Raw genomic sequence first — 57,671 nt, 5'->3', positions numbered from 1 at the left:
GTGGCAAGACTTTGTTGCGAACAATGGGTATGATGTGACTGAGGTCCGGGATAGAAATTATTTTAAAGCGATCTATTTTAGGGAAGATGGAGAAATATTATTCGAAATTGCAACAGATCCTCCGGGATTTGCTCATGACGAGTCAAAGGAAACGATGGGAAAACAATTGAAATTACCAACACAATATGAGCATTATAGAGAAAAACTTGAAAGTAACTTAATTCCTATTGAGGTTAGAGAATTAGATTAAATTCGTGAAGGAATGATATGTATGCTGTCAATTGACCCTACGTCCATTACGGAAAGAGAAAATTATAAGTTTTTAACCGGGAGCATTATACCGAGACCAATTGCTTTCGTTACCTCACTAACGGAAAATGGTGTTATCAATGGGGCTCCATTTAGCTATTTTAATATTGTATCTTCCAATCCGCCTATGATTTCTTTATCTGTACAGCGTGCAGGGGGAAAACAGAAAGATACAGCTAAAAACATCTTGTTGAATAAAGAGTTTGTTGTTCACATTGTTGATGATCAAAACGTAGAAAAGATTAATCAAACAGCTGCAAGTTTACCACATCATGAAAGCGAGATTGAACTGGCAAAGTTAACCCCTGTAGAAAGCGTGAAAATTTCTGTTCCAGGAGTGAAACAAGCAAAAATTCGCATGGAATGTATTTTAGAACATTCGTTAGAACTTGGGGGTAAGGATGGTTCACCAGGGTGTGACTTGATTATTGGTAGAGTGATTCAGTTTCATATAGAAAAAGATATTTATGAAAAAGGAAGAATTGATCCTCAAGGCTTAGCTGCTGTCAGCCGGTTAGCAGGCGCAAATTATGCGAAAATTGGAGATATCTTTGAGATAGAGCGACCAAAATAGGATTGATAGTCTTGAGACCCTACAGCGAACGGCGAGGAGACTCAAGACATGCCAACGGTAAAGGAGACACAGAGAAAGCAAGTGCTAGCGTTGCTTGAACTGAGGTCGCTCTTATGCCTGTGGTGAAAGCGTCCGCCTGTAGTGAAAAGCAACGGAGGTATAACTGTTTGTATATTATAAACATGAATCAACTTTAATAGGCGGAAAATGAATGCCTAAACATACTATACGAGGAGGAAAAAAATGAAACATATTTTTAAAAAAGGAAATGATCCTGATAAACCAACTTTGCTATTACTTCATGGTACAGGAGGAAATGAACAAGACTTATTGCCGATTGCAGGAGAAATCGATGAAGATGCTTCTATTTTAAGTGTTCGTGGGAATGTTTTGGAAAATGGAATGCCTCGCTTTTTTAGAAGAGTAGCAGAAGGAGTTTTCGATGAAGAAGACCTTGTATTCCGCACAAACGAATTAAATGAATTTCTCGATGAAGCTGCCGAAGAATATGACTTTGATAGAAGTAATATTGTTGCGATAGGCTACTCAAATGGTGCTAATATAGCTGCTAGTTTATTATTTCACTTTAAAAATTCTCTAAAAGGTGCTATTCTTCATCATCCAATGGTGCCAAGAAGGGGAATTGATCTTCCCGATTTATCCGGAAAATCCGTCTTTATTGCTAGTGGAACGAATGATCCAATTTGTCCACCAGAAGAATCGCGTGAACTGCTATCGTTATTAGAAAAAGCGAACGCAAACGTGCAAATCCATTGGGAAGATAAAGGTCATCAACTAACGTTTCAGGAAGTTAAAGAAGCTAGTGCATGGTACTCGACCTTATTTTAACAGTTGTTAATATAGGAGAGTTGCTACGAAGTAGGAAAGAAGAACATAAAGCCAAATGTATTATGGTAGGGTATATGATCCCTGTTTAATTCATCTCAACTATCTCTAATTAAAGAAATATGAAACCAAGTTATTTATATTTTTTAAAAAAGAGGTATGTGTACTATATTTGGAGGTGATTTTTAAGGGGAAGTAAAGAATATAGAGAAGGTGTTTAACTTATGGGACTATTAGATAAATTATTTGGAAAAAAATCAAAGGAGATGGAAAGTATGTCAAAAGTTAAATTAGCAGTAGTTTTTTATAGTATGGGTGGAACTAACTATCAATTAGCAAAATGGGCTGAAGACGGAGCCAAAGAAGCTGGCGCAGAGGTAAGAGTGTTAAAAGTGCAGGAATTAGCACCTGAATCTGTTATTGAAGGAAATGAAGCATGGAAAGCAACTGTTGATGCAACAAAAGAAGTTCCGGTAGTTACTTCAGATGATATTGAATGGGCAGATGCAATCATCTTTAGTGTTCCAACTAGATTTGGAGTAATGGCATCTCAAATGAAACAGTTTATTGATACACAAGGTGGCCTATGGGCAAGTGGTAAAACAGTCAATAAAGTTGTTAGTGGGATGACTTCTGCACAAAACCCTCATGGTGGGCAGGAAGCTACATTGTTATCATTATATACATCTATGATGCACTGGGGTGCTATTATTGCTACGCCTGGATACTCTGACCCTGTATTATTTGGTGCAGGTGGAAACCCTTATGGAACTAGTGTTACTGTCGATCAGGAAGGTAAGATGGTAGAAGATGTTGAAGATGCAGTTAAATATCAGGCGAAGCGTACGGTTACAGTTGCAGAATGGGTAAAAAAAGGTAATCAGTAAGCGGTGGATGGAATAGCTATTTCGCTATAAAGCGCCTGTTGTTCATTGATTATGAAAGACAACAGGAATAGTTGAAAGTTACTTACAAGTAGCATTGAAGCAGTTAATCCTTACAGCTATGGTTCCTGAATAATAAGAAAAGGGCTATGCCTCAGAATTTAAATAAGCCGATATGATCTGAAGTTTAATAAATCTTCAAAGGTCATATCGGCTATTATTATTGCTCGTGGCTAAGCATAAATTTGCAATAAAAAGTTGGTGAGCACCTATACGTTAACCACAACTAGAATTTATTTATGCATGTCCATTGGAATATAAATCATGTGCAAAACCCTTCGTATACACGGAAAGAGTCAAATACATGAGCTTGTGATTCCATTCTTAATTCTCTTCTATTGGTTTTAATTTCGCTTCAATTTCATCTCGACGCTCTTCTAAAAATGGAGGCAAGTCTAATTGTTCTCCAAGTGTTTCAACATCTCCATCAATCGTAAATCCAGGTCCATCTGTTGCAATTTCAAATAAAATACCATTGGATTCTCTGAAATATAAGCTTTTAAAATAGTAGCGGTCAATAATACCTGTGGAATAAAATTTCTTTTTTCGTACTTGTTCATCCCAATAAGCTAATTCTTTATCATCTCTAACCCGAATAGCTAAATGATGGATGCTACCGCGACCTGGCTTTTCAAGAGGGCCATCTAAAGATTTTGCTACAATTTCACCGAACACTTCTCCGTTTATCGATTGAAGAATCGCCTCATCTTCTGTTCGTGAAACTTCTATATATCCAAATATTTCTTTTAGTGTATGAGTCAGTTTATCTAAATGACGTACTGTTATTTCTACAGAACCCATGCCTTGAATTTGATGTGCTTTGGGAACGGATGAATGCTCCCATGTTTCCCAATGAGCTACCTTTTTACCATCCGAAACAAGAAGAACCATCCGCAAACCTTCTTTGTCTTCAAAGTGTAAGGCAGGACGGTTGGCATATGTTGTAATCTCCCCATGATTAACTTTAAAGTGTTCAAATCGGTTTTTCCAATAAGATAAGCTCTCTATGGATGGTACAAGTAAACCAATTTGTGTAATCGCATTTGTCCCTCGATATGTGTGCCCAATTAACGGCATTTCAAAGAATGATAATTCGGTTCCAGGACTACCTGTTCGATCTCCATAAAACAAGTGATACATGGATGGATCATCTTGGTTAACAGTCATTTTAACTCTACGTAATCCTAAAATAGTACGATAAAATAAATTATTTTCTTTAGCGTTTTTTGTCATCATCGAAATATGATGATGCCCTGAAATAGTATACATTTTTTAGCCTCCATTTATCAGTTGATTAATCAAGTAATAGAGAAAATTATTCTTTTATCGACAACTTTTTTTCACTATACTTTTGGATACGAGACATAAGTGACAATAAAGTTTTTTGTTCCTCTTTTGACAAACACTCTTCAAAGAAAGAAGATTGAAATCTAAGTTGGGCATCAAATGCATTTTCTAGTTTTTGCCGACCCTTATCGGTTAAAGATATCGTTTTTGTTTTCCATTCTTGTTCACGCACAATTAATTGATCCTTTTCCAGACGTGCAAGCATCCTTGAAATTCCACCTTGAGTTACGGTCACTTTTTCTGCAAGTTCACTCTGAGTCAATGGTTCATGTGCCGAAATTTGAACTAAAACGTCAAATTGAGCTGTAGTTAAATCATACTGTTTTAAAAAATCGTTTGAAAGCAAGTTACTCTGATGTGCAAATCGCGAAATACGGAGCCAAGTAAGCGATCCAATAGTATTCTTACGCATGGTTGATCAATCCCCCTAACATCAATTTACCACTCAAGTGATAGGAGAGCAAGTAGAAAGATTCATCTTTATTATTCTACTTACCAAATGCTTTTCATGAAAATAAAGAAAGGGGTTAGGATATCATACTAATGGCGATTTAAAAGTTTTCATCCAGTCAATTTATAATGGCAAGTTAAAATATTCCTAGATAGCAAAACATACTTAGAGTGAGCGTGTGATAACTAAATTATCTTTTACTTTTTTAATAATTTCGCATTGATTGCTACAATTATAGTACTTAAACTCATTAATACAGCACCGACTGCTGGGCTTAAAACGATACCGATTGGTGCTAAAATTCCCGCAGCTAAGGGAATAGCAAAAATATTATATCCTGTTGCCCACCATAAATTTTGAACCATTTTTCGATATGTCTTTTTCGATAAATCCATTAAATCGATAACATCTTTCGGGTCGCTTTTAACAAGTACAACATCTGCCGTTTCCATTGCTACATCGGTTCCTGCACCAATTGCAATTCCAAGATCTGCCGTTGCAAGTGCTGGTGCATCGTTTACCCCATCCCCTGTCATTGCAACCTTCCAACCTTTAGATTGGATTTCTTTTACCTGATTTGCTTTATCATCTGGTAACACTTCTGCATACACTTCATCTATATCCAATTGTTTCGCTACCCAATGGGCCACTTTTTTGTTGTCTCCTGTTAGCATGATGGAATGGACTCCCTTTTCCTTTAACTTGGAAATTGCTTCTTTTGCTGACTCACGAATGATATCTGCAAGTGCAATCATGCCAATTAGTTCATCATCTAATAATACAAATATAACTGTTTTACCTACTTCAGACATTTCATTGAATTTTTGTTTATCATAATTCATATTTTGACTATTAACAAAACCAGGACTTACAGCATTCACTTTTTTACCCTCTATGATCCCTTCGATCCCTTTCCCAGTTATTGAGTTAAATTCAGTTATAGACTTAAGGGCAATACCTTGGTCAACTGCTGACTTTACTATACCGGAAGCTATTGGGTGTTCTGAATTTTGTTCCAAGCTTGCACCCCAGACAAGAACTTCTTCTTCACTATAGCCTTCACTTGGTATAATGTCAGTTACACCAAATTTACCTTCTGTTAGAGTGCCTGTTTTATCAAAAACAACTGCATTTAGATTACGTGCATTTTCAAAATTAGCACGGTTACGTATTAATAATCCTTTATTCGCGGATAAAGCAGTAGAAACTGCTACAACAAGAGGAGCTGCTAAACCTAATGCATGTGGACAAGTAATAACCATTACGGTAACCATCCGTTCTAATGCAATATAAAATGGATAGCCTAGAGCTAGCCATATAAACAATGTTGCAAATCCCGCCAGTAAAGCGAGATAGAATAGCCATTTAGCTGCTCGATTCGTTAAATCTTGTGTTTTTGATTTGGATTCCTGTGCTTCTTTTACCAACGTAATAACTTGAGATAAATAGGAAGCTTCTCCTGTTTTTTCAACTTGGATAATTAGCGACCCTTCATTATTCACTGAACCGCCAATAACTTCATCGTTTTTTTCTTTTTCGACAGGTACCGATTCACCTGTTAACATCGATTCATCCACGGTTGATTTACCATCAAGGATTGTACCGTCTACTGGGATTTTCTCGCCTGGTTTAACAAGTACCCTATCCTTATTCTTAAGTTCAGATATTGGGACTTCATGAACTTCATCATTTTCATCCAATTTATGTGCTTCATTCGGCATTAGCTTAACCAGTTTCTCTAATGCATTAGAAGCTCCCATAACAGATCGCATTTCGACCCAATGCCCGAGCAACATAATGTCTACTAATGTTGCTAGTTCCCAAAATAAGTTATGGCCTTCCCATCCGAATACGACCAGGGTACTATATACATATGCAATAGTAATTGCCATTCCGATAAGCGTCATCATTCCAGGATTTTTGTCTTTTATTTCATTAATACCGCCGAAGATAAATGGCCAGCCTCCATAAAAGAATACAAATGTAGAAAGGACAAATAAAATATATTGATCATTCATAAATCGCCAATCTACACCCATAAAGTCTTGAATCATGGGAGATAAAATAAGGATTGGAAATGTAACAATTAAGGAGATATAAAATCGCTTTTTAAAATCTTCCACCATATCACCGTGGTTATGGTGGCCATGTCCTCCCTGGGTGTCATGATCTTGATGCTTATGTTTGTTCAAATCATCTTGTTCTTTATGAGTAGGATGTTCGTGGTGGTGAATATGATCTGGTTTATTGTTCATAATCTCTTCGCTCCAATCATCTTAGCAAAAAATATCCACTTACCATATTCTTTACTATTCCTCTTTATGTATTAGTATTAAACGTATAAACACGGATCATTTACAATATATTCCTGGAACATCGAGTAGAGCTACATGATGTATTCTGTATTAATTTGGTAATAATTTGCTTTACGAACTAAAGTAGGATAGAATATTTTTCATACATCACAAAACTAGGTAGGTGATTTCATGTTTGACCGTGAACTTCTGAAAGGCAGTACATCACTGATTATTTTGCAATTGTTAAATGACCAAGATATGTATGGATATCAAATTGTAAAAGAAATGGAAAGGCAAAGTGACAATACCTTGCAAATAAAGGAAGGAACCCTCTATCCGGCCCTTCATAAACTTGAAAATAAAGGGTGCATATCTTCCTACTGGGTGGAGCAAGAAAAAGGTCCAGCAAGAAAGTATTATTCACTAACCAATGAAGGCAAGGTTATCCTTAAAGACAAAACAAAAGAGTGGAATGTTTTTACGAAAATGATGAACCGCTTGTTGGAGAAACCATTATGAATAAATTGTATGATAATTTTATATTCGTTCTCAGGAATGAATTAGCGACACATCCAAAGAAGGATGAAATTATAGCCGAATATTGTGACCATGTTCATTTAAAGATAAATGATCTACTCATTGCCGGCTATAATGAGGAACAGGCATTTGAATTAGTTATACATGAACTAGGGGACCCAAAGAAAATAGCCTTGCAATTTAATCGAAACATTGAGAGCCGAAAAGGATCTCCTTTGCGTTCCGTTATTGTTGTTAATTATTTCTTCTTCCTACTAGGATTATTTATAACGATTGGGTATTTAGTCAAAATACCAGCACTCGATTTTATTTGGACCCAATTGGTGGAGAAAAAACATTTAGTTTTACTGGGTTATCTTGCTTTCTGGTTAGGTAACAGTTATTTGGCAGGTATTAAATATGGTTTAAACGAAGAAAAACAAGTTAACCAAGCTTTACTATTATCTTTAATCCCAAATATTATCTTAATGACTCTCGTTTTATTTCTGGATAAATTTCAAGAATGGTTTCATCCATTTATACATCCTGCTTTTATTGTTCCTTGTGTCGTATTAACATTTTTATTTTTCCCTGCAAGTAAATGGTGTTTTAAGGCTGGGATGTTACGAGGGTTTTAAGCTTTTTTTCACATATATACATAGGTTCACTAGGTACGATGCAACTGAAGAGGAGGAGAGGTAACTTTGGGTTTATTATTAGCAATCTTTTTATTACTATTTGTTCTTCCCATTGCCAGTGGAATTGTCTTATTGATTAACTCTAAGAGAGAGTTAGGGATTCTTATTTTAAGTATTCCGCTTTTAATCATTTTGTGTATCGTTGGCTGGTGGACATATGAGACGAATCATCATTTTGTAAAAAGCACATCTCTGGAGAATGAAAAACTGGATCAGATATCATTAAATCAACCTTTTACTAGTGAATTCATAGAAAAGTATGGGGATTATAAAAATATTGATAATGTTTTTTATGATAAAATACGGGAATTTCAACAACTTATGATTGGAACGAATGAAGAAAACGAAATAATTTTCATTAGTACAGACAATCCTCAAATCAAAACTACTAACAATGTTACTGTTGGTGACCCAATTGAAGAAGTGATTGGACAATACGGAAAAAATTATTATAAATACAGAGATATGGGGATGGACGACTCCATTATATATATTGATAGAAAATCAAAAATACATATTCAAATTTATTTTCGAGATGAACAAGTAACAGAAATTGTACTACAAGAAATGTGAATATATGAGAAATTTTGATTTCATGTGTGTATTTTAACCTAAGAATAGATTTCTATTTTTATGTTCGTAATCAATTGATAGTTAAAATAATTCCTACTAAGAATATTGACATTACTAGTATGTTTGCAATAGCTATCTTGGTGTTATGATCAATAAAGCTTTTTATACTCCTGATTAGAAAAATAATGCCTGCGGCTATGAACATTACAGGAAAAAAACTTTCATAAAAAAAGCTTATACAAACAAAAATTAATCCAATCATTAACAGAGAAATCTCAATTTTATTTATCAATTGGCACTCTCCTTTAAAGAAGTAACTTTTATCATTAATACAATATTATATCTTACTTTAGACTTTTTGTAAGACTTTGGGGAAAAGTAATAATGTAATAAATAAGATTTAAATGGTCCAAATAATTCCCATCTTAAAATAAGCGCTTTTCTCCATCAATATTTCTAGAAAATACAAAGAGCCATGATAGGTAGCTAGAGAACCATTAGGTTACTAAATAATAAAAAAGAGTGTTAAAACCCACTATAATCAATTATTAGCAAAGAAATTTTAGTTTGTTATTAAACAATTCAAGAAATCATTTTATACTTTTGGATATAAATAGAGAGGCATCTTGATTCATAAAAATGCGATTACCATGATAAAATGTCTTAATTTTAACTGATTTAAATCCAATTTGGGATAAAATTTTATTCAGTTCTTCCTGTGAAAAACCGTTATGAACTTTCGGATGATTAATATTATCGTTTTTATCAAAATCAATAATGATTAGCTTGCCTCCAGGATTTAAAAGGGTGAACAATTCTTGCAAAATTTTTTCAGTGTCTGGAATATGAAGAAGGACTAGGGACATTAAAATTATGTCTGCCTTAAGCTCAGGAGTATTTTCAGTAAAATCCGCCCAAAGTGCATTCGTGTTCGTAATTCCTTTATCAGAAATTTTAGCTTTCGCAACCTCAACCATTTGTTTGGATGAGTCTACCAGCAAAATAGTATCTACTAAGTCGCACAATTCTAGACTAATTAGCCCAGTACCGCCCCCGTAGTCTAGTAACGATTTTGATTTACTATTTTTTAATTCCTTTCTTACTTTCTCAACTATAATATTGGCCAACTCAATTCTTGCTTCTGTATCATATTTTTTTGCCATCTGTTCAAAGACGTTTTTTTCCATATTCCGCTCTCCTATTTTAAAGAAATAGCTACATAGTGGTCATTATAGCAAAAATCGGAACCTTAAGGTACAATTCTTTCTTAGCCCTTCCATTTGGAAAGTGCTTTTATAGAACAGTTGTTTTAAAAAATTAGAAACTATCAAGAAGAATATACAGAAGCGAATAAAATGTCTTTTAATATATTTATAAATTGAAATTTATTAGAAGTTAAAAATGCCATATTAATATAAAATTAATAGCACATTTTTGTTGTTATAAAATTCTGTTCCAAATGATAATATACTTCATCTATTATACCTAGCCCCCCCATACTGTTTTAAAGTGATCATCAATTGGAAAGCTAGTTTGTCGAATTTTTTCTCCTATTTCCGTATATGAGAATCGACTGTCCACCATGTGACTCAACAATTTCTTTTGTAATTGCCAAACCCAAACCACTCCACCACTTTGTCTTGAGCGTGATTTTTCAATACGATATAATCGGTCAAATATGTATGGCAAGTCTTGGTCAGGTATTCCTTCACCCTCATCGATAATTGTAATAATAATATTTTGAGGTTTGAACCGCATCAAGTAAAATGTTCGTTCCTTCTTCCGAATGATTTTTTACATTATCTAAAATATTTACGAGTACTTGTTGGAGCCGTTTGGACAATTAATTTTAAGCATAATCTTTTTTCATATAGTACTTGTTGTATTCGCTCACCTACAATATTGATAATATCGCATAATGCAATATACTTCCGTCTGATTAGAAAATTGTTTTGATCTATTTGGGCTAAATCCAATACATTAATAAATTCTTAATTAATACGGTTAGTCGTTCAGTCTCTTCATGAATATTATTTTTTGATGTTTCTTGACGATTAATGATATCTGCATATCCTTATTTATAAGCTAATGGAGTCCATAGCTCGTGTGATATACTTGATTGTGGTGAAACTATGCAGATACCGTAAAATTCAACTTAGTTCATAATAAAATCAAAAAACATTGTTTTGTATATAAGAAAAACTGATTTATTAGATTGTACCAATAGTGATAAAATATAAATTCCTATTTCTGATATCTTTATAGATATGGTTGTCTTAAGCAAGTGGTGTAGTTTATTTAGAAGAGTTGTGTTTCTTATGTTTTTTACCAAATGAGATCTTATGTTAAAAAATAAAAGAAATAAAAGAAAATGAATAGGGCTTGATATATAGCTGTATGTTAACTCTACTTAGGAGTGATAAGATGAGAGATATTTCGATATTAATTGCTGATGATGATGTAGAAATTGCCGATCTGATTGTTATCCATTTAGAAAAAGAAGGGTACCATGTTATTAAAGTATCGAATGGACAAGAGGCTGTCCGTGTTGTAGAGACTCAATCAATTGATTTAATGATTTTGGATATTATGATGCCGAAAATGGATGGATATGAAGTAACCTTACGCATTCGCGAACAGTATAATATGCCTATCGTATTTTTGAGCGCTAAAACATCTGATTTCGATAAAGTACAGGGACTTATAATTGGAGCAGATGATTATATGACTAAGCCGTTCACCCCAATAGAATTGGTTGCTCGTGTCAATGCTCAGCTCCGACGTTTTATAAAGCTAAATAAACCTAAAGTAGGTACAGATAATAAAAACCGTCTGGAATATGGTGGATTAGTAATTTCTCCTGATCAACATAAAGTTACTCTATATGGAGAAAGCATCGAACTAACACCGAAAGAGTTTGATATTTTGTATTTACTAGCGAGTCATCCAAAGAAAGTTTTTAGTGTGGAAAATATTTTTCAACAGGTGTGGGGTGAAGCATACTTTGAAGGTGGTAATACCGTTATGGTTCATATACGTACGCTTCGAAAAAAGCTTGAGGAAGATAAACGGAAAAATAAATGGATTAAGACAGTGTGGGGAGTAGGGTATACATTCAATGGTTAAAATGATGCACAGTTTTCGTTCAAAAATGGTGTTGTTATTTGGGTTAAGCATGTTTCTATCTGGTACTATTACTTATATAATCTTTAAAATACTTCAATATTATTATCATACTTGGGTTGATTATGACGATCCATTGACCAATTTTCGTTCATTTATGTACAAAGTTGGAGACATTAATTTTTTTTTACTAATATTTATTCCACTTTCAATCTTGTTTTTCTTTCTCCTGACGAAACGTTATTCTACCTATTTTAATGAGATTTCAAATGGAATTCACCACCTCGCTCTTGGTGATTTTAAACGTAAGGTACAAATTCAATCAAATGACGAGTTTAGTACTATTGCGCAAGGCATTAATTTGGCAAGCGAAAAATTGGAAGAAGCGATTCAACGGGGTGATTTTTCAGAAAGTAGTAAGGATCAATTGGTCGTAAATTTAGCTCATGATTTGCGGACTCCTCTTACATCTGTTTTAGGATATTTGGATTTGATACTTAAGGATGAGAGCTTAACTAAAGAACAAGTCAAACATTTTTTAACAATTGCTTTTACTAAATCTCAACGTTTAGAAAGACTAATTGATGAATTATTTGAGATAACTAGAATGAACTACGGCATGATGCCAGTTGACAAAAAAAGAATAAATTTAACTGACCTACTTAATCAATTAAAGGAAGAATTGTATCCTGTATTCGAAAAGAACCATTTGATAGCACGGATGAATAGTACGTCCCATTTACCTATTTTTGGTGATGGGGATTTGATAGCACGTGTGTTTGAAAACCTTATGACTAATGCAATTCGTTATGGATATGAAGGTCAGTTTGTCGATATTAACGGTTTTATTGATGCAGATGAAGTAGTAGTTCAAGTTGTGAATTATGGAGATATCATTCCTTCGGATGAACTCCCGCACCTCTTTGATATGTTCTATACCGAAGACAAAGCAAGAACGCATCAAGAGGATAGCACTGGTCTTGGCTTGTTTATTGCGAAGAATATTGTCGAGCAACATAAAGGATCGATTACTGCCGAAAGTAGCTTAATACAGACAATTTTTGAAGTTCGTTTACCAATGGAAACTGAACTAATAACGAAGATAGATTAACTCAAGTGCATAATTTAAGAAAAATTTAAAGTTTTCCCCACTCTTTTTTTAAACAGTTTTCCCTATTCTTTTAAGTATAGAAGAATAAGGAGGAATATGAATGAAGAAGTGGGGATTATTATTGATATTATTATTTTGCTTTAGTTTTTTTGCATTTAATAATAAAGCATTGTTTTTTGATAATGTAGTGATTCAAAAATATGATCAAAATCACAAAAAAAATTTAGAGACTTCTGGACGTTTCCAAAAAAAAGAGGTTGCAAAAGAACAGATTTACCAAGGAAATCTGCTCTTAATTAACAGTAAATATCCTATTCGTAAAGAAAGTGTGAGATCAGATATTGTAAATTTATATAAACATAATGATTTGATAGATGGATACGGTTTGCTTGATACGGAAATTTATCTGTCAAAAAGTATAGCACAAAAATTTTCAGAGATGATCGAGAATGCTAAAAAGGAAGGGATTAGTCATTTTTTAATTAGTAGTGGCTTTAGAGACTTTGATGAGCAAAGTGTGCTTTACGAAGAAATGGGAGCTGATTATGCATTGCCAGCAGGTTATAGCGAACATAATTCAGGTTTATCACTCGATGTGGGATCTAGCTTAATGACTATGGATCGAGCACCTGAAGGAAAGTGGCTAAAAGAAAATGCTTGGAAATACGGCTTTATTTTACGCTATCCAAAGGATAAAACAGATGTTACTGGAATTCAATATGAACCATGGCATATCCGTTATGTTGGTTTGCCTCACAGTGCAATTATGAGAGAAAAGAATTTTGCTTTAGAAGAATATGTAGATTACCTAAGAGACGAAAAAAACATTTCCGCTAGTGTAAATGAAGAAAATTATGAAATATTTTATTATACTGTTTCTAAAAATACTACCATTCAGGTGCCGACCAATCTTCGTTACGAGATATCAGGCAATAATATGAACGGTGTGATTGTGACAGTATTTCTTGATCAGCCAGCCGACACTCATGAAGGAGACGATGTGGAATGAAACTAACGCAATTAATGGTATTATAGTACAGGCACTATTTGCCTTTTACGTGTATGCTTTATTCAAAAGTATTCGGTTCAAGTTTGAACCGATAGTATTCAGAGCCTGTTTATCTACAATATAATCAATTAGGTTGGTAATATAGTAATATTCTTCCCATTTGGGGTTTTCATGCTATTACCTTAAGATTGAATTAGAAAACAGGCTAGAAACTAGATTATGTGAAATTATAAATTATTTATCATTTTGAAATTGGTTACCTTCTAATTCAGATAAAGGTATCAAGTCAAGCTATTCTTCTAATTATTGGAGAGAGAATCCAAAGATAACTAACGCAATCTAAGATAGAGTTCTACATCACGCAATTGTAGTAAATATACTAGGTGATTCCCACAAATAAAAAGACTATATTCAAACAGAGTTAAAGAACCGTGAGTAAATTAAGTTGAATTGTATATTCTTATCATGATATTTATACTTTTGCTCACTTGGGAAAAACACCCTTGCTCCACTACCACAATAATAAACAGACAACTGTCCAGTGTAATCCTGTTATTTTTATGTAAGTCAAACCAAAAATTAAGAGGAGTGATCATCATCCTTATTAATCTTATTACTATAAATATTTTCTGCCTCCGGAACTATTCCTTTGTCCTACAATCCGCCATATTGCGGAAATGGCTACTAAATAGTAATTGTCGATATGTGTAGGAACTCTTTTACTTGTTAATTCAGTAAGGCCTTTCCACAAAGAAAAATTTAAGATATATCATTCTCTGTGTTAATCTGAATAGACTGTAGTATATTATCTTCTCCTCCGTGCGTTCCCTCTGCCAAATTTAATCCAATCACACCAGCGATAATCATAAAAATGGATAGAACTTTTACAATTGAGACCGATTCCTTAAATAATAAAATACCAATGGTTGCAATAAAAGCTGTACCTAATCCTGACCATATTGCATAAGCCACACTTACATCAATCTTTTTTAGCGATAAGGTCAACAAAGTGAGGCTTAAGCCATAGAAAACAAAAATCATGATTGAGGGTAAAAGCTTAGAAAATCCTTGTGACAATTTCATGAAAGTTGTACCAACTACTTCAGCAAGTATAGCAATAATTAAATATATCCAACTCATTTTTTTCATCCCCATTATTTTTTTAAAACTACTCCTGTTCGTTATACTGTTCTCCGCCACTTTATAGAAAAATGTTTGAGGCTGGTCGGAACATGATCTAGCATAACAGGCGAAGCTATGATTCTGCGAATGGTACAAGGGTACCGGCGAATCAATACGTTGTTGTCTACAAGTTAAATATTCTAAGAACAAAAGGATTTAGAAAATGCCTATATTAGTTATTTTTATTGGGCATTCTGTTCCTAGATTTAACACAACTTAGACAATTTTTCTGCTAGCCTGTACACAACGTTGACAATGATCATATTGATGTTTTTCACATTCTTTTCCACAGGCTTTCGCAAATAGTTGCACACACTGCTGCTAATTCAGCAATAAATGGAGTATTCCTTGTAATGGCTTGTTCTAAAAAACACAGATATCTGCACATTCTCTATTCAATCAAATATATTCAGACATTATTTGCATCCTTCTATAATAAACATTGGTTACATGCTGTCATACATTTACGTGAAATTTGAAACAGTTCTCGATGTTGTTCATGTGCTATATTAAAATTCTCCTTATTAAACTGTTATTTCCATATATATTTTCCCAGCATTTTTTTATATAAACAAAAAATGAGAAACTAGATAGAAAATGCATAAAGTTTGAATAATGAACAATTCAACTAAAATAAATGTTGTAAATAGGGGATCAAGGTTGCTTCGCTGTTTTCCATTTTATTAATAGTTGGAGCAGTTTTTTAATAATCTATCGACGTAGAATAGAATGAGTAAATAATAGGATTAAGAGTGTTTTTTAAAGAATATATTTAACTCGTCCTTTACGAAATTTCTTATAATAAAGTAGTTTTGTATGCATTTTCTTATTAAGGATAACTAATCTAAGCGAATTCATACTGTATTGAATTATAATATGAAAGATTTATCGAAAGTGATGGTATTTACTCCACATGTTTATAATTACTGAGTAAAACATGTCATTAATTAGAGAATAGGACCTAATTGTTCAAATACAACAAAGAACAATCCAAAAATAATTACTGTGATCAAAAGACTACTATAAAAATTCATCTCATTATTTATTTCTTGATTAATAATTTTAATCAGAATGGATACTGTACCAAGGAATATAAAGAACATAGTTTTAACGATTGCATCATGATATTCTGGTGTGATCATTTCTCCAAGCATAGCTCCCATCATTCCGCCCATAAGCCCTGAGAGTAACCCATCCAATGTTGCGATAAGACTAATGGATAATCCCGTTAAAAATCCTACAAACATTCCTGCCAACATCCCAAACATAGTTGCAATAAAAAAGTTATCTGAAATCAATATGCCTAATATAACCCCTACAGTAATACCAACACCCATACCTAAAGTCATAGCAATCATCATCCCAGCCATATGGGTAATTTTCATTCTGTAGTATACTGTTTTGCTAATGATGAAAATTGATAGAATTATGATGCTGAGGAATATCAAATATATTAAAGTCTCCAAAATTTATCTTCCTTTCTGCCTGTCCATTATTTAACTATATGTATGAACAAACGAAGGATATGTTTAATCTGCTCCTTTGTAAGCGTGAATATTATTACAACAATATTACCTATTTATTACATTTGGATAAACTGCATAATTTCTGCAAAAATAATAGTTAATGTAAGTATGGAATTTATGATACTAATAGACTGCACATATTAAGGTAAATAACTCTTTTGAAATAGATGAAAACATGAGAAATTCTATTTTATAATTTATAATCGTCATCAATCCGATATTTTCTAACCACACATTTGGACATACCAATACATCTCAATTGTTACAGATTCGAAAACAGGAAAAGTACTTAATGCAATAGCCCCGTTTACTAAAATGTACCTAGCAAGTTTAAACAAAATGTAATAGCTATCTACGCGATAGTATAGAAGAAATGGGTAGTAAAAAGGCAAGTAATACGGAAGGAGTAGCGATTTAATTAGAAGTATGAGAAGGACTTACTTTAAAGAAGCTTATTGAAGAATTGTTAATAACTCCTAGTAATGACTAAGAAGTTGCAATTGCTGAACACCTGCTAGAAGTAACAACCAGTTCATACGGACATAAATAATTATTTAATAAACATGATAGAAGACATTATTAATCAAAATGATAAAGTTGTTGGTTCAATTTCTTTAGATAGAATTAAAGCCTTAGTTAGTAATACGAATCCCTAGACAATGTACACAAAGAAATAAATAAACAAATAAAAAGAATTTGCTATTTAAAATTTTAAAAGCATCTATATTTGTCTTTCTATTTAATTTTTTAGATTTTAAAATTTTATCGTCAAACAAAAAATATATTAATTAAGAAGGGGAAGGTTGATGATACCAATTAGAAAAACGGTTAGAATTTCCAATCGTATGTCATTTAGAATTCCTTTACCATGGAGAGAAGAATTAAATTTGACACAAGGAAGATTCGTAAAAATACGCATCCAAAATAATTCTATTTTAATAAATGTATTTAATCAATATACTACTGAAATTACAAGTACAATCGGAGAGGGAGGTCAGATTTACATCCCTACTGAAGTGCGTAATTATTTTATTTTACAAGAAATAGAACGATTTAAGGTATTTATTGATAAGACAAACAAATATATAATTTTAAAACCATTTGAATAAATGAATTTTCCAATTAAATCATAATTGTAGTGTTAAATCTCAAGATGGCTTAGATTTTTTCGGATAATGCTCCATAAAAGTACATTAAAAAAGGTATAAATTTTCTCTTTTTTGAGAGGAATTATACCTTTTTTGTGTTTAATTGGAACTTCTTTGGCTTTACGTTAATTGCATAGTGGTAATACACGTTCCATCTTTTTTAAATGTAGAAATTTCTGATTCTACCTGTTTTCCGTCGTGAGAAATCTTTACATTATATGTCTTATCTCGTGGAAGCCATAAGTCAATAAATCCATTTGATTCTGAATTCATCGTTTCATCAAGTATAACATTACCATCCATGTCTTCAATATAAAGATCAAAATCCTGATTAACCAATTCTCCTTGACATCCGGTTAAACTATGATTTTCGCAGGGGTGAGTTTCATTAATGAAAGGTGCGATAGAAACAAAAAATTCCTCTTCAGGCAAATCAAAGGTTACCTTCTTATCATCGCTGTCAGAAATAATAAGTTGGGTTGATGTGATTGAAGCTGATTGATCTGTTATTTCTCCAACACTGTAATCATGTACTAATTCCTTAATATTTTTCGCTTCATTATTTTTAGCACCTAATTTTTCATTGGCACTTTTGTCGTTACAAGCAGCTAATAAAACTAACAACAATATGACGATTAAAATGAATTTCTTCCCCATTAAACTCAACTCCATCTTTTGTTTATTATCATATAACATTATACTATTTCTCTTGCATTAAAATATGTTTTTCCTAAAAAGACATAATATATTCATTTTTAAAAGTAGATTACTGCATGAAATTCCTATTCGGGACTAATTATGTTAGGCGTATTCTTAAGATGTATCGGCTAACATTTGATAAAAGGAATTGATGATATTTAATATCTTCTAATGATATGGAATTAACATATGCCCTGTATCAGTTAAGAGTGTGAGGCTATAGGTAATGAATCCTTCTATAGCCTTGATAATTATAAAGATAGCTTTAATATTATCTAACTATATTTAAAATGGAGTTTTGCTGTTTACATTGATTCATGAAGATTAATACTAATATCGAGGAGTTAAAGTAGTTCCTAATACAAATAAAAGTAAATTATCTGGTAAAAACATCATTTATTAAAATTATTCTAAATAATCCAACTAGCAACTTTTTTACCGTTCATTCACACCCGCTTGTTTTATAGATGAATAACATTAATTAAGGATTAACTTCATGCCTTCATGACTAGAGATAAAGCCCAATTTATCATAAAAGCGGTGAGCATCTATACGATCTTTATCAGTAGTCAATTGTACTAGACCGCAGCCCTCGGATTTTGATAATGTAATTGCTTCTCGAAATAAAGCTTCACCAATCTTTTTCCCTCTGTAATTTTTATCAACACGCACCCCTTCAATTTGTGCCCGTTTCATTCCAAGCCTAGCTAACCCGGGTATAAATGTTAATTGCATACACCCTATTACATTTTCACCATCAATAGCTAACAAAATTTGATTACCATCTTGATTTTCAATTGCTGTGAAAGCATTATAATAAGCTTCTGGTAAAGGGTCTTCATATTTCTCCCGTTTGGAACCTAGTTCATCATCCGCTAATAAGCGCACAATCTCCTTTACATCACTTTTTCTTGCCATTCTAAACTCCATTTAAATTTACCTCCTTTATTAACACTCTCATATCTGATTATAAAGAAAAGGATTGATTTTGAATAATAGAGTTTAGTATTCAACACTGATTAAGGAAAGTTATTACTGCATAGATAATAGTTGGGATATTTGACTGCCTTGTGATGAATGATTAACAGACTTAGTTGACAAATAACAGACCAAATTACAAGCATTTGGTCTGTTATTAAGTTAACGACACAATATTAAAAAGGGAAGAGGTAATAAGAGGTCAATTATTTTTGTGTTTTAAGACGATGAAATGATTTTGTTTGAGCATATGATTCAAACCCAATAGACTTGTAAAACGCATGTGTTTTAGGGGAGGTACAAACAACAATGGCTGTGTTTGCCCCCTTATCATACAAAGCATTGAGAGCAAGCTTACAAACGGAACTGCCTAACCTCATCCCCCTATATCCCGGTGCCGTTCCTACAGGTTCAAGTAATCCGACTTTGTTAACTTCATCAAACCAAATTAAACAGAATGCTACTAACTCACCAGATGAGGACTCTATTATCCAATCAAGAGAAGAATCGTAAGGATAGGCATTCATAACATTCCAGTAGCTTTCTTCCGTGACTCTTGAATGTGGGAATGCAGCCCTCTGTACTGCCACTCTATTTGTTACATCTTCATCTCCCTTGAGATGGCGTGCTTTAAATCCATCTGGCAAATTAACAGGAAAAGGACAACTATCCAATGAAATTTTTGAAAGGACTTCAGGAGTTTCTTCTATAAAGAATCCTCTAAGGCTGAAATAAGATGAGACTCGGTTTCAAGAACGGTGACCTTTTGTTCATTGGTTTCAATTATTTTATCAAACCAATCAACGATATCATTAGATAATTCAGAATAATTAGGGTCTACTTGAAACATTAAACTACCAGGTAGTTTTATCCATCCCCAGGCTACTGGTTTATTTTCCACTTCCCAAATTGTAGTCATCCATTCATCCTCACGCCCAGCGTGTCGATAACGTTGCCAAGCCAAATCGCCAATATGGTAATTAGATTCCAGTGACCATATAGCTTGTGTAAGTTTCTGCATGCGTTTTAAATCACTTGAATCTTTATAAGTTCGAATTACAGATTTACTCATTTATCTAATCTCCTCGATTCTTTTCGGTATTTGAAATTAGCTTTTTGATAATCTTTTTATGGCTTCCTTTTAAAAATTATATTTAATCCTATTAAAACTTAACGCATATGATCCAAAAAGATTTCTTCCCGATTGTGATTTAAACGGCCTTAATGTCACTCCATCTTTCTTTGTGTCATACGTAAAGTTCATTCTCTCAACCTTAATAGTTATTTTAAAATATACTATAAATAAATAATTTGACAAGGAAGCTAAAGCATATTTTAAAAATAAACCTATATTGAAGAGAAGGGCATTAAAATTACAGTTAACTAAATAACGCTCACACGAACGTTAATATTATATGGAAACATTTCCCTGTCTGTCGTGAAATAACCTTGGAGGGGAAATTATGTTTAAGAAAAAATGTAATTTTTGCAAAAAGAAAACAACTAAAAAATCAAGAAGAAACAATTTAGATGATCAAGGTAAACAAGTAATTGTTTGTTTACAATGTGCCGAATATGCAGAAAGACGCGCTTATCGTAAGGCTTGATAATGTTTTTATGCTTTCAGTATTTATTCCTTGAATTCAGACTGGGATTCTTTATATGTCTCACATAGTTAGACTTGCAGGTGGGTTGACTGTTATGGTCGATCCACAAGGAAAGCTTTTGATTGATGAAGAAGATAATAAATAATAGATGACAGTACTTTATTTTCCAACAATCACAAATGTGGGGGTTTTTTAGTCTAAATATGAATAAAGACCTTGAAATAAAAAGGAGGATTATTCTTTTAGCATAGTGGTATTATGATAGTAAAATAACTAGGTAGTGTGTTTTGTGAATATGGTCACATGGATTGCAATAGCTATTGCGATAGGACTTGTAGGCGAAAATAAAAAGTCAGATAAGAAATAATTTATTAAAGTAAGCATTAAAGCATCTCATTTGAGGTGCTTTATCTTTTTCATGTTGAAGGAATATCTTTTTTCTTCCCGCATCTTACGCATGAGCTGCTAAAGTAGCTATATTTATGTTTTTTGAGGATTATACAAATTATTCTTTTCATTTCGATTGCTCCTTCTTAGGTGTTACTTAAAGGATAACAAATGAGAATTAACAGCCGATTACAACCAAATTAAAAAGTATTATTTTTTTAGTTCTTATGAAATATAATTTTAATTTTCGTGGTTAATATTTCCTTTGTTATATGATTGGGACGAGGAGGGGAGCGTAAAAAACATAAATATTGATAATAGTTACTTAAATCACGAATTTGAATCATTCCAATTATAAAGATGGTTTGTTTAATTTTGTCGAAGATGTAGAAATTCTAGCCAAATATATAATCGGCAACATTAATGAAGAAGATATTAAAATAGTGAAGCAAAAATATTGGAAGAACAAAAAACGAAAATGTCTGTAATTGTTCCGTTTGTGTGTACAACGGTAATATGCTCCGCTATGGGAGCACTCAAGAAGAATCTGCTGGATCGTTTTCTTTTTTCTCTTCCGTTCCTTTTTGTTCTTTATCTTGCTTCTCTTTCTCTGCTTCTTGATCCTTTTCGTCGTCATTCGGCTCTTTTTTCTTTTCCTCGTCTTTGTTTTGATCGTTCTCCTCTTTATTTTCCTCTTCGTTGTCTTGATCTTTTCCATCGCCTTCTTTATCATCCGGTTCTTCTTCCACTATTTCATCCTCTTCATTTTTTTCTAGATCTTCTTCAGGTTCTTCCTGATCTTCTTCTTCAATCTCCCTTGGCTGCTCGGGTTGTGGTTCAGGTCTTTTTTGTTGTTCCATTCCCCGCACATATAATTCAGTTCCGTTAGAGACAACGGAATCGGGTTGTTCAAAATCAAGAGTATTTTCATCACTTAATTCGGTCATTATTTCTTTAAATAAAATTTTCGGGATATGTTGCGTGCCATCCGATTGAATATACTGGATTTCATCACTGTTTTTTGCTTTTAAAGAAGGATAACCCGACCAAACGGCTAAGGAATATTCCGTTGTATAGCCGACAAACCATGAGTCTAGTAAACCGCTGTTTATACCGTATTGTTCCCGGATTTCTTTCGGGATATTTGTTGATCCCGTTTTTCCCGCAATGGGAATGCCGGGAATGTTTGCATCAGCCCCAGTTCCACTCGTAATGACTGTTTTTAACATATCTGTAATCATGTATGCGGTGTAATCTTGCATCGCTTGATGTGGCTTTTGTTCCGGCTCCCATTCCTTTCCATTAGGGAAAACAATTTTTCTCACAGTAGAAGGTTCATTGTACATGCCACCATTACCAAATGCGGCATAAGCAGAAGCTAAATCCAGTGGTGAGGCACCGTCAAAACCACCGAGCGCAGCGGCTTCATAAATCGGATCAATCTCTATCCCCAGACCCTCGGCAAATATTTGGGCTTGCTCACTGCCTACCTCTTGAAAAGCCTTTAATGCCGGAATATTACGCGACCACTCCAAAGCACGTCGGATCGTCATACTTCCCCAATATTTGTTATCCCAATTATTGATCGGTGTGCCATCGCTGTATTGATACGGCTCATCTGTGATGGGTTGAGCTGTTGACCATTTCAGATGCTCAATCGCCGGTCCATAATCTAAAATGGGCTTAATCGTAGATCCCGGTTGACTTTTAACAAAGGCACCGTAATTTATATCCTGAATGGAAGTGAAATTTCGCCCACCCCCGATAGCTTTCATGACACCTGTTTGCGTATCTACTAAAGAAATTCCTGTTTCAAAATGTTCATCTGGATAAGGAATATCATCCGAATGCAGCAAATCATCAATCATTTGCTGTGCATCTTTATCAAGATGCGTATAAATTTCCAAACCTCCTTGATAAAAGTCTTGCTCGGAAACTACCTCTTCTTTTTTTACTAATTCATGATAAACAGCATCTAAGTAAGCATTAAACGGATCCTTATCTTTTTTCTCGGGTTCCTGTAAAATATCTTCGAGTTCCGTCCCGCTTGCTTCTTTTGCTTCTGCTTCAGAAATGACTTCATTTTTAACCATGGCATCCAACACTTGATTCATGCGCTTTTTTGCTTGAACAGGATTGTTAAAAGGATTCCCCGCACTCGGAGCATTAGGCAGACCGGCAAGTAAAGCTATTTGCGCCAAGTTCAATTCCGACAAATCTTCTTCATTGAAATAGTGCACAGAAGCCATTTGAATTCCATAAGCCCCGTGGCCAAAATAAACGTTATTTAAATACATTTCTAAAATTTCATCTTTGGAATAATTTTGCTCCAACCTTAAGGCTAGCCATGCCTCTTGGATTTTTCGTTTCAGCGTTTTATCTGGAGTGAGAATCGTTCGTTTAATCAGCTGCTGTGAAAGAGTCGAACCACCCTCCACCCCCCAACCGTGCTTCAAATTGGCTGTTGCCGCGCCAGCAATTCTGAAAACATCTATTCCATGATGATTATGAAACCGTTTATCTTCGATAGATATAAAGGCATCTTGCAGTTGTTCCGGAATATCATCAATCGAAACTTTTATACGATTTTCCTCTCGAAATAAGGTGCTGACCAGTTCGTCATCCTGATCATAAACTCTTGTTGACAGGGGGCTTTCTAAATCACTAGCACTAAATGTTGGCGCATCTTTAATCACACTAATAACAAAAAAAGCAGAAATGATCACAAGAAATAAGACGATGATACTTAAGGCCAATAGGAATTTTGTAAGTAAGCTTCTTTTTGGTTTATGACTTTTTTTCATTTGTTTTCTACTTATTCTAGATATCTTTTCTCTAGACATAAATATTTCACCTACTTCCAAAAAACTATTTAAAAGGTGTGTAAATAACATAGTTATAGTATATTACTCACTTTTAAATAAATGAATGATGTTCATCATCGTGTAGCAATAATCTTTAATTTGAGTAAGTTTTTCATGAAATACTTTAATGTCTTGGAATTCAAAGGCTTGAAATGTGATCTTTCCATACATAGTTTTTGGAGCTACATTCAAATAAGTTCTTGTATCTTGATTCGACACAATCTATGAAAAGTCCTGTTAACTGATTTTTTGGGGAGTCAATTGATAGACGAGTTTTTATTGAGCATATTGAAATAAAAATTGAGTATATAATAAAGGTGGAGATTTTATAGCTCCGTAAAGTGGTTATTTTTTATGAAAATATATATGTTAAAGAACATCTTTAACCATAGTAAAGGTGGTTAAAAAACACTTGAAAACAGCACAAATGTCGGCATTTTAATAAAAAAAGAAAATAGAGCAATTCCTAGTTTTGTAAGGAATCGCTCTATTTCAATGTTTGTAAGCTATGATTCCGATTGGGCTCGAACCAACGACCTCTACCCTGTCAAGGTAGCGCTCTCCCAGCTGAGCTACGGAATCGTATGTAATTTCAACAATTATTACTATACCTTAACTGTCCAGGCTTGTCAATTTATTTATCTACTGTCTGAAAGAAGGGGAGAAGCAGGAGTTTCGGTATTGACTGGACGATCCTGCTTCTTCTCTATCAAACTATTATTCTCGCACTTGTCCTGAACCTTCAATTACAAATTTACTTGATGTGAGGGCCTGTAATCCCATTGGTCCTCTTGCATGTAATTTCTGTGTACTAATTCCGATTTCTGCGCCATATCCAAATTCAAATCCATCTGTAAAACGAGTGGATGCATTATGATATACAGCGGCGGAATCCACTGTTTGTAAGAAAAGATTTTTATTTTGTACATCCTCAGTAATAATCGTATCTGAATGATGGGTTCCGTATTTATTAATATGTTCAATTGCTTCTTCACAGCTGCTGACAAGTTTTACACTAACTGTTAGCTCTAAATATTCTGTTGCCCAATCTGTTGCTTCAGCAAGCATTGTAGCAGGGAACTGTTCATGAACTTTTTTATCTGCAATAATTTGAACATTAGCTTCCTGTAATTTTTGAAGTAACGAAACTCCGTATTGATCAAACCATTTTTCATGGATCAGAATTGATTCGATTGCATTACAGACAGAAGGGCGTTGAGTCTTTGCGTTTAAAACAATTTGTTCGGCCATTTCCTGTTGTGCGGATTCGTCGATAAATGCGTGACAGTTTCCAGCACCTGTTTCAATAACTGGTACAGTTGATTCTCTGATGACCGTATCAATCAGATTTTTCCCTCCACGAGGGATGAGTACATCCAAATAGTCATTTAACTGGAACAGTTCCTTTGCAGTTTCTCTTGATGTATCTTCAATTAGTTGGACAGCGTCAATTGGTAATGCGCTTTTTTCTAATGCACGGTGAATGGATTGTACGAGTGCTTTATTCGAGTGAATGGCTGATGAACTGCCTCGCAAAATCACAGCATTACTTGTTTTTAATGATAACGTTGCTGCATCAATTGTTACATTAGGTCGAGCTTCATAGATCATGCCGATAACACCGATTGGAACGCGAATTTTTTCTACACTTAATCCATTGTCCAATGTACTGTTTTCTAAAACTTCGCCAATTGGATCATTCAGATCAACTAGTAATTTGATGCCATGTGCCATTGTTGCAATTCGTTCTTCATTTAACATGATTCGGTCGATGACACTTTTATCAAGTCCATTTTCTTCTCCGCTTCGAAGATCTTTTTTATTTGCGGCAATGATTTCCGCTTGGTCTGAAACAATTTGTTCAGCAATTAAGAGCAGTCCTTCGTTTTTTTGTTCTGTTGTTGCCTGAACAAGCTTATAACTTGCTGCTTTAGCAGCTTTTCCTCTTGTAATTACTTCACTCATTTTAATTTTCCTCCTAATAAAAAGTTATTTTACTTCTACCCAATGATCTCGATGAATGACTTCAATCGATGGTTTCACTTGTTTTTGCTCTAATCTTTTTTTCATTTCCTCTTTTACTTCACTCGACGAATAATTTACTTCGCCTTTACCTAGCAATCCTCTTTTACCGTATACTTCAACAACATCGCCTTTATCGAAAGTTCCTTCTACTTCAATAATGCCTGCGGGTAATAAACTTCGTCCTTTATATAAAATGGCTTCCTCAGCACCTTGGTCAACATAAATTTTCCCAAATGATTCTGAATGAAAGGCAATCCACTGTCGGCTCGTGTTGATTGCTTCTTTTGATTTATTGGTAATATAGGTTCCATCACCAGTTCCTTGCAGGATTTGTAACAGGCTGTCTTTATCTTCACCTTTTCCAATAAACACAGATACTCCAAGAGAAAGGGCGGTTTTTGCTGCTTCAATTTTCGATTTCATTCCACCTGTACCAACTTTTGAGCCCTCACTGCTCGCCGCTTCTAAAATATCATCGGTAATTTCTTCTAAGAAATTATACTTTTTGGCATGGGGGTTTTTCATCGGATTAGCGGTATAAAGTCCATTAATATCTGTCAAAATAATAAGCTGATCCGCATGAATGAATCCGCTGACGAGCGCAGATAACATATCATTATCCCCGAAAGTTAATTCATCAATAGAAACAGTATCGTTTTCGTTAATGATTGGGATGATTCCTCTGTCCAACAATTCCATAATCGTCGAAAAAGCATTGCGGTAACGCTCGCGATTTGAAAAATCACTACGAGTCAGCAATATTTGCGCAGGCACTAGCTGATGTTCTTGAAATTTTTTAATATAAGATTGGATTAATAAACTTTGTCCGACTGCAGCAGCGGCTTGACGGCCTTTAATCGTAATTGGCCGAAAGGGGTAGCCAAGCTGTTTAAAACCAGCCGCTACAGCTCCAGATGATACTAAAACAACGGTATGGTTTGCGTTTTTTAATGCTGCAATTGCTGCTACATAGCCAGTCAGTTTTTCATCATCAATTTCACCTTTATCATTTGTTAATGAACTGCTCCCAATTTTAATGACAATCGTTTGTTTTCTCATTTCTTTCTTCTCCTACTCCCTGAATCAATAGAAAAAGCCCTCTCGTCCATACAAATAAGGACGGAAGGGCTTTGTTCCGCGGTACCACCTAAAATTGAATATCAGCTGACATTCCTCTCTTCTCTCCGTAACGTGAAGAAGACGCCAGGTTTTAAGACTGGACTAAGAGGCAGGTTCTACAGGGGCCGATGATGAAATCTTTCAGCTAATAAATTTCACTCTCTGACAACGGGCAGACTGTATACTATCCCTCTATAATCGTTCATCTATTGTTACTTACAATAGTATGAATAATCATAATAAAAGTCAAATAATTATGCGGCAGAAGCCAAATAAAAAGACACCCACTTTATTAAAGAAGAGTGTCTATTAAACCTTTAGCTATTTTTCTGTTGAAATTCTTTCATGAACTCGCTTAATGCTAAACAAGCCTCTTGTGGAACTGCATTATACGTTGATGCGCGACAACCGCCGACAGAACGATGTCCATTTAATCCGACAAAACCTTTATCTACAGCTTCAGCTAGGAATTTCTTTTCTAATTCTTCATTTTGAACACGGAATGTAATGTTCATAAGGGAACGACTATTTTTTTCTGCATGACCGGTATAAAAACCATCACTATTGTCAATTGCATCATAAATATATGACGCTTTCTCTTCATTCAGTTTCGCAATTGCAGAAAGACCGCCTTGCAATTCAATCCATTTGAGCACTTCGCCTAACATATAAATACCAAATGTCGGAGGAGTGTTGTAAAGAGAATTTTTGTCTACGTAAGTTTGATAAGAAAGCATAGATGGTATATTTTTATTAGCTTTTTCTAGCAAATCTTTTCGAATAATTGCAACTGTTACTCCAGATGGACCAAGGTTTTTCTGAGCACCAGCGTAAATCATAGCAAATTTATTAACATCAATAGGCTTTGACATAATATCGCTTGACATGTCTACGATTAATGGAACTTCAGCTGTATCAGGGAATGATTGCCATTGTGTTCCATAAATTGTATTGTTTGAAGTTAAATGGATATATGCGTCATTATCATTAAAGGTATTTGCTGAAATTTCGGGAATAGAACGGTATTGATCTTCTTTTGAACTTGCTACATGATACGCTTCCCCGAAAAATTTCGTTTCAGTGAAGGCTTTTTCAGACCAAGAACCAGTCATAATATAACCAGCTTTTTGTTCTTCCGTTAAAAAATTCATCGGAATCATTGAAAACTGTAAACTTGCGCCGCCCTGTAAAAAGACAACCTCATACTCATCTGAAATATTGTAAAGCTTTTTTAAGCGGGAAATAGCTCCATTATGTACGTCTTCATACGTTTTGCTTCGATGGCTTAATTCCATTACTGACATTCCAGTACCTTGGAAGTTTGTAAGTTCTTGCTGAGCTTTTTCTAATACAGCCGTTGGAAGTGCTGATGGCCCAGCATTAAAGTTGTATACATTTTGATTGCGGTTTGTCACTTTTTTTCACTTCCTATTTTTTAGTACTTACAATTATACTTGGTTTTATTCAATTTGTTAATTAAGAACAATGGCGATAGTTTTAAACAAAATTGATTTTAAGCTATTAATGGAGAAGAAGCAGCTAATATTTTTGTGTAATATTATCAAAATAATATTTGAAATAAAAAAAGTGGAGAATGTATTGTTTATTTTTCTCCACTTGTCCATTTTTAAGGAGTATTAAGCCTATGATTCAAGGTAGCTTAAAATAAGAATGAACCCTTTATTTTGCTGCTACTTTTGTTCTATTTAGAGCATGTTTAACAGCTCCAACATACTCATTAATCGCTCGTTGACTAATACTTGCTGTTGGGACAATTCCTTCAAATCCGTGATAGGCGCCCGGATAAAGATGAAATTCAACATCTACACCAGCACGGCTTAAACGAGTGACATAATCAAGTGTTTCATCACGAAATGGATCTAATTGTCCTATACATGTATATGTATATGGGAGATTAGATAAGTCTGTTGCACGTGCCGGAGCAGCATACTGTGAAACTTCGTCAGTTCCATTCTTACCATTCAAATACATAGTCCATCCTTTTTCATTTAAATCGTAATTCCATATCATATTCCCTGTTATTTCAAGATTAGATGGAGTGTTATTTCGATCATCTATCATTGGATACAATGGCATTTGGAAACATAATTCGGGACCTTTCTTATCTCTCGTGAATAAAGCTAGTGCAGCCGTTAATCCTCCACCTGCACTTTGACCAGCAACTCCAATTCTTGATCGATCAACGTCTAATTCATCTGCTTGATCTGAAAACCATTTAAGTGCTGCGTAGCAATCTTCTAGTGCTGCGGGATATGGATGTTCAGGTGCCAAACGGTAATCGACAGAAACAACAACGCAATTTGCTTCCAACACAAACTGTTGACCGAGAGCATCTCCTTCATCGGCTGTTCCAAGAACATACCCACCTCCATGAATCCATAATAGACCAGGGAGCGTTTCAGTTCTCTCTTTAGGTTCATAGATTTTTACTCTTACGGAAGGGTTATTTTCTAGTCCCGGAATCATTTTTTCCGAAATAACAACCGATTCATCTATGGTTATTTCATTCATTTGTGCTGCTGCAGCCATTCCTTGTCTAGTCGCTTCGATGTTATCTATATCAAGAGGTGGGAATAATTCGAGTGTTTCTCGCAATTCTGGATCAATTCTATTTTTCATTTTACATCCTCCTTGAATTTTAATATACAAATCTTCATTGCTATAAAATTAACATTTTCTATTTCTAGATTTGTCCATAAGATCTCCTCGTATAGGCAGTTAACTTTATTAATATCATCTTATTTCTTCTTTTCATAAATATTCTCAATTTACCTGTTTTATAGAGGAAAGTGTAAACCCTTTGTATCCTGATGAGGCGACTTCATTACACTTTTGTGTGTAAACATCAAATCCTCCTAGATAGATAAGAAAACTTCGTGGTTTACCTACGATATTCGCGCCAGTGTACCAAGAATCAGTTTTGACATAAAGAGTGTGGTTGGCAACTTCTTGACAATGCTTGCTCCATTCTTCCTCTGCCTCCACAGATGCTTCTATTGTTTCAATCCCGTTGTCACGGAGGTGCTTTAAACAATCTGTAATCCATTCGACATGTTGTTCGATAGCAGGTGGCATGTTGGTTAGTACCGATGGGCTTTCCGGTCCCGTAATCATGAAAAAGTTTGGAAAACCTGCAGTTGCAAGGCCGAGATGGGTTCTTACACTTGCTCCACCTTCCCATTTTTCTTTTAATGACACACCATTTTTTCCGAGGATATCGATTTTAAATAAAGAGCCTGTCATGCCATCATATCCAGTTGCAAAAACGATTATATCTAGATCATGCTCAGATTGAGTTGTCCGAATACCATTTGCTGTGATTTCTACTATAGGAGCTTTTTTGACATCTACTAAAGAAACGTTTTCTCTATTATAAGTTTCATAATAATCGGTATCCAAAATTGGGCGTTTCGTCCCGTAATAATAGTTTGGTAATAATTTTTCTGCAACATCTGGATTTTTTACAACCTCTTTTATTTTTGATCGAATAAAGTCGGCTGCTGTGCTATTAGATTGCTCATTGATAAGAAAGTCATTATAAGCGCTTGTAAAGGCGAAACCTCCTTCTCCCCAAGCTTGTTCAAAAACCTTCTGTCGTACTTCTGGTGAATCGGATAGTGCAGATTTATTACTAAAGTGAAAGCCGTTTCCTGATGGAGTATTACGCAATATGTTTCTAATTTCAGTGAAGTTTTCTTTTGTTTCTTTAATAAATTCTGGGGCATACGGGTAGTTTCGAGCTGGTACTGTATACTGAGGTGTTCGTTGAAAAACAGTAAGATGTTCTGCATCCTTAGCAATCACTGGAATTGATTGTATCCCACTTGATCCAGTACCGATGACACCAACACGTTTTCCTTTGAAATTTACTTTTTCTTGTGGCCAGTGACCAGTATGATACCAATCACCCTCAAAGGTATTTAGGCCTTTAAAATCTGGCAGATTGGCGGATGAAATACATCCTACTCCTGAGATAAAATATTTAGCAAGCACCATAGTGCCATCATCCATATGAATATTCCATTTATTTGTTGTTTCGTCATACTGTGCAGATGTAACCTTAGTGTTAAACTGAATATCCTTACGTAAATCAAATTTATCTGCAACATAGTTTAAATACGCTAGAATTTCAGGCTGGGCAGGGAATTTAGAAGTCCAAGTCCATTCTTCAAAGAGCTCTTTGGAAAAAGTATAATTATAGTAAATACTTTCTACATCACAACGTGCACCTGGATAGCGGTTCCAATACCAAACACCACCAACCCCATCACCTGTTTCATAGACACGTGTAGAGAAACCAGCTTCTCTTAATCGATGTAGCATATATAGTCCAGAAAATCCTGCCCCTATCAAAATTGCATCGAAATCTTCTTCTTGGGTTGTTGTCATATTGTTCTCACTCCTATCATTCTAGTAAATGCAAAATTATATTCCTGCGTAACTAAAAACGTATTCCTCCTTTTCCTTTTATGTTTGTCATGTTCAAAATATAAGTTGTTAATAAAAAGATACAACACTTATAGATATTTGAAAATTCCCTAATTTTAGACTATTATATATACTAAAATAGAGGTGATTGGATGGTATCACATTCTACTATCGAACAATCTATTCAGAAAATAGAGTTTGCTTTCAACCATGAGGAGCAGCTTTTTAAAGTATTAGAGATATATTTGCAAAACTTTCCTGTGTTAGATGCGTACTTACTTAGATACTCTCCACTTGGTTTTCTTGCAGAAGGACTGATTTACCTTAATTTAGAAGGTGGAGTTCACATAGGAGAGATTCGAGATGATGTTAGAAACTTTCCGATTATATACTCTGCCATTAAGGACAAAGAAGCAAAGTATTGTTCGGGTATTGAATATTTGAAACTGATGAATAGCAAGTATACTATAACCTCTACTATTTCAAACACTTTCGTAGTTATTCCAATTTTTGATGGTCCTGTCGTCTTTGGGTATATTTGTAGTTCGGAATTTAAAGAAGGTACTAACATGGATGAAAAGATGCTTTCTTACTTTACTTTTTTCGGAAAACTAGTTGGAAAAGTTATGAATCGTTCAGAAAATGGTGTAAATGCCAATTTATTAAGTAGAAGGGAAATGGAAGTAATGAAACGAATCGCATTAGGTGAAAGCACAAAAGAAATGGCTGATTCAATGGGGATAAGTGCAGTTACCGTTAATCAATATGTTAAAACTGCTATTAAAAAACTTGGTGTTAAAAATCGCTCGCACGCTATTGGTGAATTATATAGAAGAGGTGTTATTTTTTGAACTGAAGATTATCTCTTTTTATATCTATTCTAGCTAAACATTTTCTAAATACTTTCCCCGTTTACCAACTATTAAATGCTCTTATCATGGATCCGTACTCGGTAAGATGGATTTCTCCATTAGATTAAACCATTTACAAATAGTCATAAAATAAGAGACTATCTAGATTTAGAACCAATCAGAATGGATTGGATAAATATTGAAATTATTTCATTTAATATATATCAAACCGTCAAAATAAAGAAGAAATATTCATACAATTTGTCTGATGCTTTCTTAAATATATATATCGTATGATAAGTACATACTCAATCAAAAAAGGGGAAATGCAATCATGACGAGATACATTAAGATAAGTTTGAAAAATCGTGGGGTATCTTGTATCGCTCGATTATTAGAAGAAGAAGCTCCTAAAACATGTGAGGCAGTTTGGAATGCATTGCCACAAAGTGGACAAGTGTATCATGCAAAGTATGCTAGAAATGAAATTTACACAATGGTTCCTCGTTTTTTTGACCAGCCGATTGGGATGGAAAACACTACGATAACACCAATCCCAGGAGATGTCTGTTTTTTTGATTTTGATGGAGGAGTATTAGATCAAAAGTTCAAAGAAGAAAAAGGGATAGACAAGTTGCCTGGAGTAGTCGATTTAGCTGTGTTTTATGGAAGAAATAATTTACTTTTAAATGGAGATATTGGATTTGTGCCGGGCAATGTTTTTGCCACAATTGAAGAAAATTTAGAAGAATTTGCTGAGCAATGTAATGATATTTGGTTTTCGGGTGCGAAAGGGGAAACATTGGTGTATGAACGGTATGAGAAATAATTTATTTTAACGGTAGGTGATTTATATGCAACCTATTACTTTGTCTAATATGTATCAGGCAAGAAAACGTATCCAGCCTTATGTAATGGAAACACCATTAATAAATAGTGATTCGCTCAGTATGTCGTATAATGCATCTGTTTATTTGAAACTTGAGAATTTACAAGAGACAGGATCATTCAAAATGCGTGGAGCAGCAAATAAAATACTTGCGCTTTCAAAGGAAAAAAGAGAACGTGGAGTTACAACATTTTCAACAGGGAATCATGGGTTGGCAGTTGCTTATTTGACAGCAAAACTCGGAATGAGAGCGATCATTTGTATTTCAAATCATGTACCATCTGTAAAAGTAAATAAGCTCACCAGCTTAGGAGCCGAAATTATTAAAGTGGGGGATAATCAAGATGATGCGGAACGCTATGCATATGAATTAGCGGAAAAAGAGGGACTTACGGTTATTCCACCTTTTGATGATATAGACGTCATTACAGGTCAAGGAACGATTGGGATTGAATTAATCGAACAGTTCTCTGAAATGGATATGGCAATTATACCTGTTTCTGGTGGAGGTCTTTTTTCTGGGATAAGTTTTGCCCTGAAAAAATATAATCCTAAGGTGAAACTAATCGGCGTGTCAATGGAAAAAAGTCCGGTGATGTACGAAAGTATCCGAGTTAAAAATCCGGTCGTTTTGCAAGAGGAAGATACGTTGGCAGATAGTCTACTAGGTGGGATTGGATTAAATAATTATTATACATTCCGTATGGTACAAGAATACATAGATGATTTTATTCTAGTAAGTGAAGAGGAAATTGCCCGTGGAATGATGTATATGCTTCATCATCATCAATTCGCAGTGGAAGGGGCTGCTGCTACTACTGTTGCGGCGATATTAAGTGGAAAAGTAGACGTTGCAGGAAAAAACGTTGTTTCAGTTATTTCTGGAAAAAATGTAGATACTTCAGTTGTTTTAAATGTTGGAGCCAAATATCTTGCAACAACGAAGTGAAACATTTATTAGGGTAAGATGAAAACTTACAGCTACAGAAAATACAGATGGTTCCATTATGAGAGATATTCCTATAGGTTTCTAGCAAGACGAGAGAAGATAGGCACTCCACATCGTAATATCTTCTAAATTCTATCTAATTAGTATAGAAAGGAAAATGGTTCATGCAGATCTTTACGGAAAAGGAAATCAGGACAAATGTAACAATCAATCAAACTATTATTCGAGAAATTGAAAGTGCTTTCACAGATTTATTTACGAAAAATGTACGAATGCCTCCGATTATGCGAGTGGATATCCCGGAAAATAATGCGGAAGTTGATGTGAAAACCGCCTATATTCCTGGACATGAAAGTTTCGCGCTAAAGGTCTCATCTGGATTTTTCAATAATTATAAGCTAGGTCTTCCAAGTACAGGTGGGTTAATGTTTTTAATTAGCGCGGTTAATGGTCAGCCCGAGGCATTGTTATATGATAATGGATATTTAACAGATGTTAGAACTGCCGCTGCAGGAGCGGTCGCAGCAGATTATTTAGCAAATGAAAACATTCAAGTTGTCGGTGTTATTGGAGCAGGTGCACAAGCTCGATATCAACTAGAAGCACTCAAAGAAGTACGAAATTTTCAACATGTAGTCGTATTTAGTAAAACGAAAAAGAGAGTAATCGAATTTAAAGAAGAAATCGAAGAAAAATTAGCTGTTTCTGTAACGATTAAAGACAATGCTGAACAAGTTGCAAACGAAAGTCAAATCATTATAACTACGACACCTTCAGAAGAACCTGTTTTACGGAGTGAATGGATTAAGCCAGGCACACATATTACGGCAATGGGAGCAGATGCCCCTTATAAGCAGGAACTAGATTCGAAGATTTTACAAATGGCTGATGTTGTTGTTTGTGATGTTATTACGCAATGTGAAGTATGTGGGGAACTTAGACCTGGGATAGAAGCTGGACTCATTGATAAAACAAAAGTCTTGGAGCTCGGTCAGATAACTTCTAAAAAAATAAAACCGCGACTGTCAAAAGATGCGATTACAGTGGCGGATTTAACAGGAACAGGAGCTCAAGATACAAAAATCGCATTGTATGCATATCAGCAACTTGTAAATGAAGCAAAAATATAATGATTAAAATAAGCCCCTGTAGAATGGATTTTAACATCATTCATAAAGGGGCTAAATATATTATAAAAGCGCTGATGAAATACACGCAAAGAAAACATTGATTTATATAGATTTGAATAATTTCTTCCCTGAAAACCTTCATAGCTCATAATATTTCCTCAATAGGTAAGCGATCCATTCACAGCCCGGATAATTCCGGATATTTTCTATGAGACCTTTCACAATTGCTATAGACAAATTTGTTTCCATAAGATTTTCTTTAAGCAGGAGAATCGATTCTCTTTCCAGTCCGCTTTCAATTTCTTTTATTGTCTCATCCAGTAGATGAATCAACTCTTCTTTTGAAAGATCTTTAACTTTTTTAAAATTCAAAAGTTCATATTGTTGTTTTGTAATAAAAGGGATCGTTATATTTTCAGCGATTATATTCGTTTTTTCTACTAAGGATTGTGCAAGGACGTTAAAGTCTAAGTAAATATCATTTAATAAAAAGACTTCCGCATACATATTCAATAATTTTTTTATACAATAAAGCAAATCATATTTCACATCTCTAACCTTTTTGCCATATAGCCGATCAATCATTGTTAAAATAATTTTTTCATGCAATTGATTATAATATCTCATTCTGTCAATCAGTTCTTCATTTAAGGACTGCGTTTCTTTAATGAAAATTTTAGCGATATTCGCATGCTTATTAAAAAAATGATAGTATTCACGATAAAAATCGTATAATAGGTCTTCTTTATCCGAATGACTGACTATATAGTCAAAGTTTGCTGTTACTTGACTCATATAGTGGTCAATAATGGATGAAATGAGTTCGTCTTTCGAATTGAAAGACAGGTAGAGTGCGCCTTTTGAGATGCCACAATGCTCAGTGATCTGTTGAACAGATGTTGCTTTAAATCCTTGTTTTGCAAATAATTCAGACGCTTTTTCCATAATTAATTGTTTTTTAACCATGTTTTCCTCTCCTATGACTCTTTGAATTGACAATTGACTTATCAGTCATTAGTATAGATAACTAGGTGAAGAAAATCAATATTAGGCAGGTGTAATGGTGAAAGGATTAGTTAATTTTGTTATAAAAAATAAGCTAGCTGTATGGCTGCTTACGATTATTATTGTTGTGTTTGGTCTTTTTTCAGGAACACGTATGAAAACAGAAATGATTCCAAATGTTTCCGTTCCTTTTTTAATGGTTTCCGATGTGTATCCGGGTGCAACTCCTGAAACGGTCATGGAAGAAGTTTCTATTCCATTGGAAAAAACCATTGAAAATTTGAAACACGTAAAAGCTGTTTATTCTAACTCTTATTCTAATATGTCAAGTATCCAAATTGAATATGAGTATGGAATTGATATGGATGAGGCGAATCGAGAACTTAAATCAGCCATTGATGGGGTAACTTTGCCGGATGGTGCTGAGGAGCCGACTGTTACAGAGATTAATATGGATATGATGCCAGTTGTAGCTCTTAGTGTAAGTAGTACAACAGAAGATATTGTTGAATTGACTTCAACTGTGGAAGAAATATTACTTCCTGCGATTGAAAAAGTTGATGGGGTCGCTTCAGCTACGATTACCGGTCAACATATTGAGGAAGTAGATCTTGTATATAATGAAGAGAAGATGGAGGAACTAGGCTTAACAGAAGATACTGTTAAAGATATGATTCAAGCTAGCAATCTTGCAGTTTCTCTCGGACTCTATGAGTTTGAAGAAGGAGAACAAGCTGTTGCAGTTGACGGCAAATTTACAACCGTTGATGAACTAAAGAATATGTTAATACCGGTTGAACCTTCAGCAGCAAATCCATCTCCTTTTGTAAAACTAAAAGATATTGCGGATCTTGAACTCGTAGGTAAAGTCGAGTCTGTTTCGCGAACAAATGGAAAGGATTCTATCGGTATTCAAATTGTTAAAGGACAGGAAGCAAATACCGTAGATGTAGTAAATAATGTAAAAGAGTTAATTAAAAAAGAAGAAAGTAAAGTGGATGGTCTTGTGATTGATGTTTCTCTTGATCAAGGAGAACCGATTGAAGATTCAATCAAGACGATGATCGAAAAAGCTTTATTTGGTGGTTTAATAGCAGTATTAATCATTCTTCTTTTCTTACGTGATATTAAGTCAACTATTATTTCCGTCATTTCGATCCCAGTATCGATTTTAATGGCTGTTTTATTATTAAATTGGATGGATATTACGTTAAATATTATGACGCTTGGTGCGATTACGGTTGCGATTGGACGGGTAATTGATGACTCGATCGTTGTCGTTGAAAATATTTATCGACGGCTTCATTTGAAAGATGAAAAATTGTCTGGTCGTGCGCTTGTACGAGAAGCAACGATTGAAATGTTTCGTCCGATCTGTTCTTCTACTATTGTAACTGTGGCTGTATTTGCTCCATTAATTTTTGTTGGTGGAATGGTTGGAGAGCTTTTCATGCCATTTGCTTTAACAATGTCATTTGCATTAGGCGCATCTTTACTTGTAGCAATTACGATTGTGCCGGCACTTTCTCACTTTTTATTTAGAAAAAAATTATACGGTGAAAAAGGGGAAGCGAAGCATAAAGAGACTTGGAAACTGGCAAACTGGTATAAAGGTGCATTAAAGTGGACGTTAAATCATAAAATTATTACTTCTTTAACAGCGATTATATTACTTGTCGGTAGTTTATTGCTGACTCCATTAATCGGCTTTAGCTTTTTAGGTAGTGACGAAGAAAAAGTAATGTATTTAACTTATACACCTGCTACGGGTGATTTAAAAGAAGATACATTAAAAAATGTTGAAAAAGTGGAAGAAGAATTATTGAAGCGTGATGATATCGATATTATCCAGTTATCTATTAATGATAATGGTGATCCATCTGCGATGATGATGGGCGGCGGCTCTGATGGCGCGCTTATGTATTTAATCTTTGACCCTGATATGGAAGATTTCCCTGAAGCGCGTGAGGAAGTCGAAGAATATGTTTTCAATATCGATCAGTCTGGAGAATGGAAAAGTCAAGATTTTTCAGCAATGTCTTTCTCATCGAATGAACTCAGTTATACGTTTTACAGTGAAAATTTAAATAGATTAAATGAAGCTGTGGAGCAAGTAGAAGACATGATGAAGGAAAATGACAAGTTGGAGGATGTTTCATCAAGTACGGAAGACGCTTATGTAGAATATACCTTTAATGTAGATCAGGAGGAATTGTTGCAATATGGCTTAACAGCAGGCCAAATTGTCGGGATGTTACGAGCAGATACTACAAAAGATGTATTAACAACGATCGAAAAAGATGGTAATTCGATTGATGTGGTTATTCAGCAGGAGGAAGAAGAAGAGCCCGATTCAATTGATGAAATGTTAGATACAGAAGTGTCAACTGCTCTAGGTACAACGATACCTCTTTCTGAGCTAGTAACTGTGAAGGAAGGGAAGACCCTTAATACATTAGCTCGTAGTGAAGGGGAGTATTATGCAACAGTTTCAGGAACGATTACAGATAAAGATATTTCAAAAGTCACTTCTGAAGTCGATAAAGCGATCGATAAATTAGAGTTACCAAAAGGAGTTACAGTCGACGTTGCCGGGGTTGCTGCGGATATGGATGAGACCTTTACCCAATTAGGTGCATCGATGCTTGCAGCCATAGCAATTGTATACTTTATCCTTGTTGTAACGTTCGGTGAAGGGGTTGCGCCGTTTTCGATCCTATTTTCATTACCATTTGCAGTCATTGGTTCATTTGTCGGCTTATATCTCGCCGGTGAAACCATTTCCGTTACAGTGATGATGGGGCTGTTAATGTTGATCGGGATTATCGTAACGAACGCGATTGTACTAGTCGACCGAATCGTCCGTATGGAACGTGGTGGAATGGTGATGCGAGATGCTGTCTTAGAGGCGGGTGCAACTCGTTTACGACCAATCTTAATGACAGCTATTGCAACGATTGGTGCGTTAATTCCGCTAGCAATTGGTGCAGAAGGTGGAGGCGGGTTAATTTCAAGAGACCTTGCTATTACCGTTATTGGTGGGCTTGCAAGTTCAACTTTATTGACGTTATTTATTGTTCCAATTGTATATGAGATTTTATCAAAAATGTTTAAGAAAAATCGGAAAGAAATAAAAGAAGACTAATGGGGAATCCCTACAAGATAATCTTGTAGGGATTTTTTGTATATGTGCATAGATCAGGCTTCATTGAATATAAATACAAATAGTAATAAGTAACATTTTTATGAGATTAACAATTTGATCAGTTTATTTTCGCGAAAAATTTCTCACGAACTACAAAGTATTTCACTTCAGGAGTTATTTTTATCTTTTTCTAACAGTTCAATAATTTTATCAAGTTTTCTTTCGATCTCTACCGACTGATTATTTTGAATGGTAGAATTTGTTAGGCGACGTTTGATAAAAGAATATAATGAGATGAAAAAGGTACAAATGAGTACAATGATTAGTAACGTGAAAAATATAGAAATAATATAATCTATCATCAATTCTAACACCTCTGGTTTTGAGTTCGGTTTCCTACATTAGGAGAAATATTATCATAATTTGTTTAACTTGTAGAGATAAGGAACGTAAGTCCCACTAAAATAGATTACTTTTATCTATCATATCACAACTTCATTATCATAATATCCACCTATATTAAGAAGTATTATCTTGGCCCAGTCGCAAACACTTATTTTATATTCTTTTATAAACGCTATATTATTGTCATTACAATAAAGCGAATTATTCTTCAAGCGGTTTTAATACAACCAATTGATCACCTTCCTCAAATTCCAATTTTGTTCGGTGGTTTATAAACACGATGTCATTATTTGTTTTCCTAACAAAAAGCGGTGTAGTTCTTGTGGGCAAAGTTTCTTTCGTTATGTTTTTTTCTTCAGTGATCGTAATCGTATCTAAAGAGTAGTTCGTATTAATTTTTCGGTTAAGTTCTGTAAATATTGCATCTTCATCGAATAATAAATGTGCTTTTACAGCAGATGAACTATCCTGACTAAGACTTGAATCAGCTGATGCAGGTAAGGAAAATGTATTTTGATAGCCGAATTCAGGTGCAAATGATTGGGTCACAAGCATGTTATAAGAAGCGTCAATCGTCATGGCAAGTATCGTATTATAAGGTGTTAAATCTGCTTCGAATTGCGCATGTTCGGATAAAATTTCACCTTCGTAAGTGGGGATATCATGATATTTTGCAGGTCTTAATCTCCCTCTTGAGGAATCAACAATCAGAACTTCTACCTGCATTTCTTTCAGTTTTTTTGCAAGAACAATAGAAAAACTACTAGCTCCGACGATTACAACACCCTGAGAATCTTGATTTGAAAGCCCAAGCTTTTTGGCTAATGGTCCCAGTGTAAAGCCATGTACACAAACTGTTATAAAAACGAGTGCAAAGGTGAGTGCGGTTAAGGTTGCGGCATCACGGTAGCCATCTTCTTCTAAAATAGTTGCAAAATAACCGGCTACAGTAAGGGCTACAATCCCTCTTGGTGCAATCCAGCCGATTAATGTTTTTTCCTTATTCGTTAACTCTGTTCCAATTGTTGGTAACCATATTGAAATTGGTCGCACAATAAATAGCATGACGAGAACAAATGCAATAATTGGCCAAGTGAATATTTGAGAAATTGTTTCCCGATCTAAAGACGCAGTTAATAAAATAAATACAGTTGATGTTAAGAGTACAGAAATCCCTTCTATAAAGTGATGGATGTTTCCAATGGAGGAAACATGTTTTCTTGCACGACCAACAGTTAATCCCATTACGGTCACTGCAAGCATTCCAGTCTCGTGCATAATCATTTCTGCAATAGTGAAGCAAATTAAGACAAAAGCAAGCAGAATTGGAGATTTTAAATATTCGGGAAACATGCCTTTATTTGCCATAATGCTAATGAATGTGCCAATAATAAAGCCAAGTATCGCAGCTAGTAGGGCGGAACCAAGAAAAAATAATAAATAATTCGGACCGAGTTGTGCATGTTTTAGTACTTTTATAATTTCATAAGCAAAAAGTGCAAGCAGCGGTCCAGCGGGATCAACAATGATTCCTTCCCATTTTAAAACCGCAGCTGTTCGAGGTTGCAACTTTGCATTGCGTAGTAAGGGAATAATTACGGTCGGACCTGTGACGACAAATAATCCACCGATAATAAAGGAAACCTCAAGACTTAAGCCGGCGATATAATGAGCGGATAAGGAGCCAAGAATCCAGGCGATAAACGCACCGCCAGTAATAATGCGGAATACTGATTTAGAGACATCTTTAATTTCGCGAAGATCTAAGCTAGAGCTACCTTCAAATAAAATAATTGCGACAGCTAAAGAAATAAGCGGACTATATAAATCTCCTAGTGCTGTCTTAGGATCAATAAATCCAATAACTGGTCCAATTAGTAGTCCAACGATAGACATGATCACAATCGACGGCCATTGAATCCGCCAAGCAAACCATTGTGAAAATATACCGAGTCCTAAAATTGTTACGATGAAAATTAGTTCAATATTATCCATTTAAGCTCACCTTTAAAACTGTCCATAAAAAGATTATGTCCAATTTAATGTTCGTTTCACTCCGGAAAAGAATGGTGTATTTATGTTTTCCTTAATAACCATGTTCATTCAAAAACATATTTCCTAATTAAAAAGGAGATTATTTTTTGAATAATTATTTTTTATATGTGATTCTAATTTGGTGTTCAATACCAAAAAGTGTATAATAATCGAAAAAGAGATTGGAGAGGATTTTTTATGATTAAAACAGTCTATCCTTATTTATCATTTGTAGATGAAGGTCAAGCAGCAATTAAATTTTATGAAATTGCTTTGGAAGCTAAAGTTATTAATATAAAAACTTTCGGGGATATGCCGCCAAATCCGGAGCGCCCATTACCAGAAGAAATAAAAGACCGTATATTAAATGCTCATTTAAAGATTGGTAATACAAATTTGATGATTTCTGATTCATTCCCAGGTTCAGACAATGCTCCTACGAAAGGGAACTCACAAATTTCAATTGTGCTCATTACGAATGACCCAGAAAAAACAGAAGAAGTTTTTAACAGGTTAAAGGAAAATGGAACGGTCACAATGCCCTTGCAGAAAACGTTTTGGAGTCCAGCGTATGGACATGTTACGGATAAGTTTGGCGTGACCTGGCAAATATCGACCGAGCTAGACGAAGAAAATTAAAGAGGGAGGAAAGGAGCTAAATGTATAAAAGTTTATCTCTACTTTTGTCACTCTGTATAGTGGTTGTGTTATCTGCATGTTCATCCAATAAAGCAGTTTCTTTAGAGCTTCCATCAGAGATCCCAGATTTTGTACAACAGACAGATTTTGAAAATGTTGATTGGGAGAAGAAGGCAGAAGAATTTGGTGACTGGGGAGTAGTTGGCAATGATAATATGTCTGGAGTTATCGGAGCAGACGTGTCTGGACTTGGCCCTCACAAATGGATGTGGCATCTTTGGGGCATTGAAAATACAGAATTAACCATTGTAGGGCATCATCGAGAGTCACAATTAGTGGAAAAGATTCTTACAGATGGATGGACGGTTCACGCTCAAGGAGAAAACAATGGAGCTGATGCACATGCGCCATCCAATGTGGAATTTTCCAAGCCAGGAGAATGGGCAATTCTCCTTTATACAGATGGAAAATTATTTGATACTTTAGTTTTCGATTTGAAGGAATAGGAAGTGTTTGTCATGGAATAAGGAAGATCAGTATGTTATCAGGACCATGTAAAGTAGCGATCGATTGTATATTTATCGATTGACGTATGAAGAAGAAAAAGCGTTTTGGCAAGAGGTCACTACTTTATTTTTAAATCTGGTATTATTGAAAATAGAGAAGTGACATAAGATGATTAATGGGGGTGAGGAAAATGTCTGGTAGAGTTTGGGTTGGATCGTTTTTTATATTGTTCGGAGTTGGATTTCTTATGCAAGTGCTTGGCATGGTAGATTTTGTGCAAGTATTATCTACGTGGTGGCCAATTGCATTAATTATTGTTGGTATTATCCAATTAATAACTCGTACATATTCTTCAATCGTATCTGGTCTTTTATTCTTATTAATTGGGACAGTATTTTTAGCTAATAATCTAACAGATGTTAATATGACTACTTATTTATGGCCACTGTTACTAATCTTTATTGGGTTGGTATTTCTCTTTACTCGAACAAAAAGAGGTAGAAGAGCTAATACGGATGAGAACATCCATACATTTTCGTTGTTTGCTGGAACAGATGTGAGAAGTCAGTCGAAAGATTTTCAAGGTGGTAATATTACAACCATCTTTGGGGGTGCTGAGATTGATCTAAGAGAGGCAATCATATCAGATGGAGCGAAGTTAGATTTAACGACAGTGTTTGGTGGGATTAGTATAACTGTTCCAGAAAATGTCCAAGTAGAAGTAAAAGGCATTCCTATTTTTGGTGGATGGGAAGATAAAACAAGACATTATAGCAATGAAGAAAAAGCAACAGTATTAACACTTAACTGCTTAACAGTAGCTGGCGGTATAGAAATTAAAAATTAATTCCATAAAATTACCACTTATCCCTTGCGATAGAATTTCTATGTGAGGGATCTTTTATGTGATTTTTTAGTATCGAGGTGGAGTTGATGGGAATAATTCATACTAGCTAAAAGAAATGATTTGTTACCAATAAATTAGCTAGAATAGAAGGAGATATAAGAACAACGGTCGAAGAAGGACCAAAAATTAATATAGGTACTTGCTTCATGACATTATATTAGGTGTAAAAAGTTTAAGGTCATCTCACTTTACTAAAAGAAAGAACTATATGTAAAATATGTATAGCATGAATTTTTTTATCAGTAGAGAGGACCAGGTTTCTTATGGAATCATACCAGATACAACTTAAACAGTTTAAAAATGAAATAACTCGTTTTATGATGCAATATAAATTTGCATTAAATGAAGTAGAGACGAAAATAGCAATTTTACAAGAGGAATTCAGACTTTTACATGACTATAATCCGATTGAACATACGAAATCTAGATTGAAATCACCTGAAAGTATTTTGAAAAAGATTAAGCGAAAAATGGGACAAGATAATATTAACCTATTGCACATACGTGAGCATATAAAAGATATTGCGGGAATCCGAATAACATGTTCTTTTATTGAAGACATTTACCGGATAAGTGATATGTTAAAACTGCAAAGGGATTTAACTGTGCTTGAAGTGAAAGATTATATTAAAAAACCGAAGCCAAATGGGTACCGCAGCTTACATTTATTGGTTGAGGTTCCGATCTTTATGTCTGATCGAGAGGAACAGATTATTGTTGAAATACAAATTCGGACAATTGCAATGGATTTTTGGGCAAGCTTGGAACATAAAATATTCTATAAATACAATCAAGCTGTTCCTATGCAACTAATAGAGGAATTAAAAACAGCCGCCGATACTGCAGCTGAATTGGATCAAAAGATGGAGAACTTGCATAAGGAAATTGGGCAAATTAAAGAAAAGAACGAAAAGGAAGAGGCACAGCTTGTAATCAACAATCAACAATTTTCACTACCAAAAGAGTTTTTGCAACTAATAGATAGTCAGCAAAGTCATTTGGACAACGAATAAGGTACATCGTTAATAAGTTCTTAAGTATAAGTTTAGTGACTAAATAAATATATTTTCAGAGAAAAATCTCCTTATCTACACGCTTCCATTCGTATTTAATTTAAAACATTAAAGAAATTATATTTTGGCAAGAAAAGTATGTGTGAAGATGTAGTCTAGCGCACAAATAAATGGTATAATGAAAGAAAGAGAGGCCGTTCCACGTTTGACATGGAACGGAACAGAAGACCAACCCCACCCAAAGGGTAGGCAACGCGATCACGAATCCCTCATTGCTCCGCTAAGCACATGAGGGATTATTTTTTATTTTGACCCGACATTATTAAAACCATTAATGTCCCAAATGCAATCATAAGACTTAACGTCTCTGCAGTGTCAATAGGCATCACCTCCCTTCACAATTAACCGCGAAGGTAAAAATGTGTACCCGATAATCCCCCATGTGAAGCTAGTCTACTGTTAGTAATTATTATAGCATAACAGAACATAAGTTCCTATAAAAAACTTAAAAATAATTCAAGATTACAAAAAAATGTATAAGTATGAAGTCTTCTATGTGTGTAAGCGAGCTTTAGAAGCAATATATTTGGGTACCAATTGGTATTCCATATAAAAGGTGGTGCCGATGATAAAAGGTATAAATCATTTATTGTTTTCTGTTTCAAATTTAGAGCGTTCGATCCGGTTTTACCATAATGTATTTAAAGCAAAACTGATAGTACAAGGTAGAACTACGGCTTATTTTGATTTAAACGGATTGTGGCTTGCACTTAATGAGGAAAAAAATATCCCGCGAACAGAAATAAAAGATTCATACACACATATTGCATTTACAGTTGATGAACAGGAATTTGATTTGATATATGAACGGTTAGAATATTTCAACGTGAATATTTTACCGGGCCGTCAACGAGATAAGCGGGATAAAAGGTCGGTATATTTTACTGATCCGGATGGTCATAAATTTGAATTTCATACAGGGACTTTACAGGACAGGTTAGATTATTATAGAGAAGACAAACCACATATGAATTTTTTTGAGTGAAAATTATATAATAGATTGTAAAATAGTTGGAATGTAAGATTAAATGATTACTCGATGGTAAAAAATCATTCTATATTGGAAAAATCTTCATTTAATTGAATGAACATGGTACGATATTGGTAGATATATTTTTTGGAGGACTTTTTATGATTAAAATATTTAGAAAAAACATTGGAATCTTTGTTGCTTTCGTTGTTTTTCTAGCCATTGGCTTATTCATGGTTTTTCAAAATGCAAATCCTGATATTGTTGAAAACGTAGAAGGCATAGAATATACTCATGAAACAACTGAGATGGAAGATTCAGTTGTTTTTGAAAATGGTAGCTTAATTGGTATACATATTGGATTAGGAGAAGTCTTAGGAAAAGCGACTTTGAATAATGGTGGAGTACCATTAAATGTGAAGGAGCAAAAGGAACGATTATTGCAATTAAAACAATTGGATTTATATCCAGAAGAAATGAAGAAAGTGATTGAGTTAATTAACCAAACTGCATTTCAAAAAAATAATAAATAAGGAATTAGGGCATAAAAAATACGAGCAACTAAAAAGGACGAACAATTTGTTAGTTAAGCATAGGAAATATACGTAGACTCTTCGTCGGCGTTGATCACCTCCTAGGAATTTAACTACGCTTTCGTTCTCCCGCAAAGATTCGTGATCAACACGGAGTTCGCCCTACGAACAGTAAATGTTTTGATAGGACGAACGATCGTGCTAATCTCGAGAGTCTGACGAACTGTCGTGACTCGAAACGAGGAGTTACTACTACATAAGCTCTAGGCCGTGTCCGAGGAAAATGAAGTATATTTCCAAAACTGTTATAAAGCTAGTACAGTTCGTCTTTTCGTTGATAAAATACTTTTGAACTAGCTGCTTTAATTATTGATCGTAAATATTATGGATGATGCTCCATTTTTTATGATCAGTTAATTCATCAATAGAAACTTTTAAATCCCCGCCTAAAAATACATTTCGTCCTTTAACAGCAATGACCATTGCCTGTAAAATAGGATCAATATCATTTTTTTGATAAACATCCCCGACTTTTGGTAGGTCATATCCGGGAGAAATTACTTCCTCTAAACTTTCCTCATCAGATTCTGTTCCATCCGGCATGTCAATAATTGCGGCACCTTCCTCTAGTCCTGGAGTCATTACCCAATACTCATTATGTTTAATACCATTCTGTTTATTGCTTATAACCCCATTTTCCTCAATAGAGGAGACCATTTCAATTGCATGGAGATGGTGATGATCAAGTGAATCAGGAAGTGGATTGATGACTAAAATATAGTCGCCAACTTGAGCCTTCATATTTTTATCGAGTGTATAACGTTTATGGTTATATATAAAGCTATCTAAATGTTTTGGTTTATATAACTCAATCTCTTTTGCAGTGGTTAGAATTTGTTCTAAATCTGCAAGTCGAACAAGATGGACAGATTGTTTAAAAAAAGGCTTAACTGAATACACTTTATGCAATTTATTGTTATAGTAAACGAATTGCCCTTTCCTCACGTTAATTAGTTTCATGATGTTTACCTCCTTCATTAAAATACTTTTTTCTTACTTGTTACTATCAGACTCTCTTCTTTCAGTCCTTTATGTAGTGAGAGCATGATACAGATTAAGATAAATACAAATGGAAATGCCGATACAATTGAAGCAGTTTGAAGAGCATTAAGTCCACCTGACCATAGCAATACGGCTGCAGCACCAGCTTGAATGAATCCCCAAGTTAATTTTATTTTTAGTGGAGGATTAAGCATACCGTTTGTTGTTTGCATTCCGATTACAAAAGTAGCTGAATCTGCTGATGTAATGAAAAACGTACTTATTAATATAATGGAAAGAACAGATGCTACGGTACTAAAAGGTAGTTGATCAAGAGTAGCAAATAGGGCAATTTCTGTATAGTTTCCTTGATCCATCGCTTCCCAAATTCCTCCGTTTTGAAACATTTCCATGTGAATACCTGTACCACCAAAAATGGCAAACCATAAAGCACAAAATGTTGTTGGAACTGCTAGTACTCCGATAATAAATTCGCGAATCGTGCGTCCTTTTGATACTCGCGCTATGAACGTTCCCACAAAAGGAGACCAGGCGATCCACCAAGCCCAATAAAATATTGTCCAGTCTTGGATCCAGGCACTACCCGCTTCATTAAAGGGAGCAAGACGAAAACTCATTTTTGGTAAATACTCTGCATAATTTCCTAAAGTTGTTGTAAATAAATTAAGTAAAAATGTTGTTGGTCCCGCAAATAAAAAGAAAAGCATGAGCAAAATAGCGATAAAAATATTAGAATTACTAAGCCATTTAATTCCTTTTCCAATCCCAGAAATAGCCGATAGAATAAATAATATGGTGACTCCTATTATAATTATTAACTGTGTACTAAATCCATTCGGAATATTGCTATTTAAATAAGTAAATCCCCCATTTATCTGAATTGCTCCAAGGCCCAGAGAAGTTGCGACTCCAAAAACAGTAGCAAATACAGCAATAATATCGATTGCTTTTCCGATCGGACCATTAATCTTATCGCCTATTAATGGATAGAAAGTAGCACTAATTGTCCCAGGAGCACCTTTTCTAAATTTGAAATAAGCAAGTGCTAGTGCAATTAACGCATAGATTCCCCATGGATGTAGTCCCCAGTGGAAAAATGCAAATCGTAAAGCATTTTCTGCGGCTTCCGCTGATTGAGCTTCTCCGGTTGGGGGGACATAAAAATGAGAAACGGGCTCAGCAACACCCCAAAATACAAGTCCAATTCCCATTCCAGCACTAAACAACATGGAGAACCAACTGAATGTACTATATTCTGGCTCATCGTCATCTTTTCCAAGCTTAATATGGCCATATTTGGAAAAAGCAAGATAAATCGTAAACAGTAAAATCACACTTGCTGAAATGAGATAGAACCAACCAAAATGTTGTTGTAAAAATTCCTGGGCACTTCCCGAAACAGATTCTAAATTTTCTGGTGCAACTGCACCCCATAAAATAAATATAATCGCTAAACTCACTGAAATCTTAAAGACGGGAGTAAGTTTCTTCATGTAATCCCCTTTCCTGTAACAAAAATATAAAAGCATAATTACTACACTAACAAATGCTATGTAAGATTTAAAGTAGATGATAGCATGATACGTTGTATTAGATTTCCCAAGAAATATAATTCTAACCAAGAGAAAGTTACCAAATGGTATAATTTGACCTCTTATATCTTTGTAAAAAAACACAGGAAAATTTCCTGTGTTTTTTACTTACATATTCTTATATTGTGGCTCTTCTTGTTGAACATACTGCAATCTTGTGTTTAGATTGTCCAGGATAGTTTGTTGTTGTTCAGCTAAATTCTGAAACATTTGCTTAGCGTTTTGATCTTGAGTCTCTAATGCAAAAGTAGTCAAGTTCGATACGAGACTTTGACAGCTAGCGATTGCTTGTTGCATTTGCGTTCCTACAGTCATAGACGTCACCTCCTATAAGTAGTATGTTCTCCATTTCCTTGAATATGAGGTGTTCTTTTAAAATAAGGTACAAAACTAAAAGTCCGATTTTTATAAAAATCAGACTTTATCCATAAAGTAACTTTTTTTATTTTTATTACGCATTTATCCAAAATATTGCCCGCCATTCACATGTAAAACTTGCCCTGTTACGAAACGGGAATCATTGGAAGCCAAATAAACAAAAGTTGGTGCTACTTCAAAGGGTTGCCCTTGACGATCCATCAGGTTTCCAGCAAGAGGAACTTGATCTGCAGAAAAACTGGATGGGATAAGTGGAGTCCAAATCCGGCCTGGAGCAATGGCATTGACTCTAATTCCGTTTTTGACTACATTTCTTGCTAATGCCCGGGTGAATCCTAGGATGGCACCTTTGGTTGCCGTGTAATCAATTAGTTGATCATTTCCGTCAAAGGTAACCACTGAGGCGGTATTAATAATGGAACTCTCGGCTTTTAGATGTTTTAGTGCTTGACGAGTTGTATAAAAATGAGAATATATATTCACTTTAAATGTTTCATCAAATTGCTCGTCTGAAATATCAAGTAAACTTAGTTGTTGAAATTGAATTCCTACATGGTTGCAAAGAATATTTAGTTCCCCAAAAGTGTCTATTGTTTTTTCTACTATGTCGATACATTGTAGTTTCTCACGAAGATCACCTGGAAGTAATAGACAGCGGTGTCCAAGTTCTTCAATTCTTTCTTGAGTACGCTTTGCATCTTCATGTTCATCCAAATAAGCAATTGCAACATCTGCACCTTCCTTAGCAAAGGCGATTGCAGCAGCTGCCCCCATTCCGCTATCACCTCCTGTAATGAGTGCGACTTTATCCTTTAATTTTCCAGTACCTTTGTAGTTAGGATTCTCTACTATTGGACGAGGAACCATTTCACTTTCGACTCCTGGTTGTCGAAATTGACGTTGTTCTGGAACAGTTAATGTAATCTCTTTATATTCAGTAATTTTTCCATAATTAGGGTATAAGGGATATCTATTTTTCTTATCATTGGTCATTAATACTAGTCCTCCTATTGAATTATTTGTCAGTATAAATTATGTTTTCTGGGCAAAAGTGTGACTTTAAGAAAAAAATGCATAATATAATGATGAAATTTAGTTGAAGGAGGACATGACCAATGAATTTGTTTTATTACAGTCCTGAAGTAAAATATTTGCTTATAAATCAATCGAGTGAAAAAGTGGAGGTATTTTATGCTAACAATATAGAGCCTTTCATATTACCGTTAATCGGGCCTAGACCACCATATTATGCGTATCCAGTTTATCAAGAGTACTACCCAATTATTTGAAATTTCTATGGTATAATGATTATGAAATACAATCTAGATCCCTCGTTTGCATATGCATGTGAGGGATTATTAATTGGGAGATGAAAATGTTGAATAACCATCCACGAGTTCCGTTTATCGTGAACAAATGGGTTCATTTTTTAAATGGGATCTCAATTATATGCATTATTGGTTCAATCATTTATCTTTTTTTTGCCTATCAATACCTACCTGAGACGATTCCAATTCATTTTAATGCGCAAGGAGATGCAGATAACTGGGGAAGTAAAAACACTATTTTTATCATGCCCGGAATTGCAATTATTTTATTTGTGGGCTTATTTTTTCTTAGCAAAGTACCACATGTTTATAATTATACAGTAGAAATAACAGAGGAAAATGCATCGCAAATTTATAGAGAAGCTAATTTATTTATGTCGATCTTTAATTTAGAAATGGTACTTATTTTTACGATAGCAGTTGTTGATATTATGGGGGAAACTTTAGGCGTTTGGTTTGTTGGAGTTGTATTTGGCGTTCCGTTGGTAACAGTCGTGTTGTTTGCTATTAGATTGACACGATTAAAATAGGGAGATGATCTCTAGGAAATGGATAAGTTAAGGTCGGAATTAGAGGCTGTTTCGCAAACAAATTATTACGATATTCAAGATAATTTTCGTGAGAAAACTAAAGATCCAGAAACAGTATTAAACTTACTTAAACAAGTTGAGGAGCTATCAGTGAACAAGAGGGGGAACTCTTACCAGTTATACGGAATTATGGGGAATCTATACCGAATATTGGGGCAGCCGACAAGGGCAATAGGTTATTTAGAATGTGCACACAGAATTGCCAATGAAGAACATGATAATATGAAAATTGCAGTAACACTTATTCGTTTGGGCGAGGCATTAAAATATAATGAAAAACATCAGCAAGCGATGGAGTGTTTTGATCAAGCAATAGCACTTATACATAAAAATAAGTTGGAAAACTATTTAGATTTTGCCCTACAACATAAGGGAAAATGCTTACTGGAATTAAAGCGTTATGAAGAAGCGGAGCAATGTCTTCGAAAGGCGTTAAAATTAAGAAAACAGAAAAAGGATGCAATGTTGATTGAGTCAACTGAGCAAGTGTTGAAGTACATAAAGGAAATGGATTATTGATGAATGTCGTGTGAGAGATGATGGATTTTGGGATATCACTTGTTATAGAAGGGATCTAAACGAGTTTCCAATTTTGAGAAGATATTAGAAAGGTCTCCTTACGGATGGAAAGATAGAAGACGCTTAGCAGCAGGAAATAAGCTAAAAAGTTAAATCACTAAAAAGGAAGAGATTTCATGAAATGTGGAGCAAAACGTTACCAAGTTGAAATAGAAATTGATGGAGAAAAACATATCAAGTCTGTCCTTGCCAGAACTCCCGCTGCAGCTAGGAAAAACATTCGAAAAAATTATGGAATAGAAACTCGTATTATTTCGGTTAGAGAAGAGAAGAAGGTATGAGATTCTTAAGAAGGGGTTTAAATGGACTTTTCAGAAGTAAAATCCCTCCTGCTACATCGCAAGAGAGATTTCATTTGTTGTTATGATTTAGACGAAGTTTTAGTTGAACTTACTAAAGTAAATCCTTCGTATCCTTTTTCAGCAATTTCTGTACATATTTTACGATAATTGCCGACGCCTCCCACATAAATTAAAAACCCGCGTGCTTTTCCTTCTATATTCGCTCCCATATACCAAGAGTCCGTTTTTGTATAAAGTGTTTCTTCAGCCAACTCGCTACAATGTTTACTCCATTCATTTTCTGCTTTTTCATTTGCTTCAATCGATTCAATGTTATTTTCTTTCATATAGTTAATGCAATCCGTAATCCATTCAACATGTTGTTCAATTGAGATAGGCATATTACTAAGGACAGATGGACTTTCAGGTCCTGTAATCATGAACATATTCGGAAAACCGTTCGTTGAAAGTCCTAGATACGTTCTTGTATGGGCGCCATTTTCCCATTTGTCTTTCAAGGCAATCCCGTCTTTGCCGCGGATGTCCATTTTGAATAATGGGCCTGTCATTCCATCAAATCCAGTTGCAAAAACAATTGCATCAAGCTCTATCTCTTCGGCAATAGTCTTAATACCGTTCGGGGTAATTTCTTCGATAGGATTACTTTTTACATCAACTAATGACACATTATCACGGTTATATGTTTCATAGTAATTCGTATCTAAAATTTGTCGCTTTGTTCCCCAATGATAATTCGGCATCAGTTTTTGTGCCGCTTCAGGATCTTTTACTATTTCACCGATTTTTGATCGAATGAATTCTCCTGCCGTTTCATTGGATTTTTCATTGATAAGAAGGTCATCATAGATAAATAAATAACCACCTTGTTTCCAACGCTCTTCATATGCTTTCAGACGTTCTTCAGGCGTATCATCTAATGCAGAAGGTTTCCTACTTTTAATGATCTGGCCAGCATGAGATTCACGTAGGTCTTTTCTCAATTGGGCAAAATTTTCTTTTGCATTTATAACAAATTGTGATTCATAAGGATGATTTCTAGCTGGAAAACTGTATTGTGGGGTACGCTGGAAAACTGTTAAATGTTCAGCCTCCTCCGCAATAACTGGGATTGATTGTACACCACTTGATCCTGTTCCAATGACACCGACTCTTTTTCCGGTAAAATCCACACCTTCATGAGGCCAGTGTCCTGTATGGTACCATTCACCTTTGAATGAATCGATCCCTTTAAAATTAGGAATGTTGGAAGCAGAGAGACAACCGATGGCAGTAATGAAATAGGTGGCAGTAACACTTTCACCCTCGTCCGTATAGATTCTCCACATATTTTTTTCTTCATTATAAATTGCATTTGTAATCGTCGTATTGAATTGAATACCATTTCTTAGGTTCAAAGTATCTGCAACATAATTTAAGTAAGCCAATATTTCCTTTTGTTCTGGATAGCGAGAGCTCCACGTCCATCCTTTAAACAGTTCCTCGGAAAACGTGTAATTATAATAAATGCTATCTGAATCACATCTAGCTCCAGGATAACGATTCCAATACCATGTTCCGCCAACATCCTCAGCTTTTTCAAATACTTTTACGGAAAATCCGTTCTCCCGTAGGCTATGCAACATATATAAACCAGAAAAACCTGCCCCAATTACAACGGCATCATAGTCAGGTCTTGTATGAACAGTTTGTTTCGCATCAGCCATAAATATCCTCCTCAAATTTGGATTATATTTACATTAGCAACTTGTATTTAATCGAAATAGGCATATTTCACCGAAATAGCTATACTGCTCGGGGACGGTAGATCCCTCACGTTGATCAACAATTATGCTCTCAAACGGTACATCTCTCAAGAAGATCAGCATATGTTACTTGAAAATGGTGCAGCTTTTTTTAAAGTTCCTCGAGCAAGAACTTCCGATTGACCACTTATAATTATTTACACTTTTTCAACTTGTTCCGTATTTTCACTTAAAAATTGTTCGATTTTTGAAATCGTCCTTTTTATTTGTTCTGGAAAAACAGCCATATTTGTAAAGTACCCATGAATAAGTCCTTTTTCTAAAAAGGTCTCTACTTTTACACCGGATGTTTTTAAACGCTCTGCATATGCGTTTCCTTCATCTCGAAGAACGTCATACTCAGCAGTAATGACAAATGCTGGTGGTAAGTCTCTCAAATCCTTCGCAACTAATGGTGCAGCATATTTGTCTTTTTTATCAGCTTCGTTGCTTATATAATGATCGACGAACCAAACCATCAGATTTTTGTCCAAACCAAATCCTTTTTGGAATTCGTTATAGGAAGGAGTATCATAAGTCATGTCAGTAACTGGATAAATTAAAATTTGGGCGGAAATCTTTGGTCCATTTTCATCACGAGATTTTATTGATACGGCAGCAGATAAATTGCCACCAGCGCTATCACCGCCTACGACAATATTGGAAGCGATTCCATTTAACTCCTCAGCATTATCGTAAACCCATTTTAATGCTTCGTATGAGTCATTGAATGGTACTGGATATTTGTATTCAGGAGATAAACGATAATCTACTGAAACGACGACACTTCCTGTTTTATTTGCAATCATCCGACAACTTGCGTCCGCTGTTTCAAGATCACCAATAACCCAGCCGCCTCCATGATAATAAACGAAAAGAGGAAAAGGACCATTTCCTTCTGGTGTGTAAATTCTGACTTTAATCTCAGCATCTCCAACCGAAATGAGTCTATCTTCCACATTTGCTACAGAGGCTAGTTCAATTTCTACGGGTGGAGCTTGTGCCATCATTTCTCTTACAGCTTGAGGTTCCATTGTTTCAAGTGCAGGCATCTCATTAAAAGCTTCTAAATACGCTTTTGATTCCGGACTTAAATTCGACATTGTTTTCTCCCTTTCTCCTATATAGTATTTGTGTATAATTATATAGTTTTTTGTATAATTAGAATATATCCAATTTTGGATATATTGATTACCCTAAAAGGAGATGGATAAATGACCTCATACTATGTCCTAAAGGAATCGATCAGTAAACTTGAAAAACAATCAATCCATAGTCAGGAAGAGCAATTGTATCAAATGTTACAAGTATACTTAAATCTATTTCCAGTGCTCAACGCGTATTTTTTTCGATATTCTCCGATTGGTTATCTTGCAGAGGGAGTTATTTTAGTAGATTCAAATGGGTTACATAATATTGGGGATATGCGAGATGATATCCGTACGTTACCAGTTGTTTATCCGGCACTTCATGAACGAAGAGCAAAATATTGTTCAGGAATTGAGTATTTCAAACGGACAAGCAGTAAGTATATCATTCCCACATCTGTTAATTCTGTAATTGTTGTTCCTTTTACCTACAAATCAATAGTAATCGGCTATATATGTAGCCATGAAAAGAAAAAAAGAACGGTTATCGATGAAAAATTACTTGACTCATTTACCGAATTTGGAAAGCTCGCCGGGAATTTAATTATCCAATCAAATAGTTCAGTTGAGTCCCCTTTATTAAGTAGAAGAGAATTAGAGGTAATGAAAAGAATCTCATGGGGGTAAAGCATTAAAGAAATGGCTAACAAAATGGATATCACGGAGTCGACAGTTAAACAATATATTAAAACAGCTATCAGAAAGCTAGGTGCAAGAAATCGTACACATGCGATTGGAGAGCTTTTTAGGATGGGTGTGATTTCTTGAAAAAATTTATGGAAATACTACTGCTGTTGCAATATTATAGGAATGGAACCTAGTTTAACTCAAAACGCTGTTACCTTCATTGTTATTCGCTTGGTAACAAACTGTTTATTAAAGACATAGATTATGATATATTGCATGTAATTAATGATGGAAGACTACTTTAGTAAAGAAGAGATGAACATGATTGAATTTTTTGCTACGTTAAGTCCAGTTACCCAAGCCTTAATTGGTACTTTATTTACTTGGGGAATGACTGCACTTGGAGCATCTTTAGTATTTACAACAAAAACAATGAACGAAAAACTGTTGGATGGAATGCTTGGTTTTGCTGGTGGTGTAATGATTGCAGCAAGTTTCTGGTCCTTATTATCACCCGCAATAGCAATGGCAGAGGAAGATGCGTTACCGGCTTGGCTTCCTGCTGCAATAGGATTTTTCCTTGGAGCCTTATTTTTATGGATAATTGATAAGATTATCCCACATTTACATCCTAATCTGAGTATAAAAGATGCGGAAGGAATTAATCCGGAAAAAAGAAGACGAAGTACGCTCTTAGTGCTTGCCATTACATTGCATAATATTCCTGAAGGTCTTGCAATTGGGATTGCCTTTGGGGCTGTTGCAGCGGGTTTTCCTGAAGCTTCACTTGCTGCTGCAGTAACATTAGCAATTGGGATCGGTATTCAAAACTTTCCAGAAGGTACTGCCGTTTCTATGCCGCTCCGTCGAGAAGGAATGTCACGTAGAAAAAGCTTTATGTATGGTCAGTTTTCAGGAATGGTTGAGCCGATTTCAGCTGTAATTGGTGTGCTTGCGGTAACAGTAATGGAACCACTACTTCCATTTGCATTAAGCTTTGCGGCTGGAGCCATGATTTTTGTAGTCGTGGAAGAGGTTATTCCGAGTTCACATGAAAATGGTAATAAGGACCTTGCTTCTATGAGTTTAATCATAGGGTTTATTGTGATGATGATTTTGGATGTTGCACTTGGCTGATAATCCTTAATTTAATAGCTTACAAATATGTAATTAAAGTAGTAGACCAATAATAAAAAGTCTGCTACTTTTAAATTTGACTTAAAAACTTGATTGGGGAAATTTTAATGGTTAACGCACGTGTTAGATATTGGATATTAATTGCGATTGTGGGGATTTCGGGCTTTTCACAAGGAATGCTGCTACCACTTATTGCGATTATATTAGAGCAGGCAGGGGTGAGTTCATCAGTAAATGGGTTACACGCTACTGCACTCTATATTGGTATATTAATTGCTTCACCGTTTATGGAAAAACCGATGCAAAAAGTTGGGTTTAAACCGATTAT

At 34.8% G+C, this 57,671-nt stretch carries 59 protein-coding genes and 1 tRNA gene (2 of these 60 only partly in view); 32 read left to right on the top strand and 28 right to left on the bottom strand.

Translation table 11 applies throughout. The features are described 5' to 3' along the window. From SPD48_RS08405 to wrbA, 4 genes are all read left to right on the top strand, one after another. Positions 1–250 carry the end of a ring-cleaving dioxygenase gene (locus SPD48_RS08405; RefSeq protein WP_336257644.1) on the top strand. The gene continues 689 nt to the left of window position 1, outside the view, so only the last 250 of its 939 coding nucleotides appear in the window; its start codon lies off the left edge, out of view; it ends in the stop codon at positions 248–250. Positions 251–271: 21 nt separating this feature from the next. Further along, a complete protein-coding gene (locus tag SPD48_RS08400; RefSeq protein ID WP_336257643.1) occupies positions 272–883 on the top strand; it encodes a flavin reductase family protein in 612 nt (203 codons plus the stop codon). 243 nt (positions 884–1,126) lie between these two features. Continuing rightward, positions 1,127–1,732, top strand: a complete 606-nt coding sequence (locus SPD48_RS08395; protein WP_336257642.1) for an alpha/beta hydrolase — start codon at positions 1,127–1,129, stop codon at positions 1,730–1,732. A gap of 272 nt (positions 1,733–2,004) precedes the next feature. Next, positions 2,005–2,616 (top strand): NAD(P)H:quinone oxidoreductase type IV, encoded by a 612-nt coding sequence (wrbA, locus tag SPD48_RS08390; RefSeq protein ID WP_336257641.1) that lies wholly within the window; start codon positions 2,005–2,007, stop codon positions 2,614–2,616. Between the two features lie 381 nt (positions 2,617–2,997). Here wrbA and SPD48_RS08385 read toward each other — a convergent pair whose 3' ends face one another. The 3 genes from SPD48_RS08385 to SPD48_RS08375 form a co-directional block, all read right to left on the bottom strand. After that, entirely contained in the window at positions 2,998–3,942 is a 945-nt protein-coding gene (locus SPD48_RS08385; protein WP_336257640.1) for a ring-cleaving dioxygenase, read from the bottom strand. Between the two features lie 46 nt (positions 3,943–3,988). Beyond that, the gene (locus SPD48_RS08380; protein WP_336257639.1) at positions 3,989–4,432 is read right to left on the bottom strand and encodes a MarR family winged helix-turn-helix transcriptional regulator; all 444 of its coding nucleotides are present in this window, start codon (positions 4,430–4,432) and stop codon (positions 3,989–3,991) included. A gap of 236 nt (positions 4,433–4,668) precedes the next feature. After that, positions 4,669–6,726, bottom strand: a complete 2,058-nt coding sequence (locus tag SPD48_RS08375) for a heavy metal translocating P-type ATPase (RefSeq protein WP_336257638.1) — start codon at positions 6,724–6,726, stop codon at positions 4,669–4,671. 231 nt (positions 6,727–6,957) lie between these two features. Between SPD48_RS08375 and SPD48_RS08370 the strand changes: the two genes are divergently transcribed. The 3 genes from SPD48_RS08370 (at position 6,958) to SPD48_RS08360 (ending at position 8,555) form a co-directional block, all read left to right on the top strand. Then, the gene (locus SPD48_RS08370) at positions 6,958–7,287 is read left to right on the top strand and encodes a PadR family transcriptional regulator (protein ID WP_336257637.1); all 330 of its coding nucleotides are present in this window, start codon (positions 6,958–6,960) and stop codon (positions 7,285–7,287) included. Next, positions 7,284–7,922 (top strand): permease prefix domain 1-containing protein, encoded by a 639-nt coding sequence (locus SPD48_RS08365; protein ID WP_336257636.1) that lies wholly within the window; start codon positions 7,284–7,286, stop codon positions 7,920–7,922. The genes SPD48_RS08370 and SPD48_RS08365 overlap by 4 nt, the downstream gene beginning before the upstream one ends. Before the next feature lie 66 nt (positions 7,923–7,988). Continuing rightward, complete coding sequence (locus SPD48_RS08360; protein ID WP_336257635.1) at positions 7,989–8,555, top strand: hypothetical protein; 567 nt, start codon at positions 7,989–7,991, stop codon at positions 8,553–8,555. A gap of 590 nt (positions 8,556–9,145) precedes the next feature. On the opposite strand, the gene SPD48_RS08355 is transcribed toward SPD48_RS08360, so the two are convergent. Further along, on the bottom strand, positions 9,146–9,742 hold the full coding sequence (locus tag SPD48_RS08355; RefSeq protein WP_336257634.1) for a class I SAM-dependent methyltransferase: 597 nt from the start codon (positions 9,740–9,742) through the stop codon (positions 9,146–9,148). A gap of 298 nt (positions 9,743–10,040) precedes the next feature. Next, positions 10,041–10,313 carry an ATP-binding protein gene (locus tag SPD48_RS08350; protein WP_336257723.1) on the bottom strand — a complete coding sequence of 91 codons (273 nt, stop codon included), beginning with the start codon at positions 10,311–10,313 and terminating at the stop codon, positions 10,041–10,043. A 666-nt stretch (positions 10,314–10,979) separates the two neighbouring features. On the opposite strand from SPD48_RS08350, the gene vanR reads away from it, so the two are divergent. The 3 genes from vanR to vanY all read left to right on the top strand — a co-directional run bounded on the left by vanR (position 10,980) and on the right by vanY (position 13,798). After that, positions 10,980–11,681: a vancomycin resistance response regulator transcription factor, VanR-F/VanR-M family gene (vanR, locus tag SPD48_RS08345; protein ID WP_336257633.1), complete on the top strand. Its 702-nt coding sequence runs from the start codon at positions 10,980–10,982 to the stop codon at positions 11,679–11,681. Continuing rightward, entirely contained in the window at positions 11,674–12,789 is a 1,116-nt protein-coding gene (locus SPD48_RS08340; protein ID WP_336257632.1) for a sensor histidine kinase, read from the top strand. Before vanR ends, SPD48_RS08340 begins: the two co-directional genes overlap by 8 nt. A gap of 100 nt (positions 12,790–12,889) precedes the next feature. Then, complete coding sequence (vanY, locus tag SPD48_RS08335) at positions 12,890–13,798, top strand: VanY-A/VanY-F/VanY-M family D-Ala-D-Ala carboxypeptidase (protein ID WP_336257631.1); 909 nt, start codon at positions 12,890–12,892, stop codon at positions 13,796–13,798. A 759-nt stretch (positions 13,799–14,557) separates the two neighbouring features. On the opposite strand, the gene SPD48_RS08330 is transcribed toward vanY, so the two are convergent. Continuing rightward, entirely contained in the window at positions 14,558–14,938 is a 381-nt protein-coding gene (locus tag SPD48_RS08330; protein WP_336257630.1) for a DMT family transporter, read from the bottom strand. A gap of 989 nt (positions 14,939–15,927) precedes the next feature. Then, on the bottom strand, positions 15,928–16,365 hold the full coding sequence (locus SPD48_RS08325) for a hypothetical protein (RefSeq protein WP_336257629.1): 438 nt from the start codon (positions 16,363–16,365) through the stop codon (positions 15,928–15,930). Between the two features lie 947 nt (positions 16,366–17,312). On the opposite strand from SPD48_RS08325, the gene SPD48_RS08320 reads away from it, so the two are divergent. Continuing rightward, entirely contained in the window at positions 17,313–17,615 is a 303-nt protein-coding gene (locus tag SPD48_RS08320) for an AbrB/MazE/SpoVT family DNA-binding domain-containing protein (RefSeq protein ID WP_336257628.1), read from the top strand. Between the two features lie 159 nt (positions 17,616–17,774). Here the strand turns inward: SPD48_RS08320 and SPD48_RS08315 are convergent, their stop codons facing one another. The 4 genes from SPD48_RS08315 to SPD48_RS08300 all read right to left on the bottom strand — a co-directional run bounded on the left by SPD48_RS08315 (position 17,775) and on the right by SPD48_RS08300 (position 20,403). Continuing rightward, the gene (locus SPD48_RS08315) at positions 17,775–18,311 is read right to left on the bottom strand and encodes a CueP family metal-binding protein (RefSeq protein ID WP_336257627.1); all 537 of its coding nucleotides are present in this window, start codon (positions 18,309–18,311) and stop codon (positions 17,775–17,777) included. Between the two features lie 519 nt (positions 18,312–18,830). Next, entirely contained in the window at positions 18,831–19,283 is a 453-nt protein-coding gene (locus SPD48_RS08310) for a GNAT family N-acetyltransferase (protein ID WP_336257626.1), read from the bottom strand. Between the two features lie 254 nt (positions 19,284–19,537). Next, positions 19,538–19,921: a GNAT family N-acetyltransferase gene (locus SPD48_RS08305; protein WP_336257625.1), complete on the bottom strand. Its 384-nt coding sequence runs from the start codon at positions 19,919–19,921 to the stop codon at positions 19,538–19,540. Between the two features lie 116 nt (positions 19,922–20,037). Continuing rightward, positions 20,038–20,403 (bottom strand): hypothetical protein, encoded by a 366-nt coding sequence (locus SPD48_RS08300; RefSeq protein WP_336257624.1) that lies wholly within the window; start codon positions 20,401–20,403, stop codon positions 20,038–20,040. A gap of 391 nt (positions 20,404–20,794) precedes the next feature. Here SPD48_RS08300 and SPD48_RS08295 point away from each other — a divergent pair, with 391 nt between their 5' ends. Together SPD48_RS08295 and SPD48_RS08290 are read left to right on the top strand one after the other, a co-directional pair. Then, positions 20,795–20,938 (top strand): hypothetical protein, encoded by a 144-nt coding sequence (locus SPD48_RS08295; protein WP_336257623.1) that lies wholly within the window; start codon positions 20,795–20,797, stop codon positions 20,936–20,938. Positions 20,939–20,972: 34 nt separating this feature from the next. Further along, positions 20,973–21,083 carry a DUF6440 family protein gene (locus SPD48_RS08290; RefSeq protein WP_336257722.1) on the top strand — a complete coding sequence of 37 codons (111 nt, stop codon included), beginning with the start codon at positions 20,973–20,975 and terminating at the stop codon, positions 21,081–21,083. 778 nt (positions 21,084–21,861) lie between these two features. On the opposite strand, the gene SPD48_RS08285 is transcribed toward SPD48_RS08290, so the two are convergent. The 7 genes from SPD48_RS08285 to SPD48_RS08255 all read right to left on the bottom strand — a co-directional run bounded on the left by SPD48_RS08285 (position 21,862) and on the right by SPD48_RS08255 (position 31,743). After that, a complete protein-coding gene (locus tag SPD48_RS08285) occupies positions 21,862–24,168 on the bottom strand; it encodes a transglycosylase domain-containing protein (RefSeq protein WP_336257622.1) in 2,307 nt (768 codons plus the stop codon). 530 nt (positions 24,169–24,698) lie between these two features. Beyond that, positions 24,699–24,771, bottom strand: a tRNA-Val gene (locus SPD48_RS08280). Between the two features lie 135 nt (positions 24,772–24,906). Further along, a complete protein-coding gene (locus SPD48_RS08275; protein ID WP_336257621.1) occupies positions 24,907–26,154 on the bottom strand; it encodes a glutamate-5-semialdehyde dehydrogenase in 1,248 nt (415 codons plus the stop codon). Between the two features lie 24 nt (positions 26,155–26,178). After that, positions 26,179–27,273, bottom strand: coding sequence for a glutamate 5-kinase (gene proB / locus SPD48_RS08270; RefSeq protein WP_336257620.1), 1,095 nt, complete (start codon positions 27,271–27,273; stop codon positions 26,179–26,181). 377 nt (positions 27,274–27,650) lie between these two features. Next, positions 27,651–28,748, bottom strand: a complete 1,098-nt coding sequence (serC, locus tag SPD48_RS08265; RefSeq protein WP_336257619.1) for a 3-phosphoserine/phosphohydroxythreonine transaminase — start codon at positions 28,746–28,748, stop codon at positions 27,651–27,653. A gap of 265 nt (positions 28,749–29,013) precedes the next feature. After that, a complete protein-coding gene (locus SPD48_RS08260; protein WP_336257618.1) occupies positions 29,014–29,973 on the bottom strand; it encodes an alpha/beta hydrolase in 960 nt (319 codons plus the stop codon). A gap of 144 nt (positions 29,974–30,117) precedes the next feature. After that, positions 30,118–31,743: a flavin-containing monooxygenase gene (locus SPD48_RS08255; RefSeq protein ID WP_336257617.1), complete on the bottom strand. Its 1,626-nt coding sequence runs from the start codon at positions 31,741–31,743 to the stop codon at positions 30,118–30,120. A gap of 191 nt (positions 31,744–31,934) precedes the next feature. On the opposite strand from SPD48_RS08255, the gene SPD48_RS08250 reads away from it, so the two are divergent. The 4 genes from SPD48_RS08250 (at position 31,935) to SPD48_RS08235 (ending at position 35,601) form a co-directional block, all read left to right on the top strand. Continuing rightward, positions 31,935–32,633, top strand: a complete 699-nt coding sequence (locus SPD48_RS08250; RefSeq protein WP_336257616.1) for a response regulator transcription factor — start codon at positions 31,935–31,937, stop codon at positions 32,631–32,633. A gap of 334 nt (positions 32,634–32,967) precedes the next feature. Then, the gene (locus SPD48_RS08245; RefSeq protein WP_336257615.1) at positions 32,968–33,462 is read left to right on the top strand and encodes a DUF3830 family protein; all 495 of its coding nucleotides are present in this window, start codon (positions 32,968–32,970) and stop codon (positions 33,460–33,462) included. 25 nt (positions 33,463–33,487) lie between these two features. Continuing rightward, positions 33,488–34,471 carry a threonine/serine dehydratase gene (locus tag SPD48_RS08240; RefSeq protein ID WP_336257614.1) on the top strand — a complete coding sequence of 328 codons (984 nt, stop codon included), beginning with the start codon at positions 33,488–33,490 and terminating at the stop codon, positions 34,469–34,471. 164 nt (positions 34,472–34,635) lie between these two features. After that, positions 34,636–35,601: a cyclodeaminase gene (locus SPD48_RS08235; RefSeq protein ID WP_336257613.1), complete on the top strand. Its 966-nt coding sequence runs from the start codon at positions 34,636–34,638 to the stop codon at positions 35,599–35,601. A gap of 138 nt (positions 35,602–35,739) precedes the next feature. On the opposite strand, the gene SPD48_RS08230 is transcribed toward SPD48_RS08235, so the two are convergent. Next, positions 35,740–36,567, bottom strand: a complete 828-nt coding sequence (locus SPD48_RS08230; RefSeq protein ID WP_336257612.1) for a TetR/AcrR family transcriptional regulator — start codon at positions 36,565–36,567, stop codon at positions 35,740–35,742. Positions 36,568–36,664: 97 nt separating this feature from the next. On the opposite strand from SPD48_RS08230, the gene SPD48_RS08225 reads away from it, so the two are divergent. Next, positions 36,665–39,751, top strand: coding sequence for an efflux RND transporter permease subunit (locus tag SPD48_RS08225; protein WP_336257611.1), 3,087 nt, complete (start codon positions 36,665–36,667; stop codon positions 39,749–39,751). Between the two features lie 167 nt (positions 39,752–39,918). On the opposite strand, the gene SPD48_RS08220 is transcribed toward SPD48_RS08225, so the two are convergent. Beyond that, on the bottom strand, positions 39,919–40,113 hold the full coding sequence (locus tag SPD48_RS08220) for a DUF4083 family protein (protein WP_336257610.1): 195 nt from the start codon (positions 40,111–40,113) through the stop codon (positions 39,919–39,921). Between the two features lie 244 nt (positions 40,114–40,357). Further along, complete coding sequence (locus SPD48_RS08215; protein WP_336257609.1) at positions 40,358–42,151, bottom strand: cation:proton antiporter; 1,794 nt, start codon at positions 42,149–42,151, stop codon at positions 40,358–40,360. Between the two features lie 237 nt (positions 42,152–42,388). On the opposite strand from SPD48_RS08215, the gene SPD48_RS08210 reads away from it, so the two are divergent. The 4 genes from SPD48_RS08210 (at position 42,389) to SPD48_RS08195 (ending at position 45,256) form a co-directional block, all read left to right on the top strand. Then, complete coding sequence (locus SPD48_RS08210; RefSeq protein WP_336257608.1) at positions 42,389–42,829, top strand: VOC family protein; 441 nt, start codon at positions 42,389–42,391, stop codon at positions 42,827–42,829. A gap of 20 nt (positions 42,830–42,849) precedes the next feature. Then, positions 42,850–43,335, top strand: coding sequence for a hypothetical protein (locus SPD48_RS08205; RefSeq protein WP_336257607.1), 486 nt, complete (start codon positions 42,850–42,852; stop codon positions 43,333–43,335). Positions 43,336–43,526: 191 nt separating this feature from the next. Then, a complete protein-coding gene (locus SPD48_RS08200) occupies positions 43,527–44,183 on the top strand; it encodes a LiaF transmembrane domain-containing protein (RefSeq protein ID WP_336257606.1) in 657 nt (218 codons plus the stop codon). Positions 44,184–44,506: 323 nt separating this feature from the next. Continuing rightward, entirely contained in the window at positions 44,507–45,256 is a 750-nt protein-coding gene (locus tag SPD48_RS08195) for a GTP pyrophosphokinase (protein WP_336257605.1), read from the top strand. 296 nt (positions 45,257–45,552) lie between these two features. Here the strand turns inward: SPD48_RS08195 and SPD48_RS19940 are convergent, their stop codons facing one another. Then, positions 45,553–45,642, bottom strand: a complete 90-nt coding sequence (locus SPD48_RS19940; RefSeq protein ID WP_442962129.1) for a putative holin-like toxin — start codon at positions 45,640–45,642, stop codon at positions 45,553–45,555. A 239-nt stretch (positions 45,643–45,881) separates the two neighbouring features. Here SPD48_RS19940 and fosM point away from each other — a divergent pair, with 239 nt between their 5' ends. Next, positions 45,882–46,301: a FosM family fosfomycin resistance protein gene (gene fosM, locus SPD48_RS08190; RefSeq protein ID WP_336257604.1), complete on the top strand. Its 420-nt coding sequence runs from the start codon at positions 45,882–45,884 to the stop codon at positions 46,299–46,301. A 146-nt stretch (positions 46,302–46,447) separates the two neighbouring features. Beyond that, entirely contained in the window at positions 46,448–46,819 is a 372-nt protein-coding gene (locus SPD48_RS08185) for a hypothetical protein (protein WP_336257603.1), read from the top strand. 366 nt (positions 46,820–47,185) lie between these two features. On the opposite strand, the gene SPD48_RS08180 is transcribed toward SPD48_RS08185, so the two are convergent. The 4 genes from SPD48_RS08180 to SPD48_RS08165 form a co-directional block, all read right to left on the bottom strand. Next, complete coding sequence (locus SPD48_RS08180; protein ID WP_336257602.1) at positions 47,186–47,839, bottom strand: hypothetical protein; 654 nt, start codon at positions 47,837–47,839, stop codon at positions 47,186–47,188. Positions 47,840–47,856: 17 nt separating this feature from the next. Further along, complete coding sequence (locus tag SPD48_RS08175; RefSeq protein ID WP_336257601.1) at positions 47,857–49,374, bottom strand: glycine betaine uptake BCCT transporter; 1,518 nt, start codon at positions 49,372–49,374, stop codon at positions 47,857–47,859. Between the two features lie 207 nt (positions 49,375–49,581). Then, positions 49,582–49,788, bottom strand: a complete 207-nt coding sequence (locus SPD48_RS08170; RefSeq protein ID WP_336257600.1) for a DUF1657 domain-containing protein — start codon at positions 49,786–49,788, stop codon at positions 49,582–49,584. Positions 49,789–49,932: 144 nt separating this feature from the next. Next, positions 49,933–50,844: an SDR family oxidoreductase gene (locus SPD48_RS08165; protein WP_336257599.1), complete on the bottom strand. Its 912-nt coding sequence runs from the start codon at positions 50,842–50,844 to the stop codon at positions 49,933–49,935. A gap of 122 nt (positions 50,845–50,966) precedes the next feature. Between SPD48_RS08165 and SPD48_RS08160 the strand changes: the two genes are divergently transcribed. The 4 genes from SPD48_RS08160 (at position 50,967) to SPD48_RS08145 (ending at position 52,629) form a co-directional block, all read left to right on the top strand. Then, on the top strand, positions 50,967–51,140 hold the full coding sequence (locus tag SPD48_RS08160) for a hypothetical protein (protein ID WP_336257598.1): 174 nt from the start codon (positions 50,967–50,969) through the stop codon (positions 51,138–51,140). Between the two features lie 86 nt (positions 51,141–51,226). Beyond that, on the top strand, positions 51,227–51,709 hold the full coding sequence (locus SPD48_RS08155) for a DUF1648 domain-containing protein (protein ID WP_336257597.1): 483 nt from the start codon (positions 51,227–51,229) through the stop codon (positions 51,707–51,709). An 18-nt stretch (positions 51,710–51,727) separates the two neighbouring features. After that, entirely contained in the window at positions 51,728–52,288 is a 561-nt protein-coding gene (locus SPD48_RS08150) for a tetratricopeptide repeat protein (RefSeq protein WP_336257596.1), read from the top strand. 176 nt (positions 52,289–52,464) lie between these two features. Next, positions 52,465–52,629 carry a hypothetical protein gene (locus SPD48_RS08145; protein ID WP_336257595.1) on the top strand — a complete coding sequence of 55 codons (165 nt, stop codon included), beginning with the start codon at positions 52,465–52,467 and terminating at the stop codon, positions 52,627–52,629. An 80-nt stretch (positions 52,630–52,709) separates the two neighbouring features. Here SPD48_RS08145 and SPD48_RS08140 read toward each other — a convergent pair whose 3' ends face one another. After that, entirely contained in the window at positions 52,710–54,353 is a 1,644-nt protein-coding gene (locus tag SPD48_RS08140; RefSeq protein WP_336257594.1) for a flavin-containing monooxygenase, read from the bottom strand. 236 nt (positions 54,354–54,589) lie between these two features. Next, entirely contained in the window at positions 54,590–55,534 is a 945-nt protein-coding gene (locus SPD48_RS08135) for an alpha/beta hydrolase (protein WP_336257593.1), read from the bottom strand. 111 nt (positions 55,535–55,645) lie between these two features. Between SPD48_RS08135 and SPD48_RS08130 the strand changes: the two genes are divergently transcribed. The 4 genes from SPD48_RS08130 to SPD48_RS08115 form a co-directional block, all read left to right on the top strand. Continuing rightward, positions 55,646–56,206 (top strand): helix-turn-helix transcriptional regulator, encoded by a 561-nt coding sequence (locus SPD48_RS08130; protein WP_336257592.1) that lies wholly within the window; start codon positions 55,646–55,648, stop codon positions 56,204–56,206. A 12-nt stretch (positions 56,207–56,218) separates the two neighbouring features. Then, on the top strand, positions 56,219–56,347 hold the full coding sequence (locus tag SPD48_RS08125; protein WP_336257591.1) for a LuxR C-terminal-related transcriptional regulator: 129 nt from the start codon (positions 56,219–56,221) through the stop codon (positions 56,345–56,347). 180 nt (positions 56,348–56,527) lie between these two features. After that, on the top strand, positions 56,528–57,343 hold the full coding sequence (locus SPD48_RS08120; protein ID WP_336257590.1) for a ZIP family metal transporter: 816 nt from the start codon (positions 56,528–56,530) through the stop codon (positions 57,341–57,343). A gap of 107 nt (positions 57,344–57,450) precedes the next feature. Then, positions 57,451–57,671, top strand: the start of a protein-coding gene (locus SPD48_RS08115) for an MFS transporter (RefSeq protein ID WP_336257589.1). Its footprint extends 943 nt past the window's final position; the window shows 221 of its 1,164 coding nt (coding positions 1–221); the start codon lies at positions 57,451–57,453; its stop codon lies off the right edge, out of view.

Origin of the sequence: Pseudogracilibacillus sp. SE30717A, assembly GCF_037071985.1 — a bacterium.
In the GTDB taxonomy this organism is placed as follows: Bacteria; Bacillota; Bacilli; order Bacillales; family Amphibacillaceae; genus Pseudogracilibacillus.
This window is presented reverse-complemented; position numbering and strand designations above follow the sequence as displayed.

What these genes read in the sequence shown, in the direction of transcription:
- proB (WP_336257620.1), bottom strand. Translation starts at nt 27,273, where the DNA reads ATGAGAAAACAAACGATTGTCATTAAAATTGGGAGCAGTTCATTAACA.
- SPD48_RS08300 (WP_336257624.1), bottom strand. Translation starts at nt 20,403, where the DNA reads ATGAGTAAATCTGTAATTCGAACTTATAAAGATTCAAGTGATTTAAAA.
- vanR (WP_336257633.1), top strand. Translation starts at nt 10,980, where the DNA reads ATGAGAGATATTTCGATATTAATTGCTGATGATGATGTAGAAATTGCC.
- SPD48_RS08375 (WP_336257638.1), bottom strand. Translation starts at nt 6,726, where the DNA reads ATGAACAATAAACCAGATCATATTCACCACCACGAACATCCTACTCAT.
- fosM (WP_336257604.1), top strand. Translation starts at nt 45,882, where the DNA reads ATGATAAAAGGTATAAATCATTTATTGTTTTCTGTTTCAAATTTAGAG.
- SPD48_RS08195 (WP_336257605.1), top strand. Translation starts at nt 44,507, where the DNA reads ATGGAATCATACCAGATACAACTTAAACAGTTTAAAAATGAAATAACT.
- SPD48_RS08155 (WP_336257597.1), top strand. Translation starts at nt 51,227, where the DNA reads ATGTTGAATAACCATCCACGAGTTCCGTTTATCGTGAACAAATGGGTT.
- SPD48_RS08185 (WP_336257603.1), top strand. Translation starts at nt 46,448, where the DNA reads ATGATTAAAATATTTAGAAAAAACATTGGAATCTTTGTTGCTTTCGTT.
- SPD48_RS08130 (WP_336257592.1), top strand. Translation starts at nt 55,646, where the DNA reads ATGACCTCATACTATGTCCTAAAGGAATCGATCAGTAAACTTGAAAAA.
- SPD48_RS19940 (WP_442962129.1), bottom strand. Translation starts at nt 45,642, where the DNA reads ATGCCTATTGACACTGCAGAGACGTTAAGTCTTATGATTGCATTTGGG.
- SPD48_RS08175 (WP_336257601.1), bottom strand. Translation starts at nt 49,374, where the DNA reads ATGAAGAAACTTACTCCCGTCTTTAAGATTTCAGTGAGTTTAGCGATT.
- vanY (WP_336257631.1), top strand. Translation starts at nt 12,890, where the DNA reads ATGAAGAAGTGGGGATTATTATTGATATTATTATTTTGCTTTAGTTTT.
- SPD48_RS08255 (WP_336257617.1), bottom strand. Translation starts at nt 31,743, where the DNA reads ATGACAACAACCCAAGAAGAAGATTTCGATGCAATTTTGATAGGGGCA.
- SPD48_RS08330 (WP_336257630.1), bottom strand. Translation starts at nt 14,938, where the DNA reads ATGAGTTGGATATATTTAATTATTGCTATACTTGCTGAAGTAGTTGGT.
- SPD48_RS08235 (WP_336257613.1), top strand. Translation starts at nt 34,636, where the DNA reads ATGCAGATCTTTACGGAAAAGGAAATCAGGACAAATGTAACAATCAAT.
- SPD48_RS08285 (WP_336257622.1), bottom strand. Translation starts at nt 24,168, where the DNA reads ATGTCTAGAGAAAAGATATCTAGAATAAGTAGAAAACAAATGAAAAAA.
- SPD48_RS08230 (WP_336257612.1), bottom strand. Translation starts at nt 36,567, where the DNA reads ATGGTTAAAAAACAATTAATTATGGAAAAAGCGTCTGAATTATTTGCA.
- SPD48_RS08295 (WP_336257623.1), top strand. Translation starts at nt 20,795, where the DNA reads ATGTTTAAGAAAAAATGTAATTTTTGCAAAAAGAAAACAACTAAAAAA.
- SPD48_RS08240 (WP_336257614.1), top strand. Translation starts at nt 33,488, where the DNA reads ATGCAACCTATTACTTTGTCTAATATGTATCAGGCAAGAAAACGTATC.
- wrbA (WP_336257641.1), top strand. Translation starts at nt 2,005, where the DNA reads ATGTCAAAAGTTAAATTAGCAGTAGTTTTTTATAGTATGGGTGGAACT.
- SPD48_RS08385 (WP_336257640.1), bottom strand. Translation starts at nt 3,942, where the DNA reads ATGTATACTATTTCAGGGCATCATCATATTTCGATGATGACAAAAAAC.
- SPD48_RS08215 (WP_336257609.1), bottom strand. Translation starts at nt 42,151, where the DNA reads ATGGATAATATTGAACTAATTTTCATCGTAACAATTTTAGGACTCGGT.
- SPD48_RS08170 (WP_336257600.1), bottom strand. Translation starts at nt 49,788, where the DNA reads ATGACTGTAGGAACGCAAATGCAACAAGCAATCGCTAGCTGTCAAAGT.
- SPD48_RS08310 (WP_336257626.1), bottom strand. Translation starts at nt 19,283, where the DNA reads ATGGAGTTTAGAATGGCAAGAAAAAGTGATGTAAAGGAGATTGTGCGC.
- SPD48_RS08210 (WP_336257608.1), top strand. Translation starts at nt 42,389, where the DNA reads ATGATTAAAACAGTCTATCCTTATTTATCATTTGTAGATGAAGGTCAA.
- SPD48_RS08180 (WP_336257602.1), bottom strand. Translation starts at nt 47,839, where the DNA reads ATGAAACTAATTAACGTGAGGAAAGGGCAATTCGTTTACTATAACAAT.
- SPD48_RS08150 (WP_336257596.1), top strand. Translation starts at nt 51,728, where the DNA reads ATGGATAAGTTAAGGTCGGAATTAGAGGCTGTTTCGCAAACAAATTAT.
- SPD48_RS08125 (WP_336257591.1), top strand. Translation starts at nt 56,219, where the DNA reads ATGGCTAACAAAATGGATATCACGGAGTCGACAGTTAAACAATATATT.
- SPD48_RS08355 (WP_336257634.1), bottom strand. Translation starts at nt 9,742, where the DNA reads ATGGAAAAAAACGTCTTTGAACAGATGGCAAAAAAATATGATACAGAA.
- SPD48_RS08120 (WP_336257590.1), top strand. Translation starts at nt 56,528, where the DNA reads ATGATTGAATTTTTTGCTACGTTAAGTCCAGTTACCCAAGCCTTAATT.
- SPD48_RS08140 (WP_336257594.1), bottom strand. Translation starts at nt 54,353, where the DNA reads ATGGCTGATGCGAAACAAACTGTTCATACAAGACCTGACTATGATGCC.
- SPD48_RS08275 (WP_336257621.1), bottom strand. Translation starts at nt 26,154, where the DNA reads ATGAGTGAAGTAATTACAAGAGGAAAAGCTGCTAAAGCAGCAAGTTAT.
- SPD48_RS08325 (WP_336257629.1), bottom strand. Translation starts at nt 16,365, where the DNA reads ATGAAAATTACCCATATGGCTGGGATGATGATTGCTATGACTTTAGGT.
- SPD48_RS08315 (WP_336257627.1), bottom strand. Translation starts at nt 18,311, where the DNA reads ATGGGGAAGAAATTCATTTTAATCGTCATATTGTTGTTAGTTTTATTA.
- SPD48_RS08245 (WP_336257615.1), top strand. Translation starts at nt 32,968, where the DNA reads ATGACGAGATACATTAAGATAAGTTTGAAAAATCGTGGGGTATCTTGT.
- SPD48_RS08320 (WP_336257628.1), top strand. Translation starts at nt 17,313, where the DNA reads ATGATACCAATTAGAAAAACGGTTAGAATTTCCAATCGTATGTCATTT.
- SPD48_RS08400 (WP_336257643.1), top strand. Translation starts at nt 272, where the DNA reads ATGCTGTCAATTGACCCTACGTCCATTACGGAAAGAGAAAATTATAAG.
- SPD48_RS08365 (WP_336257636.1), top strand. Translation starts at nt 7,284, where the DNA reads ATGAATAAATTGTATGATAATTTTATATTCGTTCTCAGGAATGAATTA.
- SPD48_RS08165 (WP_336257599.1), bottom strand. Translation starts at nt 50,844, where the DNA reads ATGACCAATGATAAGAAAAATAGATATCCCTTATACCCTAATTATGGA.
- SPD48_RS08200 (WP_336257606.1), top strand. Translation starts at nt 43,527, where the DNA reads ATGTCTGGTAGAGTTTGGGTTGGATCGTTTTTTATATTGTTCGGAGTT.
- SPD48_RS08205 (WP_336257607.1), top strand. Translation starts at nt 42,850, where the DNA reads ATGTATAAAAGTTTATCTCTACTTTTGTCACTCTGTATAGTGGTTGTG.
- SPD48_RS08135 (WP_336257593.1), bottom strand. Translation starts at nt 55,534, where the DNA reads ATGTCGAATTTAAGTCCGGAATCAAAAGCGTATTTAGAAGCTTTTAAT.
- SPD48_RS08145 (WP_336257595.1), top strand. Translation starts at nt 52,465, where the DNA reads ATGAAATGTGGAGCAAAACGTTACCAAGTTGAAATAGAAATTGATGGA.
- SPD48_RS08380 (WP_336257639.1), bottom strand. Translation starts at nt 4,432, where the DNA reads ATGCGTAAGAATACTATTGGATCGCTTACTTGGCTCCGTATTTCGCGA.
- SPD48_RS08250 (WP_336257616.1), top strand. Translation starts at nt 31,935, where the DNA reads ATGGTATCACATTCTACTATCGAACAATCTATTCAGAAAATAGAGTTT.
- SPD48_RS08220 (WP_336257610.1), bottom strand. Translation starts at nt 40,113, where the DNA reads ATGATAGATTATATTATTTCTATATTTTTCACGTTACTAATCATTGTA.
- SPD48_RS08395 (WP_336257642.1), top strand. Translation starts at nt 1,127, where the DNA reads ATGAAACATATTTTTAAAAAAGGAAATGATCCTGATAAACCAACTTTG.
- SPD48_RS08370 (WP_336257637.1), top strand. Translation starts at nt 6,958, where the DNA reads ATGTTTGACCGTGAACTTCTGAAAGGCAGTACATCACTGATTATTTTG.
- SPD48_RS08350 (WP_336257723.1), bottom strand. Translation starts at nt 10,313, where the DNA reads ATGCGGTTCAAACCTCAAAATATTATTATTACAATTATCGATGAGGGT.
- SPD48_RS08340 (WP_336257632.1), top strand. Translation starts at nt 11,674, where the DNA reads ATGGTTAAAATGATGCACAGTTTTCGTTCAAAAATGGTGTTGTTATTT.
- SPD48_RS08160 (WP_336257598.1), top strand. Translation starts at nt 50,967, where the DNA reads ATGAATTTGTTTTATTACAGTCCTGAAGTAAAATATTTGCTTATAAAT.
- SPD48_RS08260 (WP_336257618.1), bottom strand. Translation starts at nt 29,973, where the DNA reads ATGAAAAATAGAATTGATCCAGAATTGCGAGAAACACTCGAATTATTC.